Here is a 57,671-nt window from a genome sequence, read left to right as displayed (position 1 = left end):
ATGACGAGCGAGCAGGCGCCGCAGATGCCCTCGCGGCAGTCGTGGTCGAAGGCGACCGGGTCCTCGCCCTTGAGGATGAGCTCCTCGTTGAGGGTGTCCAGCATCTCCAGGAAGGACATGTCGGGCGAGATGCCGTCCACCTCGTAGGTGGACATCGCTCCGTCGGCGTCGGCGTTCTTCTGCCGCCAGACGCGCAGGGTGAGCTTCATGCGTAGCTCCGCTGAGTGGGGTGGACGTACTCGAAGACCAGGTCTTCCTTGTGCAGGACGGGCGCGGTGCCGGTGCCGGCGAACTCCCAGGCGGCCGCGTAGGAGAACTCCTCGTCCTTGCGGGCGGCCTCGCCGTCCGGGGTCTGCGACTCCTCGCGGAAGTGGCCGCCGCAGGACTCGGAGCGGTGCAGCGCGTCGAGGCACATCAGCTCGGCGAGCTCCAGGTAGTCGACGATCCGGTTGGCCTTCTCCAGCGACTGGTTGAACTCCTCACCGGTGCCGGGGACCTTGATCCGCCGCCAGAACTCCTCGCGGATCTGCGGGATGCGCTCCAGGGCCTTGCGCAGGCCGCTGTCCGTGCGGGCCATGCCGCAGAACTCCCACATCAGCTCGCCCACCTCGCGGTGGAAGGAGTCGGGCGTGCGGTCGCCGTCGACGGCCAGCAGCCGGGCGAGCCGGTCCTCGGTCTCGGTGACGACCTCGCGGACCACCGGGTGGTCGTCGGTGACGTCCTCGTGGTGCGGGTTGCGGGCGAGGTAGTCGTTGATCGTGGCCGGCAGCACGAAGTAGCCGTCGGCCAGGCCCTGCATCAGCGCGGAGGCGCCGAGCCGGTTCGCGCCGTGGTCGGAGAAGTTGGCCTCGCCGATCGCGAAGAGGCCGGGGACGGTGGTCTGCAGGTCGTAGTCGACCCACAGGCCGCCCATCGTGTAGTGCACGGCCGGGTAGATCCGCATCGGCACCTCGTACGGATCCTCGTCGGTGATCCGCTGGTACATGTCGAAGAGGTTGCCGTACTTGGCCTCGACGGCCTTGCGGCCCATGCGCCGGATCGCGTCCGCGAAGTCCAGGTAGACGCCCTGGCCGCCGGGGCCGACGCCGCGGCCCTCGTCGCAGACGTTCTTGGCGGCGCGGGAGGCGATGTCGCGGGGCACGAGGTTGCCGAAGGAGGGGTAGATGCGCTCCAGGTAGTAGTCGCGCTCGTCCTCGGGGATCTCGTTCGCGGGCCGGGTGTCGCCCTTGGCCTTGGGCACCCAGATGCGGCCGTCGTTGCGCAGCGACTCGCTCATCAGCGTCAGCTTGGACTGGTGGTCGCCGGTGCGCGGGATGCAGGTGGGGTGGATCTGGGTGAAGCAGGGGTTGGCGAAGTAGGCGCCGCGCCGGTGCGCCCGCCACACGGCGGTCGCGTTGGAGTTCATGGCGTTGGTCGACAGGTAGAACACGTTGCCGTAGCCGCCGGAGGCGAGCACGACGGCGTCCGCGAAGTAGGTGTCGATCTTCCCGGTGATCAGGTCGCGGGCGACGATGCCGCGGGCCCGCCCGTCGACCACGATCAGGTCGAGCATCTCGGTGCGCGGGTGCATCTCGATGTTGCCGGCCGCGATCTGCCGGGACAGCGCCTGGTACGCGCCGAGCAGCAGCTGCTGGCCCGTCTGGCCGCGGGCGTAGAAGGTGCGCGAGACCTGCACGCCGCCGAAGGAGCGGGTGTCGAGCAGGCCGCCGTACTCGCGGGCGAAGGGCACGCCCTGCGCCACGCACTGGTCGATGATCTCCACGGAGATCTGGGCGAGCCGGTGGACGTTGGACTCGCGGGCGCGGAAGTCGCCGCCCTTGACCGTGTCGTAGAACAGGCGGTGGATCGAGTCGCCGTCGTTGCGGTAGTTCTTCGCGGCGTTGATGCCGCCCTGCGCGGCGATGGAGTGGGCGCGGCGCGGGGAGTCCTGGTAGCAGAACTGCACCACGTGGTAGCCCTGCTCGGCGAGGGTGGCGCCGGCGGAGCCGCCCGCGAGGCCGGTTCCCACCACGATCACGGTGTGCTTGCGCCGGTTGGCGGGGTTGACCAGCTTGGCCTCGAAGCGGCGGGTGTCCCAGCGCTCGTTGATCGGGCCGGTGGGGGCCTTGGTGTCGACGACCGGCTCACCGGTCGTGTAGTCGGCGTAGGAGGTCATGGTCAGCTCACCACTCCGGTCATCACGGCCACGGGTACGGAGACGAAGCCCAGCGTCAGCACCAGCGCGAGCACGTTGGCGACGGTCTTGAGGGCGCGGTCGCGGGCGCGGCTGCCCACGCCGAGGGTCTGTGCGGCGCTCCAGAAGCCGTGCTGGACGTGCAGGCCGAGCGCGAGCATCGCGACGATGTAGATGACGTTGCCGTACCAGGTGGAGAAGGTGTCGACCACGTTCTGGTACGGGTGCCCGGCCTGGAAGCCGTCCGCGTGCACGGTGCCGGTGGTCAGGTCCAGGATGTGCCACACGATGAACAGGCCGAGGATGATCCCGCCCCAGCGCATGGTGCGGGTGGCGTAGCTCGCCCGCGCCCGCTTGTGCACGTACTTGCTCGGCCTGGCCCTGATGTCGCGGCGGCTGAGCTGGTACGCGGAGACGGCGTGCGCGACGACGGCGACGACGAGGACCACGCGGACGATCCACAGGGCCCACTCGTGGTGGAGGAACGGTTCTCCAAGGGTGCGCAGCCAGTGCGCGTAGCCGTTGAACTCGTCCGAACCGAAGAAGATCTTGAGGTTGCCCAGCATGTGGACGACGAGGTACGCCAGCATGACCAGACCGCTGACGGCCATGACGGTCTTCTTGCCGACGGAGCTGTCCCACACGGTGCGCGCCATGGACGGTTTCCGGTCCGTCCGCGTTGCCAGAGCCATGTCACAAGACGCTACGGCCCCGACCGCCCATCGGTCCAAGACATGGTCCGGCTCGATTCCATAGATGTTCCCTATCGAGGGCCTATGCTGGCGGGGTGCAGTTCCACCAGCTCCAGTACTTCGTGGCCGTCGCCGAGACCCGGCACTTCACCCGGGCGGCGGAGCTGATGCACGTCGCGCAGCCCTCGCTGTCCCAGCAGATCAAGGCGCTGGAGCGGGAGCTGGGCGCGGACCTGTTCCTGCGGGCGCGCGGCAACATCACGCTCACGGACGCCGGCGAGGCGCTGCTGCCGCTGGCCCGGCGCATCCTGGCCGACACGGACACCGCCCGGCAGGAGGTGCAGGAGCTGGTGCAGCTGCGCAGGGGGCGGGTCCGGCTCGGCGCGACCCCGAGCCTGTGCACCGGTCTGCTGCCGGACGTGCTGCGCGCCTTCCACGACAGCTATCCGGGCATCCGGCTGCTGATCGAGGAGGGCGGCTCGCACGACCTCGTACGGGAGCTGGCGCGCGGCGCCCTGGACCTGGCCCTGGTGGTCCTCCCCCTGCCCACCCCGTCCCCCGCGCTGACCACGGTGGAGGTGCTGAGGGAGGACCTGGTCGTGGTCTCCTCCCCGGAGGCCCCGGCACCGGGCGGCGGCCGGCGCACGGTCCGGATCGCCGACCTGGAGGGCGAGCGCCTCGTGATGTTCCGGCACGGCTACGACCTGCGGGAACTGACGGTGGCCGCGTGCCGCGCCGAGGGCTTCGAACCGGACTTCGCGGTGGAGGGCGGCGAGATGGACGCGGTCCTCGGCTTCGTCCGCGCGGGCCTGGGCGTGGCGGTCGTGCCGCGGATGATAGCCGCGCGTTCGGGCCGCGGCCTGCGCGTGACCCCCCTGGCCCGCCCGGGCCTGCACCGCACGATCGCCCTGGCCCACCGCAGCGACGTGGCGCCGCCGCGGGCGGCCAGGGAACTGCAGCGGATGCTGCTGGACCGCTGAGCGTCCGCAGCGCGAGGCGATCCCGCCGGGGAGTGACCGGCGACGCGGCGGACACGCCACGAGCCGGACACGCCGCGAGCCGGTGACCGGGCGCGGTCCCGCCGGGTTCTTTCCCGCGGGGCGTCCGGCCCCGGGGCCCGCTCCGTCCGGCGGCCGGAAGGACGGACGGCGGACGGCGGCCCCGCGGGGTCCGGCTCAGTTCCGGACGGCCGGCTCGAGGACCTCCTCGCACCACTGCCGGAACCCGGTGGGCGCCCACTCGGGCGTGCTCGGGGCGTCGGCGCCGTAGAAACCCTGCTCGTCGATGGCGCGCACCATGTCGGACACGCTCCGCGCCCAGCCCTCGGACGTGCCGGACCGCGCCAGCGACGCCCGGTACTCCTCCGCGGTGGCCCGCCGGTAGCCGACCGGGCGCTCCAGCACCTCGGCCATCACCCGTGCCATGCCCTCGGGCGTCAGCTCGTCGGGGCCGACCAGCGGGACGTCGGCCCGCCCGGTCCACGTCGGGTCGAGCAGCAGCCGGGCCGCCGCCGCGGCGATGTCCCGGGTGGCGCAGGTGCGCAGCACCCGGTCGCCCGCCACCGTCAGGAAGAACGCGCCCCGGTCGCGGACCGCGCCCGCCTGGCCGAGCAGGTTCTCCATCAGGAACGGCGGGCACAGCGCCCGGTAGTGCACGCCCGTCGCCGCGATCCGGTCGTCCATCGCCAGCGAGGCCGAGACGGGCCCGGCGTCGCACGCGACGCCGCGGCCCAGGGTGGAGACGGCGACGACGCGCTCGACGCCGCCCTGCCCGATCACCTCGCACAGCGGCCGGGTGAAGGCGTCGAAGTGACGCTCGGCGCTGTCCGCGGTGGGGGTCGGCGGCACCAGCCAGAACACGCGGTCGGCACCGGCGCAGGCCTCCTTCAGGAGACCGGGGTCGGCGTGCGATCCGCGGACCACCTCGGCACGGTCGCGCACCCGGGCGGGCAGCCGCGCGGGGTCACGGGCGATCACCCGCAGCGGTCCGGCGTCCCGGGCGTCCAGCAGCAGGTCGAGGAGGTCCCGGCCGATCCGGCCGGTCGGGGTCGTGACGACGATCATGAAAACTCCGGAAGGGGAAGGAGGGAAGGACACCCGCCCGCTCCGGGCGGACGGCGCACGTCGATCCTGCGGTCCGGCTTCCCGGAACTGAAGGATCGGTCCGCTCCCGGTTGTTACCCTCAGGGACATACCGATCGGAGGGGAGCCGCCGCCGTGGAGTCCCGCCCACTGCGCTACTTCGTCGCCGTCGCCGAGGAGTTGAACTTCGCCCGCGCGGCCGAGCGGCTGGGCATCTCACCGCCGCCGCTGTCGCGCGCGATCCGCGGGCTGGAGGCCGACCTGGGCGTCACCCTGTTCGAGCGCACCACGCACAGCGTCACACTGACCGGTGCGGGCGAGGTGCTGCTGGCGGAGGCCAGGGTGGCGCTGGACGCCCTGCGGGCGGCCGGGCGGCGGGCACAGCGCGCGGCCGCCGGTGCGGGGCTGGTCCTGGCCGTCAAGGCCGACGGCGACGCGGGCCTGCTGGAGCCGGTCCTGGAGCGCTACGCCGCCGAGCCGGCGTCCGCGCCGGTCACGGTCCGCCTGTGCGGGTGGCACGAACAGCCCCGGCTGCTGCGGCTGGGCGAGGCCGACGCCGCCCTGGTCCACGAGCCGTTCGACCGCACCGGCCTGGACACCGAGCCGCTCGTCACCGAGCGGCGCGTCGCCGCCCTCGCCGCCGCCCACCCGCTCGCCGCCCGTGACCGGATCGCCCTCGCCGATCTCGGCCTGGGCCCCGGCGAGCTGTACCGCTTCCTGGACGAGACGGCCCACCAGGGCAGCGACCTCGCCCAGTTGCTGACGCTGGTCGCCCTCGGCCGTGCCGTCGCCCTGCTGCCCGCCTCCGTCGCCACCCGCTATCCGCGCCCGGGCGTCGTCTACCGGCCCGTGCCGGACGCGCCGCCCGCGGTCCTGTCGATCGCCTGGCCGCAGCAGTCCCGGTCGACGGCGACCGCGGCCCTGGTCCGGACGGCCGCGTCCGTGGCCGAAGCCGTACGGGGACGCGGGGAGGACTCGCCCGCGTCCTCGGCCACCGCCGGATCGCCGCCGCCCGCTCACCGTGCCGCGGCGGCCGGCTCCCCCGCCGCCGCGGCCGGCCGCGGCGGTTCGTCCACCGGCCACCGGTCGTAGACGTGCTCGCCGTACCCGGCGGCGGGCACCCGGCCGCCGGGGGCGATCAGGGAGTCGGCGGGCCGGCCGGGGCGGCCGCCGGCCCGGCGGGACGCGGGAAGGCGTTCCCGGCCGCGCGGGACCTGCCGCCCGCCGGTCACCGGCGTCCGGAGGACCGGGAGCCGGTCGCGCGGAGGACCAAAAACCAGGCGCGCGGGCCGGGCACTCGGTCCGGCCGGGCACTCGGTCCGGGCGGGAGCCGTCGGGTGCGTCCGACGGGTGCCGTCAGCCCGTCGCGTCCATGAGCGCCAGCTCGTGCAGGCGGTCCGGCGGGCCGGGGCGCGCGTAGTACCAGCCCTGGGCCGTGTCGCAGCCCATGAGGCGCAGCTGCTCGGCCTGGGCGCCGGTCTCCACGCCCTCGACCGTGACCGCGAGGTCCAGGCTGTGGGCGAGGGAGACGATGCCCTCGACGATCTTCAGGTCGACCGGGTCCGCCGGGAACTGCTGCATGCCCTGGGTGAAGGAGCGGTCCAGCTTGAGGACGCTCACCGGCAGCCGGCGCAGGTTGGCGAGGTTGGAGTAGCCCGTGCCGAAGTCGTCGAGCGCGATGTCCACGCCCATCTCGGCGAGCCGCCGCAGCGGCTTGAGCAGGTCGTCGTCCGCCCCTATCAGCGCGGACTCGGTGACCTCCAGGCACAGCGCGTCCGGTTCGAGACCGGCCTCCTCCAGGATCTCGACCGTGTCGGAGACCAGCCCCGGGTGGGTGAGCTGACACGGCGACAGGTTGACGTTGACCCGCAGCGGGCCGGAGCCCGCGGTCCGCTGCTGCCACGCCCGCGCCTGGCGGACCGACTCCTCGAGGACCCAGCGGCCCAGCGGCACGATCAGGCCCGTGCGCTCGGCGAGCGGGATGAAGCGGTCCGGGCCGAGCACCCCGTGCTGCGGGTGCAGCCACCGCACCAGCGCCTCGGCGCCGCGCACGCTGCCGTCGCCGAGCTTCACCAGCGGCTGGTACTCGATGAAGAACTCGCCCCGGTCCAGGGCCGCCGGCAGCGCCGTGGTCAGCCCGTGCCGGGTGATCACGCGCGCGTCGGCCTCGGGGTCGGCGAGCTCGTAGCGGTTGCCGCCCGCGGACTTCGCCCGGTACATCGTGATGTCGGCGCTGCGCAGCACCTCCGCCGGGCCCCGCTCCCCCGCCGGACCCTCGACGATGCCGATGCTGCCGCGCACGGTCAGCTCGCGGCCGTCGATCCGGATGGGGGCGGACAGCGCGTTGAGGATGCGGTCGGCGAGCGCGTCGACCTCGTGCTGGGTGTCGGGACCGGTGGTCAGCGCCACGAACTCGTCGCCGCCGAGCCGCGCGACCATCTCGCCGGGCGCGGTCGCGCAGGCCTGCAGCCGGTCGGCGACCTCCACCAGCAGCCGGTCGCCGGCCGCGTGCCCGAGGCTGTCGTTGATGGCCTTGAAGCCGTCGAGGTCGAGGTAGCACAGCCCGAAGCGCGCGTCGCCGCCCGCGGCGAGCGCCTTGTCGAGGCGCTCGAAGAACAGGGTGCGGTTGGGCAGCCCGGTGAGCGCGTCGTGCGTCGCCTCGTAGCGCAGCCGCAGGTTGAGCAGCCGGCGCTCGGTGGTGTCCTCCATGAGCGCGAGCTGGTACTGCGGCTGCCCGTCGGCGTCGCGCAGCAGGGAGACCGTCAGGTTGGTCCACAGGACCGTTCCGTCGGGCCGGTAGTACGCCTTCTCGATGTGGTAGTGCTCGCGGTCGCCCTGCACCAGCTCCTCGTACAGGCGCCACACCTGGGGCGCGTCCTCGGGGTGCGTCCACTGCTTGACGTTGCGGCCGCGCACCGACTGCTCGGTGCCGCCGAACATGCGCAGCAGCGTGTTGTTCACCTCGAGGATGTTGCCGTCGAGGTCGGCGATGCTGATGCCGATGGCCGCGCCCTCGAAGACCGCGCGGAAGCGCGCCTCGCTCGCGTGCAGCGCCTGGGCCACCGCCTCCTGGGCGTGCAGCGCGGCGTGGGCGATGGTCTCCTGCTCGGCGAGCGTGCGCTCGCGCAGCGCCTGGGCGAACCCGGCGGCCATCGCGTGCTGCAGCCGCGAGGCGCGGGTGCGCAGCGCGTCCTGCGGCCCGTCCTCGCCGCAGTACAGCACCAGGTAGGCGTCGACGCAGTCGAGCGTGCGGCTGAGCGACTCGGGGTCGGTGCAGTGCACGTCGATCAGCGCGGCGCCGAGCGCCTGGCCCTCGGCCGCGTTCATCGCCCGGGCGTGCAGTGCGTCGCGCAGCCGCCGGGCGAGCGGCACCAGCTGCTCCTCGAACTCCGGCCTGGTCAGCGACGTCGCGGTCACCGGGAAGATCGCCCGGGCCCATATCGCCGCGAACCTGCGCAGTCTGTCCTCCGGTCCGTCCGGCTCGGTGGTCACGCCTTGCGCCCCACTCCCGCGTAGCCGGACGCGGCGTACGGGTCCTCGTCCTCGGGCGCCGTCTCGGGCCGCCAGTCCCGCAGCGGCACCAGTCCGGGTTCCACCATGTCGTACCCCTCGAAGAACCGCGCGACGTCGTCGCGCGCGCGCATGATCAGCGGGTTTCGGATGTTCTTGTAGACGTCGACCGCGCCCTCGGTCCGCTTCTGCGGAAGCGGGATGTGGTCGGCCGAGGCGTGCGTGACGACGAGCAGGCTGCCGGGTGCGAGCGCGTCCCGCAGCTCGGCCACCTTCCCGTACGGGTCGTCCGTGTCCTCCACGAAGTGCAGTATGGCAACGAGGAGGAGGGCGACCGGCCGGTTCAGGTCGATCAGCCGCCGCACCGCGTCGCTGCGCAGGATCTCCTGCGGCCTGCGCAGGTCCGCGGCGACGATGCCGGCGTTCTCGTTGCCCTTCAGGACCGCGCCGCTGTGCGCCACGGCCACCGGGTCGTGGTCGACGTACACGACCCGGGCCCCCGGGGACGCCTCCTGCGCCACCTCGTGGACGTTGCCGAAGGTCGGGATGCCCGAGCCGATGTCGAGGAACTGGGTGACGCCCTCGGCCACCGCGAACCGCACGGCCCGGCGCATGAAGGCCCGGTTGGCCTGCATGATCTTGGGCAGTCCCGGCATGAATTCCATGGCCTTGCGGGCCGCTTCCCGGTCCACCTCGAAGTTGTGCGAACCGCCCAGGTAGTAGTCGTAGATGCGGCTCACACTGGGCACCGTGATGTCGATGCTGCGTGGGGCCCAGGCGGGACGCTCCATCAATCTCTCCAACACGTAGGCGTTCCGGTGTTCGAGCAGAGGCTACTGATCGCCCGCCAACAGAGCGAGTCAAAACGGAAATTGACCGTCCGTTCCCGGTCACCGCCTCCGGCACCTGCCGAATTGCCCCCACACGAAAGCACGGCGGAACATCTCCGAGAGTTTCCGAGGAGTTACGAAGCGTCGCGGCGAAATCCGTATCGCCGGAAAAGGGCGGTCCGCCCTCTGTGCGGGAAAAGGGAGATCCGCCCCCTCCCTTGCGGTGCGGAGGGGGCGGACCGGGGTCGCGCGCGGGTCGTTCCGTACATCCGGCACTCTGCTTCCTGTCCGCTCCTTTCCTCTCTCCGCGGTCCGTCGGGTTTCCGGAGGATCGACCTGGGGGAGGTGATCCGTCTACTTCGGCGCGCCGACCGGCTTTCCGTCGGGCGCGACGGCGTACCAGGTGCCGCCCACGCCCTGACCGTTGGTGTCGCCGGGCTCCCGGTCCCCGGCGAAGGTGTAGATGGGCCAGCAGTCCACGGTCATCTGCTGCGTACCGTCGGGCCGGTCGAAGGTCATGAGGCCCTTCTTCACGACTCCCCTGGTGTCGTTCTTGTCCACGGGGGCGACGGCCGGCCACTTCTCCAGGCAGGCGCCGGTGCACGCGGACTTGACGGGCCAGGCGGAGTCCTTCATGAACCGGTAGACCGTCATGCCCTTCTTGTCGACGACGATCTCGCCCAGCTCGGGATCCTTGCGCGTGGACAGCCCGGCCGGCTCCGCCGCCTCGGCCTTCTTGCCGTCGGGCGCGGAGGCGAACCACGTGCCCCCCACGCCCTGGCCCTTGGTGTCACCGGCCGCCGTGTCCTTCGCGTAGCGGTACATCGGCCAGCCGTCGATGGTCAGCTGCTTGGTCCCGTCGGAGCGGGTGACCTCGCCGATCAGGGAGGCGTCGGCGCCCGCCGGCGCGGTGGCGCCGTCGGCCGGCACCGGGGGCCAGGTCTTGAGGCAGTCGCCCTCGCAGTTCGACCGGGGCGGTTCGGCCACGTCCTTGTCGAAGCGGTAGAGGGTGAAGCCGGCGCTGTCGGTGAGCACCTCGCCGAGCTTCTTGTCGGTGGCGACGGCGAGCTGGCCCGCGGCCTCCCCCGCGGCCGCCGCCTGCTGCCCCGCCCCGGTCGCGGCGCCGCCCTCGCCGGAGGCGGAGCCGTAGCCGTCCGCGGCAGCGGCGGCGCCCACGTTCTGGCTGCCCGTCGAGGCACTGCCGGCCTGTTCCTGACCGCACGCCGTCGTCAGCGCCAGCACGGCCGCGGCTGCCGCCACGAGCGAGGCGCTCCGCCAGGAGGTCTTCATGGGTAACTCCCGCTGTCAGCTCCGGTGGCGCGGCGCCCTTGCACGCCGCGCATGGCCCTACGTACGGGCCGGGGCACCGGGAGTGTTCAACCACCTCGCAAGATTCTTCCCGCACCCGCGCGGACGTCCCGCCCAGGGCGTGCGGACGCCCCGTTCACGGCATTCCGCACGGCAAACCGGACCGGCCCGGATCTCCCCCCTTCGGGCGGAATGGGCCGGGTCGCGGCGTGGGCGGCCGGACCGGTGCCCAGGATCTCGGGGTGCATGGACCTCAGCGAACCCGATCCGGCCTCGTCGTACGGCTGTTGGCGCTGATCGTGCTGGCCTGGCTGGCGGCCGGCGGGACGGGGGCCGCGGCGGTCGCCGCCGACTGCGGATACGCCTCCATCGGCCCCGGCGGACCGGGCGCCTCCGTCGCCGGCGGCCCGGGCGGTGCCGCGGCGGACGGCGGCGACGTCGCCGTCACCGGGAGCGGCGGGTACTGCAGCGCGGGCCCCGTGGAGCCCTCCCACCGGCCTCCGCCGCCTCCGCCGCCACCCCCGCCCAGTCCCCCGCCGCCTCCGGAGCCACCGTCACCGCCGCCGCCCCGGCCCGCGCCCCCCGCGCCGGAGCCGACGCCACCGCCGCAGCCCACTCCGACCCCGACCCCGCCCCCCGCTCCGACCCCGACACCCACTCCGACCCGCAGCGAGCGGCCCGAGCCGACGCGGGTGAGCTATCCGCCCCGGCGCGCGCCGGCCGCGCACCGGCGGACGCCGACCGGCGGCCCGTCCGTCCTGACGACCACCCTGATGATCATGGCGCCCGCGGTGCTCGCCGTAGCGGCGCTGCGCCCGCGCTGACCCCTCCGGAGGCACATCTTGTCAGAATGGCTTGTTCTCGCCGTCGCGATGGCCGCCGCGTGCGCCGTGGTCGTCATCGTGGCCGTCGTACGGGACCGCACCGCACCCGAGGACGACGACCCGTCCGAAACGCCGGATGTGATCGAGTACATGACGATGATGATCGGCGTGGTGTACGCCATCGTGCTGGGTCTCGCCATCGCCGGGGTGTGGGAGGCCCGCAGCGGGGCCCACGAGTACGTCCGCGCCGAGTCCCACGCGCTGCACGAGATCTCGGAGCGCGTCCGCGCCTATCCGCCCGACGCCCGCGACCGCATCCGGGACGACGTCAACGCCTATGTCGGCCACGTCGTCACCACCGAGTGGAAGTCCATGGCCGAGCACGGGCGGACCACCGAACGCGGCGACCGCCTGTTCGAGAGGATCCGCGCGGACGTCACCGACTACGAGCCGGGGTCGGACTTCGAGGCCCAGGCCTACCAGCCGCTCCTCGACCAGGTCACCGCGGCCGACGAGGCGCGCAGCGCCCGGGCCGGGTCGATCGAGCCGACCATGCCGGGGGTGGTGTGGTTCGGCCTGATCGCCGGCGCCGTGGTCACCGTCGGCATGATCTTCACCCTCCAGATCCGCCGCACCGGCCGCGAACTGCTCCTGGCCGGACTGTTCTCCATCCTGATCGCCTTCCTCCTGTTCCTCATCTGGGACTTCGACGAGCCCTACGTCCGGGGGGCGGAGGAGTCCCTGGCGCCGTTCCTGCAACTGTTCCCCGGCGTCAAGGGCTGAACGGGGACCGCCGCGGGCCGGCGGGTTCGGCGGTCCGCGCCTCCGCGGCCCCCGGGGTGCTCCCCGGGGGCCGCGGACGTGTGCGGGAGGCCCTCGGACCGGCGGGGGCCGCGGACGTGTGCGGGAGGCTCCCGGGCCGGCGGCTCGCGGGTCACCGGGGGGGCTGGGCCGCCGGGCCCGCGGGCGCCAGGCAGGGCGCCCCGCGGGCCCCGACGGCCGGGCCACTGGGCCGACGGGCCGACGAGGCACCGGGCAGGGCGCCGCGGGCCCGGCGGCCGGGCCGGGCCCGCGGACGGAGCGGCCCGCCGGGGACGTGAGGGTGCCACGCCGTCGGCGTCCCCCTCGCGTACGCGCGCATTCACCCGGTCGGCCCACGGATCTGCCCCGTTCGCGCGGCTGCGATCGCGCCGGAGCCCGCGGCTTCCTAGCGTTTCGGGCGTCGAGGTGCATTCCCGGCGCGAGCGGAACAGGTCCGCCGCACGGCTCCTCGGGACCCGGAGGACTCACCATGCGCGCGATACGACGCGCCGCTTCGGCCGCCCTGGTGGGGGTCACGACCCTGGCCCTCTCCTCCTGCACCGTCGCCTCGGCCGACCCCGGCGGGGAGGAGGTCACCACGTTCGGCTACCGCGTCTCCCCGACGACCGTGGACGCGGGCGGCGAGGTCACCCTCTTCGTCACCGACTGCCGCAAGACGGCGCGCATCCACTCCGACGCCTTCGACACGGTCACCGTCCCCCGCGGGGAGGCGTTCGCGACGACCGACGTCGGCTGGGACGCCAAGCCGGGCGCCGTGTACGAGGTGACGTTCCGGTGCGGCCGCGAGACCGGCCACACCGACCTCACCGTCGCCGCCGGGCACCAGAAGCGTCCCCTGCACGACCCCGGCGACGTCCAGCACGGTGTCAAGGCCGGTGCGGGCGGCACCATGGACGGGTTCGACCTGCGGCGGATCGGCCTGGGCGGCGCGCTCGTCGGCGGCGCGATCGGCGTGGCGTACTACTGGTCGCGCCGCCGCCCCTCGGGCGACGGCGCGTCCTGACCCGGTACGGGACGATGGCTCCGACGACTTCGGCGGCTCCGGTGGACCGGCGGGCGAGCACGCCCCCGGCGCGGTCGCGGCGGTCCCGGCACGGCGGTGCCCCCGGCACGCCCGCGGCCCTCCGCCCCGGTACCCGCCGGGGTACGTACGGGGCGAAGGGCCGGGCCGCGTGCGATCCGGTCTCCGGCGCGGCGCGGTGCTCCGGGCGGGGGTCCCGCCGGGCCGGCGGTGCCCCGGCGGACGGCGCCCGCCCGCCTCAGAGCCTGCTCTCCGTGCGGCGCCGCAGCCAGAACGCGCCGCCGCCGATGAGTGCCACGGCCACCAGGCCGCCTCCGATCGCCACGTCGGTCGGGGTGGCTCCGGTGGCACTGCTGCCGCCGAGACCGCCGCGGACACCGCCGATGACGGTGAAGGCCGAGGGCCGGGTCAGCGCGCCGGTGCCCCCGCAGTCGACCTTGACGTCGTACGTGCCGGGCACGGCCGAGTCCTTGACCTTCGCCGTGCCGCTCGCCGACTCGTTGCGGCTGCCCTGCACCGACGACAGCTCCACCTCGTCCCGGAACGCGGGCGACATGGCACTGCCGCCCTTCGAGCAGCCGTCGACGGTGAGGGTCAGCTCACCGCCCCGGGCGATGACGCCGGGCAGGGCGACGATGTTGCTGGGATGGTCCCAGGCCGTGGCCGTCGGGGCGGCCGCGCCGAGCACGGCGGCCGCGACGGCGGAGACCGCCAGGGCACGAGTGGTACGCATGTGATCCTCCGGGGAAGGCGCCCCGGGAGCCGTCTCCCGGGTCGATCGGCGAGACAACGCCTTCCAGACAGACACTCAGATGCCTTTTACCGGCCCGCATTTCGGCGCTGGTCCGTCCTGGTGAGCGGATACGCCGGGAAAAACCGCGTGACCGGATATCACCGCAGGTCACGGACTGTCGGAAAATTCCCGGTCGCGGCTGCCCGGATGGCGCACCGGCCGCACGGTCGCCACCCGTTCGCCCTTTTCCCGTCGCCCGCCGGGCATGCTCCCCTTAGCTTTCTCGTACGCGCGACGGACGCGGTGACGGTCGTGTCGAGAGGGGTTTTGCGAATGTCTTCGTCCGAACTGCCCGAAGAGGAGGAGCGGCAGAAGAAGCGCGCCCCCTGGGGCGTGATAGCGCTTGTTCTGCTGACCGGTCTGGCACTCATTCGGAACGGTTCGGGGGAATTCGACGTGGGGCCGCCCCAGCCCGCGTCCGCGGCCGCCGCCGCGGCGGACGGCCGTACCGCGTCCGAGGCGGACGCACGCGCCGCGGAACCGCTCCCGTTCTCCGTGGCCGACCGGGTGCGGATTCCCGCGATCCAGGTGGACGCGCCGGTGACGCCGGTGGGCCTCGACGCGGACGGCTGGGTGGACGCGCCGCCGCCGGAGGACCCCAACCTCGCGGGCTGGTTCTCCGGGGCGGTCTCGCCGGGCGAGAAGGGCACGTCGGTCGTGGTCGGCCACGTCGACAACCAGCAGGGCCCCGCCGTGTTCTACGGTCTCGGCGCGCTGGAGAAGGGCAACGGCGTCGAGGTGCGGCGCCGGGACGGAAAGACCGCCGTGTTCGAGATCTACGGCATCGAGGTCTTCGACAAGAACGATTTCCCCGGAAAACGTGTCTACGGGGACACCGGGAAGCCGGAACTGCGGGTCATCACCTGCGGTGGCGGTTTCTCCGAGCAGAACGGATACAGCGGGAACGTCGTCGTGTTCGCCCGTATGACGGAGGTGCGCTGAGCGCTTTCCCTCCACCGGGAAGGGCGGGGCTCAAAGGAGAACGCGGGGAAAAGGCCGGGCCCCGGTGCGTGGCGCACCGGGGCCCGGCCTTTCCACCCGTGACGTGGCAGCCGGAGTCCAGCAGGCGCGGCAGGTGGTCGCGCGGCGCCCGGACCGGGCGCGGCGCCCGGGTGCGGCCCGTCCGGGCGAAGGCCGTGGTCGCAGCGGCCTCGGGCACGTACCTGGGCGGTCCGGCCGGCGGCGGCTTCGATAGCCTCGCAGCCGTGACGGAACAGCACTCCCACCAGTTCGAGCGCGGCACCGACGGGCCCAAGGTCGTCCTCGTCGGCGTGGACGGCTCCGAGCCCTCGCTCCGCGCGGCCGCGTACGCCGCCGGCCTGGCACGGCGGCAGCACGCCCTGCTGGCCGTCGTCTACGTGCAGCCGGTCCTGACGGCGGGCGCGGCGCTCGGCGCGCCGGTCGCCGAGACGACCGACGAGATCGCCGAGGACCTCGTCCGCTACATCCGGGAGTCCTCCGAGCGGGTCAAGGACACCTTCGACGTGCGCTGGGAGTTCCACACCTTCCGCGGCGACCCGTACAACGGCCTGGTGACGGCGGCCGACGAGCTGAAGGCGGACGCCGTGGTGGTCGGCGCCTCCGAGCAGGCGGGCCACCGCATCGTCGGCTCCGTCGCCGTCCGGCTGGTGAAGGCGGGCCGCTGGCCGGTGACCGTCGTACCGTAGCGGCGCTCACGCGTCACGCGCGTCCCTCGCGGACGCGGTGTCCGTAGCGGCACGCGGCACTCGTCGCGGCACGCGGTGTCCGTCACGGCACGCGGTACTTATCGCGGCACGCGGCACTCGTCGCGGCCGTGGTGCCCGCCACGGCACGCCGTGTCCGTCTCGGCGCGTGGCGTCTTCCGCCGCGCGCCTCGCTGGGCCATCATGATCGGCCGTCAGGCGATTGCCGTCCGCGAAGAGGTGAGGCTCATGGCCGGGCTCCGCATGGGCGAGGGAATTCTGCGCCGCAAACCCATCGACAGCATCGACGACACGGAGGCCGACGAGGGCCGCCTGGACCGGTCGCTCGGCCTGTGGCAGCTGACCGCGATCGGCGTCGGCGGCATCATCGGCGCCGGCATCTTCACCCTGGCCGGCACGGTGGCCAACGGCACGGCGGGCCCCGCGGTCGTCGTCTCCTTCCTGATCGCGGGCGTCGCGAGCGCCGCGGCGGCCCTGTCGTACGCCGAGTTCGCGGGCCTGATCCCGAAGGCGGGCTCCGCCTACACCTACGGGTACGCGGTCCTCGGCGAGTTCGCCGGCTGGTTCATCGGCTGGGACCTGCTGCTGGAGTACACGGCGATCGTGGCCGTGGTCGCCATCGGGATCTCCGGCTACTTCAGCTTCCTCGTCGGGGAACTGGGCGCCGACCTGCCGGCCTGGATGCTGGGCGCGCCCGGCACCGGCGACGGCCACCGGGTCGACCTGTTCGCGGCGCTGCTGTGCCTGCTCATCGCGTACCTGCTGAACCTGGGCATCCGCAACGCCGCCCGCTTCGAGACGGTCGTGGTCGTCCTGAAGGTGCTGGTGGTGCTGCTGGTGATCGGCGTGGGCGTCTTCCACATCGACACCGCTAACTACGACCCCTTCTTCCCCTACGGGGTGAGCGGCGCGTTCACGGGCGCGGCGACCGTCTTCTTCGCCGTCTTCGGGTACGACGCGATGTCCACGGCGGCGGAGGAGTCCAAGGACGCGCAGCGGCACATGCCCAAGGCGATCGTCTACTCGCTGGCGATCTCGATGGTCCTGTACGTGCTCGCCTGCCTGGTCCTCACCGGGATGCAGGACTACCGGGAGATCGACGAGGAGAGCGGCTTCTCCACGGCGTTCAAGTCGGTGGGCCTGAGCGGGCTCGCGGACGTCATCGCGGTCGGCGCGATCATCGGCATCCTCACCGTGATGTTCACGTTCATGCTGGGCGTGACCCGGGTGTGGTTCTCGATGAGCCGGGACGGGCTGCTGCCGAGGTGGTTCGCCAAGACGCACCCCACGCGGCACGTGCCGACGCGCGTGACGTGGATCGCGGGCGTGGCGTCGGCGGCGATCGCCGGGTTCCTGCCCATCGGCGAGGCGGCGGAGCTGACCAACATCGGCATCCTGCTGGCGTTCGTGGTGGTGTGCGTCGCGGTGATCGTCCTGCGCTACCGGCGCCCCGACCTGCCGCGCACCTTCCGCACCCCGGGGATGCCGGTGGTGCCGGCCCTGGGCGTGGTCTTCTCCCTGTGGCTGATCACGTTCCTGCAGTGGCAGACGTGGGTGCGGTTCGCCGTGTGGTTCGCGCTCGGCCTCGTCGTCTACTTCGGCTACTCCTACCGCCGTTCGGCGCTGGCCCGCGACGGCGGCGCCTGACCGGTCCGCCCTCCCCGGCGCCCGCCGCCGCACGGGCGGCCGGGGAGGGAACGCGCGCGCGGCGCCCGCGGACCGTTCGTCGTACCGTTCGTCGACGCATTCGACCGTCCGTCGCAGATCGCCGGCCGCTCCCTGTCCCGGCGCGGCCGCGTACGGTGCCATACGGCCATGACGGCCGGAACCACCACTTGCCCCACCAGTGCCACGACGACCTGCGAACACGAGCTCGCCGCGGTGCAGCGCGAGCACGGCGCGCCGCTCTTCGCCCTGCTGCTGCGGCTGTCCGACGGGGACCGGCAGCGGGCCGAGGACCTCGTCCAGGAGACCCTCGTCCGCGCCTGGCAGCACCCCGAGGCGCTGCGTGCCGCCGACTTCGACTCCGTGCGCCCCTGGCTGCTGACCGTCGGGCGGCGGCTCGCCATCGACGCGCGGCGGGCCCGTCGGGCGCGGCCCGCCGAGGTCGGTGACGCCGTGCTGGAGAACGCCCGGGTGGCCGCGGACCACGCCGAGCGCTCGGCGGCCGCCCTCGACGTGCGCGAGGCCGTGCGGACGCTGACGCCCGAACACCGGGACGTCCTGGTCGAGGTGTACTTCCGCGGGGCGAGCGTGGCCGAGGCCGCGGCCTCCCTGGGCATCCCGCCCGGCACCGTCAAGTCCCGTGCGTACTACGCCTTGCGCGCTCTGCGCAGGGTTCTTCCGGGATACGCGACCGACCTGCGGTGAAACCGCGGCCCGGGTCAAGGATTCGCAAAGCGCCTTGCTGCGGACCCCCGTTGGGTAATCGGCTGTCCTCATCCGTGTTCCGGACCGGGGGCCCGTGGCCGGGCCCCGCGGACCACCGGAGGAAGGGCAGGAAGGGATGCTGCACAGAGGCCAGAAGGGTACGGGCGGCGCCGACGGCGGCGACGGACTCGCCGTTCCGATGGCGTGGCTGTACGCGGAGTACATCGCCGACGAACTGCTGCGCACCGGCGATCTCATGCCCCCCACATCGTTCGAGTTCCGTGCCGGGCGCGACGCTCTGGCCCTCACCATCTTCCTCTCCGACACCAAGGGAGAGCTGTCCGGCATCCGGGTCGTCACCCAGCTGGAGACGTGGCTGTCGCTGACGGCGTACGACCAGCCCTGGCAGGACTGGGTGTGCGAGCGCATGGACCGCAGGACGGCCCGGGCCGCCGAGTCGGGCCGGCCCGATCCGGACCTGGAGCTGGCGTGGGCGGCGTGGCGCTGGCTGGAGGAGACGGAGCTGCTCGCCCCGGACCTGGACGCGGTGCCCGGCGGGTCCGTGCCCGGTGAGGACGACGGCCCCCAGGTGTGGACGCCCGCCTGGCGGCTGGGGCTGCCGCTGGGGCACCTGGCGATCCACCTCTTCTGAGGTCCGGGACCCGTACCGGCACACCCCCGGGTCTGCGACGATCCGGTCCCGGGCCCGTACCGGCCGGGTTCTCGGACATCCGTACCGATCCGCGGACCGGACCGCTCCGAACACGTGAGGTCACCGTTCGGCAACGGCCTTGAGTGATTCGGCGGTCCGGTGCGTACGGGTGGGCAGCACCACCGCCCACTCCGCACCACCGGCTCGAGGATTTGGTATGAGGTCCCTGGAACGCCATCGCGACGCCGGCGCCTACGCACTCGGCGTGCTGGACGAGGCGGACGCCTTCCGCTTCGAGGACCACCTCGTGGCGTGCCCTCGCTGCACGGTGCACGTCAGCGAGTTCGGTCCGACCGCCCGGCAGCTGCTGCTGTACCGGGAGGCCACGCCGCGCTCGGTGCACCCTGCGGCCTCCCCCGGGCCGCGTCTGCTGGACCGGCTCCTGGAGGAGGTGGCCTCCCGGCGGCGCGGGCTGCGCCGGCGCCGGCTGTGGATCGTGGCGGCGGCCGTGGTGTTCGCCGTGGCCGGTCCGGCCGCGGTGGTCGCCGCCTCGGGCGGCGCCCCGCGGCCCGCCGCGGGGGCGTCCACGGCCCTCACCGCGACCGACCCCACCTCCGGGGTGTGGGCGCGGGTCAGCACGGCGGAGCGGGACTACGGCAGCGAGATCGACCTGAGGGTGCGGGACACGTCGGCGTCCCGGGTGTGCGAGCTGGTCGCCGTCGGCCGCGACGGCTCGGAGGAGACCGTGGCCGGCTGGACGGTGCCGGAGCACCCGGACGGCGACACGGCCGTACGGGGCGCGGCGGCGCTGCACCCCGGCGACATCTCCCGCTTCGAGGTCCGCACGGCGCGGGGCGAGCGGCTCGTCACGCTGGAGCGGCCGTGACGCCGGCCGGCAGGCCGAACTCGCACCACACCCGCTTGCCGCCGCCGCACGCCTCCACGCCCCGGCGCTCGGTCAGCAGGTCCACCAGGAGCAGTCCGCGGCCCGAGACGGCGGACTCGCCGGCCTCGCGGCGGCGGGGCTGGGCGCTGGAGGAGTCCTCGACCTCGACGCGCAGGCGGCGCCGGGCGCCGGGACCGGCGAGGACCCGCAGCGTGACGACGGCGGCGCCCTCGGTGTGCAGGAGGGCGTTGGTGACCAGCTCGTCGGCGACCAGCTCGACCTCGTCGGCGCGGTCGGCCGCGTCCCAGGCGCGGACCGCGGCGCGGATCATGTGCCGGGCCTCGGAGAGCGCCTCGGGGTCGCCCGCCCCCACGTGCAGTCTCAGCCGTCCGCCCGCCTGCTGGGCGGCCGGGCCGCGGCGGCGCAGCAGAAGCAGGGCCATGTCGTCGCCGCCGCCGCGCCGCGCGGCGGCGCCGATCAGCTCGTCGGCGAGGTCCTGCACGTCGTCCGGGCCGGACGAGACCTGCTCGCCCAGGTCCCGTACGCCGTCCGCCAGGTCCGTGCCCGGCCGCTCGACCAGCCCGTCGGTGAACAGCAGCAGGGTCTGGCCGGGGCCGAGCTCGAAGGTGCTGACCGGGTAGTCGGTCCGCCCGAACTCGGCGGACAGGCCGAGCGGCAGGCCGCCCACCACGGGGGTGCGCCGGCAGGTGCCGCCGCCGTCGCGCACCAGCGGGTCGACGTGGCCCGCCCGGACCAGCCGGACGAGGCCGGTGGCCGGGTCGGCCTCCGCGTACAGGCAGGTCGCGAAGCGGTCGGTGTCGAGTTCGTGCAGGAAGACCGAGGCGCGGGCCATGACGGTGACCGGGTCGTGGCCCTCGACGGCGTACGCGCGCAGGACGATGCGCAGCTGGCCCATGACGGCCGCCGCGTGCGTGTCGTGGCCCTGGACGTCGCCGATGACCGCCCCGACGCGGCCGCCGGGGAGCGGGATCACGTCGTACCAGTCGCCGCCGATGTCGCGGCCGAGCGAGCCGGAGCGGTAGCGGACGGCGATGTCGGCGCCGGGGACGTCGGGGATCGTGCGCGGCAGCATGGCCTGCTGCAGCCCCGCGGCGAGGTCCTTCTCCTCCTCGTAGAGCATGGCGCGCATCAGGCTCTGGGCGATGCTGCTGGCCAGGGCGACCAGGACGTTGCGGTCCTCGGCCGAGAAGCCGCTCTTGTCGTGGTAGAGCAGGCCCAGGGCGCCGACGGGGCGGCCCTGCGCGACGAGCGGCAGGTACGCCGCCGAGGTGATCCTCAGATCGGTGAGGTGCGGCCACAGCAGCGGATAGGACGCGGCGAACTCCTCCGGCGACTCGATGAAGCGGGGCGCGAGGGTGCGCACGGCCTCGCTCATCGGGTACGGGTCGTCGATGCGGGTCACCCGGGTGCCGGGGACGAAACTGCCCTCGGGCCCCTCCGCCACCAGCCGGATGCGCGCCCCCTCCACCAGGCCCATGACCACGCTCGTCGCGCCGAGGTGGCCGATCCCCCGGTTCTCCTCCAGGACGTCGATGACGTCCTGGACGGTGTGCGCGTGCGCGAGCGCGGCCGTGGCGGCCTGCACGACGTCCGTCCGCCGGCGCCGCGCCTCGGCCGCCGCCCGCCACTCGCTGCGCTCGGCGCCCGCCCGCAGCTCCTCGGTGGCGTCGCGGACGATGCCGATGATGCGGTACGGCCGCCCGTCCGCGTCCCGGCGGACGCTGCCCTGGGTGTGCGTCCAGCGCAGGGAGCCGTCGCGCAGCCGGACGCGGAAGTACGCCCCGTAGCTCTCGCTGCCGTCCCTGAGCGCCCGGTCCACCACGGCGTCGAGGCGGTGGGCGTCGTCGGCGGGCACCTTGCCGCGCAGGGCCTCGGGGCGGTCGTCCCGGCCGGACAGCTCGAAGAGCTCGCGGGCCTGGGCGTCCAGCTGCAGGGAACCGGCCTCCAGGTCCCAGTCGAAGCTGCCCATGCGGTGCAGCGCCAGGATGGGGTCCGGGTGGTCGGGCCAGTCGTCCGGGAAGGACAGAATGCTCGCTCCCCGATCAGCCATGGACTCCACCATGCCACTATTTGCCCGTTTTATCGACTTATGGTTCTCCCGGTGCGGGTGCGGCCGTCCGGCATGTCCGTGCGGAGCGTGCCGCCGCGGCCGGATCCGGACAGGATGTCCTGTTGTCCGCGGCGCTCGCGTGGTACTCGCACGGCGGCGCGGCGCGTACGGCGCCGCCGCGCCGCGGAGCAGGTCGGGGAGAGTCGGGGAAGGTCACGGAAGGGGCCGGCGACGTGGACTGGTTCACCGCACCCGGGTACGAGGTCGCCCGCCTGGTCTTCCAGCGCGGCCTCGCCGTGCTGTACCTGGTCGCGTTCCTGGGCGCCGCCCTGCAGTTCCGGGCGCTGCTCGGGGAGCGCGGCATGCTGCCGGTGCCGCGCTTCACGGAGCGGGTGCCCTTCCGCCGCTCGCCGAGCGTGTTCCACCTGCACTACTCCGACCGCTTCTTCGCGGCCTGGTGCTGGACCGGGTGCGCGGTGTCGGTGGCGCTGATCGCCGGCCTGGACCGCCTGCTGCCGCTGTGGGGCGCCATGCTGCTGTGGCTGGTGCCGTGGGCGCTGTACCTGTCGGTCGTGAACGTCGGGCAGCTCTGGTACTCCTTCGGCTGGGAGTCGCTGCTCCTGGAGGTCGGCTTCCTGGCCGTGTTCCTGGGCAACGACGAGGTCGGCCCGCCGGTCGTGGTGCTGTTCCTGCTGCGCTGGGTGCTGTTCCGGGTGGAATTCGGCGCGGGGCTGATCAAGATGCGCGGCGACGCCTGCTGGCGCGACCTGACCTGCCTGGACCACCACCACGAGACCCAGCCGATGCCGGGTCCGCTGAGCCGGCTCTTCCACCGGCTGCCCAAGCCGCTGCACCGCGTGGAGGTCGCCGCCAACCACGTCACCCAGCTGGTCGTGCCCTTCCTTCTCTTCGCCCCGCAGCCCGTCGCGTCGGCCGCCGCCGCGCTGATGGTCGTCACCCAGCTGTGGCTGGTGCTCTCCGGGAACTTCGCCTGGCTGAACTGGCTCACCGTCGTGCTCGCGCTGTCCGCGATCGAGTTCCCGGGCGCCGCGCGGAGCGCTCCCGCAGCGCCCCTGTGGTACGAGGTCGTCGTCCTGGCCGTGGCCGCGCTGCTGCTGGCCCTGAGCTACCGCCCGGCCCGCAACCTGCTCTCCAGGCGCCAGCGGATGAACAGCTCCTTCGACCCGCTGCACCTGGTGAACACCTACGGGGCCTTCGGCAGCGTCAGCCGGGTGCGCCAGGAGGTGGTGATCGAGGGCACGGCCGAGGAGGTGCCGCTGAGGGACGGGGACTGGAAGGAGTACGAGTTCAAGGGCAAGCCGGGCGACCCGCGGCGCCTGCCGCGCCAGTACGCGCCGTACCACCTGCGGCTGGACTGGCTGATGTGGTTCGCCGCGCTCTCCCCCGCCTACGCCCGCCCCTGGTTCGGCGGGCTCCTCGAGCGGCTGCTGGAGAACGACCGGGACACCCTGAGGCTGCTGCGCCGCTCCCCGTTCCCGCCGGACGCCCCGCCCCGGCACGTGCGCGCCCGGCTCTACCGCTACCGCTTCACGAACCGGAGCGAGCGGCGCGCGACGGGCGCCGTGTGGGAGCGCACCTTCGTGCGCGAGTTCTGGCCGCCGACCCGGCTGGAGAGGCCGGCGCGCCGGCCGTAGCGGCACCCCGCCGGCGCGTCGCGGCGGCCTCCCACCGCCGCGCGGCCCGGCGCGCGGGCACTCGGAAGCGGGCGGCGGCCCGGCCCGCATCCGGCCCAAGGCCGACGGCGGCCCGGCGGGCACCCGGCACGAAGCCCGGCGGCGGCCCGGCGCGCACCGGCGGGAGAGCCGGTGCGCGCCGGGCCGCCGGCCCGTGCCGGGGCGCGGCGCGGTGTCAGGCCCGGGCGAAGCGGAGCGTGACCAGTTCGAAGGGGCGCAGCGACAGGGACACGCCGCCGCCGTCCCACTCGGGCCCGGGCGCGTCCGCGAGCGGCCGCTCCAGCAGGTCCGTCGCCGTGACCGACCCGAAGGCGAAGCCCGTCGTCAGCCTGGCCCGGGCCCGGCCGCCCCGGGACTCGTAGCAGCGGACCACGACGTCGCCGCTGCCGTCGTCGGCCAGCTTCACGGCGGTCACCACCACCGCGTCCTCGTCGACGGAGACCAGCGGGGCGACCTCGCCGGAACCGGCCCCGGTCACGCGGCGCTCGGGCAGGTTGATCCGGTAGCCCTCGCGCACCGCGTCGCCGATGCCCGCGCCCGGCACCAGCGCGTGCCGGAAGCGGTGCACGCCCTGGTCGGTCTCGGGGTCGGGGAAGCGCGGGGCGCGCAGCAGCGACACCCGGACCGTGGTGGTCGTCCCCGAGTCGGTGTCGCGGACGGTGCGGGTCACGTCGTGGCCGTACGTCGAGTCGTTGACGACGGCGACGCCCCAGCCGGGCTCCTCCAGGTGCACGAAGCGGTGGTTGCACGCCTCGAACTTGGCCGCCTCCCAGCTGGTGTTGGTGTGGGTGGGCCGGAAGAAGTGCCCGAACTGGGTCTCCGAGGCGTACCGCTCGGCGTGCAGGTCGAGCGGGAAGGCCAGCTTGAGGAACTTCTCCCGCTCGTGCCAGTCGACCTCGGTGTCGATCACCAGCCGCCGCTCCCCCGCGGGCAGCGTCAGCACCTGGGTGACCCTGGAGGCGCCGAAGCTGCGCACGACGCGCACGGAGGCGCCCTCGCCCGGCGTCACCTCGTCGGCCTCGACCAGGTCGGTGACGGTGTTGCGGTAGAACTCGTCGACGTCCCAGGCGTCCCACATGTTGGGGAGGTCGGGGTGGATCTGGAGCAGGTTCGCGGCCCGTCCCGGCGCCACCGTCTCGCGGCCCGCCTCGATGTCGTACGCGGAGACGACCAGGCCCCGCCCGTCGACCTCGACGCGCAGCAGGTCGTTGGCGAGGACGTGGCCGCCGCCGGGGCGGGGCTCCAGGGACGTCCGCCCCGCCCCGGCGGGCGCGCCCGCGCCGCCGGCCGGGACCGCGTGGCGGGCGTGCGGCGCGGCGTTGAAGACCAGCGTCCGCGTGCCCTCGCCCGCGAGCGCGGCCTGCGCGGCGCCGATGATCCCGGTCAGCTCCCCGGCGACCGCCTCGTAGGTCTTCCGTGCCTCGCGGTGCACCCAGGCGATGGAGGAGCCGGGCAGGATGTCGTGGAACTGGTGGAGCAGCACCGTCTTCCAGATGCGGTCCAGGTCCTCGTACGGGTAGGGGAAGCCGGTGCGCACGGCCGCGGTGGCCGCCCACAGCTCGGCCTCGCGCAGCAGGTGCTCGCTGCGGCGGTTGCCCTGCTTGGTCTTCGCCTGGCTGGTGAGGGTGGCGCGGTGCAGCTCCAGGTAGAGCTCGCCGACCCAGACGGGCGGGTGGGCGTACTCGGCCTCGGCCTTGGTGAAGAACTCCTTCGGCGTCTCCCACTCCACCGTCGCGGAGCCCTCGAGGCTGCGCAGCCGGGCCGCCTTGGCGACCATCTCGCGGGTGGTGCCGCCGCCCCCGTCGCCCCAGCCGGTGGGCGCGAGGGAGTGCCGGGCGACGCCCTTGTCCCTGAAGTTCCTCGCCGCGTGGGCGATCTCGCTGCCCTTCATCGAGCAGTTGTAGGTGTCGACGGGCGGGAAGTGGGTGAAGATCCGGGTGCCGTCGATGCCCTCCCACAGGAAGGTGTGGTGGGGGAACTTGTTCGTCTGCGACCAGGAGATCTTCTGCGTCAGCAGCCACTTGGACCCGGCGGCCCTGATGATCTGCGGCAGGCCCGCGGCGAAGCCGAAGGTGTCGGGCAGCCACGCCTCGTCGTTCTCGACGCCGAACTCGTCGAGGAAGAACCGCTTGCCGTGCACGAACTGCCGGGCCATCGCCTCCGAGCCCGGCATGTTGGTGTCGGACTCCACCCACATGCCGCCGGCGGGCACGAACCGCCCGTCGGCCACCGCCTTCTTCACCCGCGCCCACACCTCGGGCCGGTGGTCGCGCACCCACGCCCACTGCTGGGCCTGGGACATGGCGAAGACGAAGTCGGGCTCGTCCTCCAGCAGGGCGGTCATGTTGGAGGTCGTGCGGGCGACCTTGCGGACGGTCTCGCGCAGCGGCCACAGCCAGGCGGAGTCGATGTGGGCGTGGCCGACGGCGCTGATCCGGTGCGCGGAGGGCACCGCGGGCGCGGCGAGCACCTCGGTCAGGCAGGCGCGGGCCCGCTCGGCGGTGCCGCCCACGTCCTGGAGGTCCACGGCGTCCAGCGCCCGCTCGACCGCCCGCAGGACGTCCCAGCGCCGCTGCGAGTCCACCGGCAGCTCGGCCATCAGCTCGCCGAGCACCTCCAGGTCCATGACCAGCTGCCACACGGTCTCGTCGAAGACCGCGAGGTCCATCCGCTCCAGGGTGTACTGGGGCTCGTCGCCCGCGGTCCCCTTGTCGCCGAGCGGCGTCGGCGCGAAGGGGCGGCCGCCGAAGACGACGGGGTTGGAGGCGGCCTCGATGTGCAGCCGCACCTCCTCGCCGCCCCGGGCGGGCGCGCCGACGCGCACCCACTGGTTGCGCGGGTTGAGGCCCTTCACCGGGGTGCCGTCGGGCCGGTAGACCAGGCCCTCGCACTGGAAGCCGGGCATGTTCTCGTCGAAGCCGAGGTCGAGCAGCGCCTCGACGGTTCTTCCGGCCCACTCCTCGGGCACGGTCCCGGTGACCCGGAACCAGCTGGTGCCCCAGGGGGCGCCCCACTTGCCGCCGACCTCGACGGGCTCCGGCTCGGCGGCCAGCCCCTCGGCGACCGGCACGGGCTCGCCGGGCGCGTGCCACACCGCCACCTGGAGCGGTACGGACTCGGGGTACACGGCGGGTCGTATGCGCTCGTCGAGCACACGCTTGAGGCGGGCCTCGACCAGAGTGCGGTCGTCATGCATGTGGGGTGCTCCGTTGTGTGGTGATGGCCAGGACTGCGGGTGCTTACCAGGGGTGGGTGACGGTCACGGGGTCGGACGCGGTGTATAGCTCCCCGACGGCGCGCACTTCGAACCGTGCCGCGCTCTCGGCCGTCCCGGGTGCGAGCCCCGAGACGACGTACGCCTTCTGCCCGGGGGCCGGTGGAGCGGTGGGGCGGGAGACCCAGGGTTCGGTGGAGCGGTGGAGCGGTGGAGTGGTGGGGCGGGAGACCCGGGGGTTCGGTGGAGTGGCGGGCCCGGGGGCTCGGTGGTCCGGCGGGCGTGGGGGGCCGAGCGCCCCGCCGTGCGCCGGGACCCCTGCCGCCCACCCCCTCGACGCACCGCCCCGCGGCGTGCACAGTGCTCTCCGTACTCAGGAGTGATCCCGTGTGCCGGCCCCCCTCCGGGCCCGCGCGGGCCGCCGCGAAGGAGATCACGTGACCAGCTGGGCCGGACGGAGCGCCGCCGAGATCGCCTCGGCCGTGCGCGAGGGGCGGGTCGCGCCCCGCGAGGTGGTGGCCGACCACCTGGAGCGGATCGAGCGGCTCGACGCCCGGGTGGGCGCCTTCCGCACGGTGCGGGCACGGGCGGCGCTCGCCGAGGCGAAGGAGCTGGCGGCCCGCCCCGGCCTGGCCGGGCTCCCGCTCGCGGGCGTCCCGGTGGCGGTCAAGGACAACCTCGCGGTCCGCGGCGAGGCGACGCGCAACGGCTCCGCGGCGACGCCGGACGAGCCCGCCCGCGAGGACCACGTGACGGTCGCGCGGCTGCGGGCGGCGGGCGCGGTCGTCGTGGGCCTGACGAACGTGCCGGAGCTGTGCGTGTTCGGCACGACGGACGGGGTGCACGGCACCGCCCGCAACCCGTGGGACCTCGCGCGCACGGCGGGCGGCTCGTCGGGCGGCGGCGCGGCCGCGGTCGCCGCCGGCATGGTGCCGCTCGCGCTGGGCAACGACGGCATGGGGTCGGTACGCATACCGGCGGCCCACTGCGGACTGGTCGGCCTGAAGCCGGGGCACGGGGTGGTCCCCGCCGGCATCGGCAACGGCGACTGGTTCGGAATGTCCGAGAACGGACCGCTCGCCACGACCGTGGCGGACGCGCGCCTGCTGTTCTCGGTCATCGCGGACCCCGGTACCGCCGCTGCCGCCCCCCGGGGCGGCTCCGGTCCCCGCAGGATCGCCGTCTCCGTGCGCAGCCCCCTGGCGGGCGTCCCCGTAGGGCGGGTGTACGCGGACGCTGCGCGGGAGGCTGCCCGGCTGCTGGCCGGGGCGGGGCACGAGGTGCGGCGCGACGACCCGCCGTACCCGCTGTCGCTGAGCACGACCGCGCTCGCGCACTGGACGGCGGGCACCGCCGTGGACGCGGCGGGCCTGGACCGGCGGCGGCTGGTGCGGCGCACCCGTGTGCACGCGGCCGTGGGGCGGCGCTTCGTCAACAGCGCGCGCACCGGCGTCGCCAGGGACCGGCTGCGCGGGCGCCTGGAGCCGTTCCTCACCCGGTACGACGCGCTGCTCACCCCGGCGCTGGCCCGGCGCGCTCCCGCGGCGGCGCCCTGGCACGAGCGCGGCTGGCTGCGCAACCTGCTGGTCAACACCTACTGCTCGCCGCTGACCCCGCCGTGGAACCTGACGGGCTGGCCGGCGCTGTCGGTGCCGTTCGGCACGCTGCCGTCGGGGGCGCCGTGCGCCGTGCAGCTGGTGGGGCGGCCGGGTTCGGAGGCCCTCCTGCTGGACCTGGCGGAGCAGTTGGAGGAGCTGCGGCCGTGGCGGCGGACGGCGCCGCTGGACGCCACGGCGTGAGGTTCCCCGTCCGTGTCCGGTGCGTCCGTGTCCGGTGCGTGCTCCCGGAAGGGCCCGGGGCGCGTCCCGCCCGTGCTCCCGCGGGACCCGGCGCACGACGCACGGGCCGGCGGAGCCGGTGACGTGCGGCCGGCGGCACCCGGGCCGGCGAGGCCGGGGCGGGCGCCGGCGACCAGGACGGAGCCGGCCGCCGGGACGGCGTCCCCGCGTCCGGGCGGACGCGGGCCGGCACGCCCGCGCGGCCGGCGCTCCCCGCGGGCGTCAGTCCACGCTGGGCAGGATGTGCGGCTCGGCCAGGTCGTCCTCGTAGCCGGCGAGGCGGATGGGCGCGGACCGGGCCCACACGTCGAGGCTGCCGAGCGGCTCGTCGGCTCCGCGCACCTTCAGCACCCGCACCTCGGGGGCCTGATCGCTGGTCGTCTGTTCCGGTGTCACCGCGCACTCCTTATGTGTCGGGTCACCCCGCGGGACGCGCGGGACCGGTCTGCCGCCGGTCGCCCGGCGTCCGTCCGGGTCTGAGAGGGAAAGCAGTTCGGACGCGGTGGCGCCGGCAACTCGTGCGGAGGCAGGCCGTGATGACCGGCTTGTCCCGAGGCGGACCATGGGTGGGTGGTACCCGGATCTCGCTGTCCGCCCGCTCTAGATTAACCAAATGAGCGGGCCCCCGCTCTATGGGGCTGAAAACAAAGGGTTACTGTCCCGTTTCGTACGGTGTTCCCCCGCCATTGCGGTCTATGTCCGGCAACCGACTTGTCCGGGGGAGTCCGTTCCGCTCGTCCGCCCCTGTGCCACCATGATCGCGCACGTACTGTCACCCCGAAGGAGCCACCATGGCCGTCCAGCAGGTACGCGGTGTCATCGCCCCCGGCAAGGACCAGCCGGTCGAGGTCCGGACGGTCCTCGTCCCGGACCCGGGCCCCGGCGAGGCCGTGGTCAAGGTCCAGGCATGCGGAGTCTGCCACACGGACCTCCACTACAAGCAAGGGGGCATCAGCGACGACTACCCCTTCCTGCTCGGCCACGAGGCGGCCGGTGTCGTCGAGTCCGTCGGCGAGGGAGTGACCGACGTGGCGCCCGGCGACTTCGTCGTCCTCAACTGGCGCGCCGTGTGCGGCCAGTGCCGGGCCTGTCTGCGCGGCCGCCCCTGGTACTGCTTCGACACGCACAACGCGCAGCAGAGGATGACCCTGGAGGACGGTACGGAGCTGTCGCCCGCCCTGGGCATCGGCGCGTTCGCCGAGAAGACCCTCGTCGCCTCCGGCCAGTGCACCAAGGTGGACCCGGCCGTCGCCCCCGAGGTGGCGGGCCTGCTGGGCTGCGGCGTGATGGCCGGCATCGGCGCGGCGATCAACACCGGCAACGTCGGGCGCGGCGACTCGGTCGCCGTGATCGGCTGCGGCGGCGTGGGCGACGCGGCGGTCATGGGCTCCCGGCTGGCCGGCGCCGCGAAGATCATCGCCGTCGACATCGACCAGCGCAAGCTCGACACGGCCGTGAAGCTGGGCGCCACGCACACCGTCAACTCCCGCGAGACGGACCCGGTCGAGGCGATCCGCGAGCTGACCGGCGGCTTCGGCGCCGACGTGGTCATCGAGGCGGTGGGCCGCCCGGAGACGTACAAGCAGGCGTTCTACGCCCGCGACCTGGCCGGCACCGTCGTCCTGGTCGGCGTGCCCACCCCGGAGATGCGGCTCGACCTGCCGCTCCTGGACGTCTTCGGCCGCGGCGGCTCGCTGAAGTCGTCCTGGTACGGCGACTGCCTGCCCTCGCGCGACTTCCCGATGCTGGTCGACCTGCATCTGCAGGGGCGCCTGGACCTGGGCGCCTTCGTCACCGAGACGATCGCGCTCGACGAGGTGGAGCAGGCCTTCGACCGCATGCACCAGGGCGACGTGCTGCGCTCGGTGGTGGTCTTCTGATGGCGGCCCGGATCGAGCACCTGGTCACGTCCGGCACGTTCAGCCTGGACGGCGGCACCTGGGACGTCGACAACAACGTGTGGATCGTGGGCGACGACAGCGAGGCGGTCGTGATCGACGCCGCCCACGACGCGGAGGCCGTCGCGAAGGCGCTCGGCGGCCGCAGGCTGGTCGCCGTCGTCTCCACGCACGCGCACGACGACCACGTCGGCGCGGCCCCCGCGCTCGCGGAGCGCACGGGCGCGCCGGTACTGCTGCACCCCGACGACCTGCCGCTGTGGCGGCAGACCCACCCCGACCGCGCTCCCGACGGCGAACTGGCCGACGGGCAGCGGATCCCCGTGGCCGGCGTCGAGCTGACCGTGCTGCACACGCCCGGGCACGCGCCCGGCGCCGTCTGCCTGTACGCGCCGGAGCTGAACACCGTGTTCACGGGCGACACCCTGTTCCAGGGCGGCCCCGGGGCGACCGGCCGGTCCTTCTCGGACTTCCCGACGATCGTCGAGTCGATCCGGACGAAACTGCTGACGCTCCCGCCGGAGACGGTGGTGCGCACCGGCCACGGCGACACGACCACGATCGGCGCGGAGGCCCCGCACCTCCAGGAGTGGATCGACCGGGGCCACTGAACCCTCCGGGCCCCCTGTGCGGGCGGGAAGGGCGGGCCGGTGCCGTGGGCACCGGCCCGCCCTTCCCGCGTTCCGGCGGAGGCTGCCTGGTTCCCGGCGGTTCGGCTGCCGTTGGCCGCGGCGCAAACCCGCCATGGTCTGCTGGCGCGGAACCCGGCCTTCTCGCCCGCAGAGAGGACTGCCGCATGGAACCGCGCAGCGTCGAGGAGCTGATGGACCTGCTGCACGCCGCCCGGGGCGCGCACGCCGCCGCGGACGGCTCCGCCGACCTCCACGAGCACGCCCTGCAGACCGCCGCGCTGCTCCGCCGCTCCCGCCCCAGCGACAAGGAGCTGCAGGTGGCGGGCCTGGTGCACGGCGTCGGGCGGCTGCTGCGCCCCGGTGCCGCCGACCCGGCCCCGTACACGGCGGACGCCGTACGGCCGCTGCTGGGCGAGCGGGTCTCCCTGCTCGTACGGCTCCAGGCGCCCGCGGCGGGGGCCGCCGCGGAGCAGCGGGGCCGCCCCGGTCCCCACGCCCGTGACCCGTACGCCCGTGACGCGTACGCCGACGACGCGCTGACGTTGCGTCAGGCGTGCGAGGCCGCGCGTCTGTCCGGCATGAACGCCGGGGTGCTGGAGGACTGGCGGACGGTCCTGGAGATCGTGGCGGCCCGGGCGGGCGCCGCCCGGCGGGAGCCGGGCACCGGCTCACCGGCCGACGCGTACGGCCCCGGTCCGGGGGCGGCGCGCCGCCGCGGGTGAGGCGACGGGGCAGCCCGTCCCCGGGGAGGCCACGGCCGGCCCGCGCCGGACGGCGCGCCCCGGTCCGGGGACGGTGCGCCGCCGCGGCCGGCGTCCCGCCCGCGCGGGCGGCGCGTCCCCCGGGGCGGCGTGCGGCCCGGGCCCCGTCCGCTACCACTTCCCGGGCGCGTAGTCCTTCAGGAAGACGCCGTACAGGTCCTCGCCCTGCTCGCCGCGGACGATCGGGTCGTAGACCCGGGCCGCGCCGTCGACCAGGTCCAGCGGGGCGTGGAAGCCCGCCTCGGCCAGGCGCAGCTTGTCGTAGTGCGGGCGCTCGTCGGTGATCCAGCCGGTGTCGACCGAGGTCATCAGGATGCCGTCGGTCTCGAACATCTCCTGGGCGCTGGTCCGCGTCACCATGTTCATGGCGGCCTTGGCGGCGTTCGTGTTGGGGTGCCCCGCGCCCTTGTAGCCGCGGTTGAACACGCCCTCCATCGCCGAGACGTTGACGACGTACGCGCGCTTGCTGCCGGCCCGGGCCGCGGCCGCGGCCATCGCCGGCCGCAACGCGCTGATCAGGATGAACGGCGACGTGTAGTTGCAGAGCTGGGTCTCGAGCAGTTCCACCGGGGAGATCTGGTCGATGCTCTGCACCCAGGTGTTGGAGTCGACGACGTCGGGGACGAGACCGCCCGCGTCGATGGCGGTGCCGTCGCGGTGCCGGGCCACGCTGGCGTTGCCTGCGACCAGGGCGAGGTCGGCGACCTTCTGCGCGTCGAGCCCGGTGACACCGGCCGGGAGCGCGGCGAGGCCGTCGACCGCGCCGGAGCCGAAGGCGCCGATGACATGGCGTTCGGGCAGTTCGCCCGCGGGCAGCGGGGCGGACTCGCCCTCGACGAGCGCGGCGTACGCGGACGGCAGGCGGCGAACGGTCTGGGTGGCGTTGTTGATCAGGATGTCGAGCGGCCCCTGCTCGGCCGTCCGCTCGGCCAGGGCCACGGCCTGGGCGGGGTCGCGCAGGTCGATGCCGACGACCTCCAGGCGGTGGATCCAGTCCGCCGAGTCGTCCATGGCCTTGAAGCGGCGTACCGCGTCGTTCGGGAAGCGCGTGGTGATCGTGGTGTGCGCGCCGTCGCGCAGCAGCCGCAGGGCTATGTACATGCCGATCTTGGCGCGGCCGCCGGTGAGCAGGGCCCGCTTGCCGGTGAGGTCGGCGCGGGCGTCGCGCCGGGCCCGGTTCTCGGCGGCGCACTTCGGGCAGAGCTGGTGGTAGAAGTAGTCGACCTCGACGTAGCGGGTCTTGCAGGTGTAGCAGGAGCGCGGACGCTGGAGGATTCCCGCGATCCGCCCCGCCTCGGTCGCGGACGACGGCAGGATGCCCTCCGTCTCGTCGTCGATGCGCTGGGCGGAGCCGGTCGCGGTGGCCTCCGTGACCGCCTTGTCGTGGGCGGTCTTGGCGGCCCGGCGCTCCTGGCGGCGGCGCTGCTTCACGGTGCGGTAGATCCCGGAGGTGGCGCGGCGCACGGCGACGGCGTCGGGGTGGTCGACCTCCAGCTTGTCGAGCTCCTCCAGCACGGAGAGGCAGACCGCCAGCCGCTCGGGGTCGATGCCGGGCCCGTAGGACGCCTGTGCCGCGTCCGCGGCCGCCCGCGCCGTGTCCTCGGTCGCCTGTGCCACGGCCGCGGCGGGGCCCGCCTGGCTGTCGTCTGTCACCGTCATCGCCGTGTGCCGTTCCTGGGTTCCGCGCGTCGCGCTCCGACCGCGCTCGCTTCCGAAGGCGGAATTTTACGGAGCGTCCGGCCGTGGGCCAAACGGGTGATCCCCGCCACACTGCTCCGGACCCGTCAGGAGGCCGTCGCGCCGGGCCGCTCCGGCGCGACGGCGGCGAGCAGCGAGGTCACCTCCGCGGTCATCGCCTTGGCGAACCGGTCGAGGTCCGGGACGGCCTCGGCGTCGGCCACGACGCCGAAGTGGACGCGGCCGCGGTAGGTGGAGACGGCGACCGCGACGGACTGGCCCCGGGCCAGCGGGGCGAGCGGGTAGACCTCGGTGAGCGGGCAGCCGCCGAGCTTCAGTCCGAGGCTGGGCAGCGGCACGCTGGTGACCAGGATGTCGAAGAGCAGGCGCGCGGCCTGGCCCAGCACGGGCCCGCCGAGCCGGTGGCCGAGCGGCGAGAGGTGGTCGGCGAGCAGCGCGACGGCCCCGGCACCGCGGTGGGGGCCCGCGTCCTTGTTGCGGTCCATCGCCGCGCGCACGGCGGCCAGCCGCCCCAGGGGCTCCGGGTCGCCGACGGGGAGGCGGATCAGGTAGCCGGAGAGCCGGTTGCCCTGCGGGTGCGCGGTGCGCGGGCGGCGCCGCGAGACGGGGATCAGCGCCCGGGGCGCGACCCCCTCGCTGCCGTCGCCGCGCTCGTCGAGCCAGGTCCGCAGGGCGCCCGCGACGACGGCGATCAGGACGTCGTTGACCGTGCCGCCCGCGCTCTTGCGGATGGTGTGGATCTCGTCGAGGTCGAGGACGACGCCCGCCACGCGGCGGGTCCCGGTGGGCGCGGAGGCCAGCGCCCGCGAGGAGCGGACGTTCCAGGTGGCGCGGGCGACGGAGGCGCCGATGCCGGCGGCCCGGCCGGCCTCGGCGACCGCGTCCCGCACCAGGCCCGGCAGCCGGCGCGCGGACGACAGCAGGCCGCCGGAGGGCCGTGCGGGGCGGGGCCGGGGCTCGGGCCTCTCCACGGGGTCCAGCACGGCGCCCGCGAGCGTCAGCGCCCGCAGCCCGTCGGCCAGGGCGTGGTGGAACTTGAAGAGCACGGCGTACGAGGTGCCCTCCGTGTGGGGCAGCACGTGGGCCTCCCACGGCGGGCGGCCGCGCTCCAGGGGCCGCTGCATCAGCGGGCCCGCGGCCTCGTGGAAGTCGACGACCGGCGCGTGCAGCCGGACGTGGTCGAAGGGCTCGAAGTCGGCGGCCGGTTCGCGGACCGCGCCGCCGAAGCCGAACGTCTGCCGCGGATCGAGCGTCCGCCGCAGGTCGAAGGGGTGCCACACGTCACGGATACGCATGCGCAGACCGGGCACGGCGACCGCGCGGGCGGCGAGGAGGTCGGCCGCGTGCGCGGCGGCCGCGGGCGAGTGGGCCGTGAAGACCCCCAGGGCACCGAGGTGCATGGGGTGCTCGGCGGACTCGATGTTCCAGAACGCCAGGTCGAGTGGTGCGAGCAGGTCAGTGGTCAATGGCTTGCTCTCGCGTCGACGACGGGTGGATGAGCCAGCAGTCAACCGCCCGCCGCCGATTACGGTCAAGTACGATCAAGCTACGCACAGTTAACAACGGATTAAGTCCCGCCCCCGGCGAAAGGGGCGGGACTCATGAGCCGTAGGGGACGTCAGTGCTGGTCAGCCCGGCTCGTCCCGCGTCCGTGCCGTGGCGTTTCTCACTTCCCGCCGGTCGGGTTCAGCGCCGGGGGCGCCGCGTCCGCGCCGGTGCCCCACGCGGACGGCTCGTCCCCCACCGTGAAGGAGAGCGACCGCATCCCGCGCAGGTCGCCGGTGGTCACGTACGTCCGGCCGTACGTCTTCCCGTCGACCCGCGCCGACTGCACGTACCGGCTGTCGTCCGAGGTGCCCGGCGCCGTCACGGTCAGCGCGCCGCGCGGGTAGTAGCGGCGGTCGAGCGCGATGTCGACCCGGTCGAAGACGGGCGTGGACAGGCCCCAGGTGTCGTAGCCGGGCTGGATCGGGAAGATGCCGATGGACGACAGCACGTTCCAGGCGGACATGGTGCCCAGGTCGTCGTTGCCGGTCATGCCGGTCGGGGTGTCCGTGAAGAGCGTCAGAGCGGCGTGCACCACGTCGGTCGTCTTCCACGGCTGCCCGGTCGACAGGTACGTGTACGGCGCGATCAGGTCGGGCTCGTTCTGGGGGTTGTACTTGTCCGCGTTGTAGTAGTCGTACGGGCCGTTCACCCACACCTCGCGGGCGGTGCCCGCCGGGTCCGCGAGCAACCGGTCGTAGGCGAAGAAGGAGTCCAGGCGCGCGTTGGCCGCGTCCTCGCCGCCGATCAGGTCGACCATCCCGGGCAGGTCCTGCGGCACGAGCCACTGGTACTGCCAGGACGTGCCCTCGTGGAAGCCCTCGCTCTGCGCCGGGTCGGCGGGGCCGGTGAAGGCGCCGGAGGCGTCGCGCGCCCGGAAGAACCCGGTCGAGGCGTCGAAGACCGTGCGGTAGTTCTGCGCGCGCCGCGCGTACCGCGCGGCGTCGGCGTCGTGGCCCAGGTCGCGCGCCATCTCGGCCAGCATCGCGTCGGACAGGGCGTACTCCAGCGTCGCGGAGGCGCCGTGGTCGTAGTCGGAGTCACCGGGCTTGGCGTGCGGGCGGCCCTTGACGTACGGGGCGAACCCCTCGGCCAGGTACTCCTCGTTGGCCTCCCGTCCCACGGCCGGCGAGCCGGCGGGCGGCACGCCGTCGGCGTTCTTCCTCAGCGCCCTGTACGCCCGCTCCTCGTAGCCCTTGAGCAGTCCCTGCTGGTAGGCGTTGGTCAGGAACGGGGTGACCGGGTCGCCGGTCATGATGTTGGTCTCGACGGTGCCGTAGCCCCACTTGGGCAGCCAGCCGCTCTCCTCGTCGATCCTGATGACGGAGATGGCCATGTCCCGTGCCTCGCGCGGCGCGAGCAGGGCCAGGAGCTGGGACTGGGTGCGGTAGGTGTCCCACAGCGACCAGTTCTGGTAGTACGTGAAGCCCTTGGCGCGGTGGATCTTCTGGTCCCAGCCGGTGTAGCGGCCGTCGACGTCGCTGCCGACGTTGGGCGCGAGGAAGGACCGGTACAGCGACGAGTAGAAGGTGCGCCGCAGGGTCTCGTCGCCGCCCTTGACCCGTACGTCGTCCAGCCGGTCCTCCCAGGCGCGCCGAGCGGCGCGGCGGACCGTGTCGAAGGAGCGGCCGCCCTCCGCGCGGAGGTTGAGCGAGGCACCGCGCGCGTCGACGTACGACAGGGCGGTGGTCGCCTCGACCGTGCGGTCCTTGGTCGTGTCGAAGCGCAGGTAGGCGCCGTTGCGCCCGCCCTCCGCCGTGGAGCTCTCGGAGCCGGCGGTGACGGTGTCGCCGTTCCAGGTGCCGTAGGAGGTGAAGGGCCGGTCGAAGCGGGTGACCGTGTAGAGCGTGTACGGCTCGGTGTCCTGGCAGAAGCCGCTGCCGGTGATCGCGGTGCGCACGGTGCGGCTGTCGAGTACCTCGACCTCGGTGCGCACCGACCTGTGCAGCGACTGGCCCGCGTTCAGCAGGACGTTGGCCTTGTCGGTGGCCGGGAAGGTGTAGCGCTGCACGCCCGTGCGCCCGGTCGCGCTCAGCTCGGCCTCGATGCCGCTGTCCAGGCCGACCCTGTAGTAGCCGGGGCTCGCGCTCTCGTCGTCGTGGCTGAAGCGCGCCGCGTAGGAGGCGTAGTCCGTCTGCGTCACCTCGCCCGTGGTCGGCAGCACCGGCAGGTCGCCGCCGAGGCCGCAGCCCACTCCGGAGAGGTGGACGAGGGAGAAGCCGCGGATGCGGTCGTCGGAGTGGTCGTAGCCGACGTTGTGACCGGTGTCCGGCGAGAACTGCACCATGCCGAAGGGGACGGCGGCGCCGGGATAGGTGTTGCCCTCGTTCTCGGTGCCGATGAACGGGTTGACGAGGTCGGTGAGCGGGCCGTCGTGCGCGGCGGCCGCCTGCGCGGAGGGCACGGCGAGCGCGCCGCCGAGGAGCGCCGCCGCGGCGGCGGCCGTCGCCGCACCGCGTAGCCGTCGGGTCCATCTCATGGGCGGGGTGCCTCCTCGGGCTTGGACAACGTTGTCAAAGCGCACAGCGCGCTCATTCTTCGGGTTGTGCGTGTACTCGTCAAGGGTCACGGCGCACCGGCGGGACGTACACCCGCCGGTGCGCGGCCCCCGCGGTCCGCCCGTCAGGCGAACCGCCACAGGTGGTCGGCCGTGCCGCTGTCCTCGTACCGGACCACGCACGCGCTGTTCGCCGCCCCCCGGCGGCCCGCCGGATCCGGCGCCGGCCCCGCCGCACGGGCGGACGGGGTGGGTCCGGCGGCCGGGCCCGGCGGGCGTGCGGGGTCCGGCGGGGCGCGGGGAGGCGTCCCGCCGGAGGCGCCGTGCGGCCGAGTGGCCGGCGGTCAGGCCGTGCAGCCCGCCGGGGTCGCCCGCGAGACGTCGGCGATCAGCTTCTCGTGGGCCGCCTTCAGGCGCTTCACGTCGGGCTTGACCACCTTGCGGTCGTACGTCAGCAGGCCGTTGAGCTCGCCCTCGACGTCCGAGATCTGCGTGTAGACCGCGCCGTTGCCGCCGCGGCAGGCCAGGGCGCGCACCTCGTCGAGCTTGGTGAGGTAGTCGTCCGTGTAGGTGGAGGCGTCCACGTCGACGTACGACTGCTGCACGGACCAGGCGTGGCCGGGCACCGCCAGGCCGAGGCCACCGTACTCGCCGCTGACCAGGGCGCGTTCGCCGTCGGGGCGCGGCGGCAGGGCGGGGCTCGGGTAGCCGTGCTCGTCCATGATGTCGCCGGCGGCGCCGTCGGCGCCGAGGTTGAGGCCGGACTGGTTGTTCACCAGGCGCGTCGGGTCCCAGGTCTTGGCCTGCTGGGCGACGCGGCCGATGTCGTACTGGCCCCAGCCCTCGTTGAAGACGACCCACATGATCACCGACGGGCTGCTGATGTGCTCGTCGATCATCTCCTTCATCTCGCGCTCGTACTCGGCGCGGGACTCGGCGTCCGGGTTCACGCCCGCCGTCATGGCCGGCATGTCCTGCCAGACGAGCAGACCCAGCCTGTCCGCCCAGTAGAACCAGCGGTCCGGCTCCACCTTGATGTGCTTGCGGACCGAGTTGAAGCCCATCTTCTTGTGCATCCTCAGGTCGTACGCGAGGGCCTCGTCGGTCGGCGCGGTGTGCAGGCCGTCGGGCCAGAAGCCCTGGTCGAGCGTGGCCATCATGAAGATCGGCTCACCGTTGAGCAGGGTGCGCGGCGTGCCGTCCACCTTCTCCACGGAGACCGAGCGCATGCCGAAGTAGCTCTTGACCTCGTCCTTGCCGACGGTGACCCTCAGGTCGTACAGGAAGGGGTCGTCGGGCGACCACAGGTGCGCCTTCTCGATCCTCAGGGTGAGCGGCCCGCCGGTGCGGCCCGACACCGCGGCGACCTTGCGCCTGCCCTCATAAGCCGTGGCCGTGACCTTCACACCGTCGCGGACGCCCCGCGGCTCGACGGTCAGCGTGCCCGCGTCGACGTCCGGGGTGAGCTCGAGGGAGTCGGCGTGGTCGGCGGCGACCGGCTCCATCCACACCGTCTGCCAGATGCCGGAGGACGGGGTGTACCAGATGCCGCTCGGGTCCAGGCGCTGCTTGCCCAGCGGCGGGTTCTCGCCGTTCGCGGCGTCGGTCGGGTCGTAGACGCCGACGATCAGCTCCTGGGTGCGGCCGGGCTTCAGCGCGTCGGTGATGTCGGCGCTGAACTTGTCGTAGCCGCCCTTGTGGTCGGCGACCTTCTCGCCGTTGACGTAGACCTCGGACTGCCAGTCGACGGCCCCGAAGTTGAGCTTCAGGCGCTCCTTGGAGCCGATGTCCCAGCTCTTGGGAACGGTGAAGGTGCGGCGGTACCACATGCGGTCCTCGTGCCGCTGGATGCCCGAGAGCTGCGACTCGACCGGGTACGGGACGAGGATCCTCTCCTTCAGCTTCTTGCCGACCGGGGGCTTCTCGCCCGCTTCGGCCGCGGCGAACTGCCACTGGCCGTTGAGGTTGCTCCACTCGTCGCGCACCAGCTGCGGGCGCGGGTACTCGGGGAGCGCGTTCCTCGGCCCGACCTCGTCGGCCCAGTCGGTGCGCAGCTCGTACGTCGAGTGGTTGGAGCCGCTGCTCCAGAAGCTGCTGACAACGTTGCCGTCGGTGGTCTTCAGCCCGCCCTCGCCGTCGTAGCGGACGTCGACGCCGCCGGGGGCGTCGCCCTCCTTGTTGCCGACGACCGGCTCGTCGAGACTGACGAGCAGCGCCCTGGCGTCCTCGGGGTCGCGCTTGACCTTGCCCAGCGGCCAGGTCGCGCCGCCGATGACGGCCTCGATGTGGTCGGCCGCGCCGGCCGGGGGCGCGGCCAGCTTCCGCGCGAAGTCGAGCTTGAGCGTGCGGCCGCCGCCCTGCACGGTGGTGGCGACGGCACCGTCGTAGGAGTAGCCCTCGGGCAGCAGGAAGGCCGACTGCGGGACGGCCGCCTTGCTCCCGCCCGGCGGGGTCCAGCGCAGGTGGAAGTTGGAGCCTCCGTAGTGCTCGAAGTACTCGACCTTGATGTCGTAGGCGCGGCCCGCGACCAGCTCGACCGGCTGGGAGGTCTGCTCCCTGTCCCAGTCGTCGATCCAGTGGTCGATGACGAGCTGGTCGCCGACCCACAGGCGGAAGCCGTTGTCGGCGGAGACGGAGAAGGTGTGGGAACCGGTCTTCTCGGGCACGATGCGGCCGGTCCAGCGGACGTTGACGTCGTCCGACCGCCCGGTGGCGAAGGCCAGGCGGGGCTCCAGGGTGTCGAAGTCGAGCTTCGGGTCGAACCCGGTGGCCTTCAGCTCGTGGAAGTCGAAGGCGCCGGGCGCGGACTGGGTGTAGTACTCGCCCTTGAGCCCGTGGACCTCCACGGGGTCGTCGGCGGCGCCGGCGGCGGGGGAAGCGGTCAGTCCCGCGACGCCCAGCGCTGCCGCGAGCAGCAGCGTCATGCGGTCTCTGAGTCGTCTGATGCGCACGGATCCTCCTTGGTGAGGAAGGGTGGCGGCTCGTTGCTTCAGTCTGTACAACGTTGGAAGGATGGGCCGTTGGCATGACAGCACGGCTCTCCTTCCGTGTCCAGGGTCATGACAAAGCCCCGTCGAAAAGGGGCGCACTTCGAGCTGAGGAGATCCCTTGCGGGTGAGTCTCAAGGACGTCGCGGAGCGGGCCGGCGTCTCGATCAAGACCGTGTCGAACGTCGTGAACAACTATCCGCACGTCACCCCCGCCATGCGCGCCCGGGTCCAGGAGGCCATCGACGAGCTGGGCTACCGGCCGAACCTGACCGCACGCCATCTGCGCAAGGGGCGCACCGGCATCATCGCGCTCGCCGTGCCCGAACTGGGCAACCCGTACTTCGCCGAGCTGGCCGGGGCGGTCATCGACGCCGCCGCGGAGCACGACTTCACGGTCCTGCTCGACCACACGCGCGGCGAGCGGGAGCAGGAGGTGCTGGTCAGCCAGGGGTTCCGGGCCCGGGTGATCGACGGGCTGATCCTCAGCCCGCTGGAGCTGGAGGCGCAGGACCTGCGCGCCCGCGCCGGTGACGTGCCGCTGGTGCTGCTCGGCGAGCGCGAGTACGACCTGCCCTACGACCACATCGCCATCGACAACGTGGCGGCCTCCCGGCTCGCGGTGCGCCATCTGCTCGGCCGGGGCCGCAGCCGGATCGCCTTCCTCGGGGCGCGCACCGACTCGGCCGGGAACCGGCCCGCCCACCTGCGGCTCGTCGGCTGGCGCGAGGAGCTGACGGCGGCCGGCGTGCCCGCGCCGGACAGCCTGGTGGTGCCGGTCGGCGGCTGGGACCGCGACGACGGCGCCGAGGCCATGGCCCGGCTGCTGGACTCCGGCGTCCGTCCCGACGCGGTGTTCGCGTACAACGACCTGATCGCGATCGGCGCGATGCGGGTGCTGCACGAGCGCGGGCTGCGGGTGCCGTGGGACGTGGCGGTGGTCGGTTTCGACGACATCGCGGAGGGCCGCTTCGGGGCCGTCACGCTCACCACGGTCTCGCCGGACAAGCAGGCCATCGCGCGGATGGCGGTGGAGTCGCTGCTGCGCAGCCTGAACGGCGCGGACGAGCCCGCGGGCCGCGAGCTGGCCGCCGCGTTCCACCTCGTGGAGCGGGAGAGCACCCTGGGACGGCGCTGAGGGGGCCGGGCGGAGGACGGCCGGGATTTCGGACGGAAGTATTTACAGGCGTCTTGCAACGATGTAAAAACCTTCCCCGAACGACGTGCACGACGAGTTGTCCTACCTTCCGTACGTCCCCGTGAGCGCTCTCAGCGCCGGGGCAGCGCCGTCTTGGGGGCTCCATGAAGCCGACCGCACTCCTCCGCCGTACCTCCGCCAGAACCCTGATCACCGCCGGCCTCGTCACGAGCCTCGCCCTCGTCTCCGGATGCGCCAAGTCCGAGGACGACACCGGCAAGGACAAGAGCGGCACCCAGCGGGGCGACTCCGGCCAGGTCGTCGCCTCGCCCTCGGCCGGCTCCGGCGAGACCTGCGACATCGCCGCCTTCGGCGGCGAGAGGACCGACCTGAAGAACGCCACCGTCGGCTTCTCCCAGTCGGAGAAGGAGGCCAACCCCTTCCGCATCGCGGAGACCGAGTCCATCAAGGCCGAGGCCGACAAGCGCGGGGTCAAGCTGCTGACGGCCAACGCGCAGTCGCAGTTCTCCAAGCAGATCAGCGACGTGCAGGACCTCATCGCCAAGGGTGCCGACCTGCTGGTCGTCGCCCCGCTCAACTCCGACGGCTGGGAGCCGGTGCTCCAGGCCGCCTCCGCCAAGCACATCCCGATCATCACGGTCGACCGCAAGATCAACGCCACCGCCTGCAAGGACTACGTCAGCTTCATCGGCTCGGACTTCGTCGAGCAGGGCAAGCGCGCCGCCGACCAGATGATCGAGGCCACCGGCGGCAAGGGCGAGGTCGCCATCCTGCTCGGCACCGCCGGCAACAACGTCACCACCGAGCGCACCAAGGGCTTCGAGGACCGGATCGAGGAGAAGGCCCCCGGGCTGAAGGTCGTCTTCAAGCAGACGGGCGAGTTCTCCCGCGAGAAGGGCCAGTCCGTCACCGAGAACCTCATCCAGTCCAACCCCGGCATCGCCGGCATCTACGCCGAGAACGACGAGATGGGCCTCGGCGCGGTCAACGCCCTCAAGGGCGCGGGCAAGAAGGCCGGCGACATCAAGATCGTGACGGTCGACGGCACCCGCAACGCCGTCCAGGGCATCGTCGACGGCTGGATCAGCGGCGTCGTCGAGTCCAACCCTCGCTTCGGACCCCTGGCCTTCCAGACCCTCGACACCTTCACCAAGGGCGGGAAGGTCGCGCAGGACATCGTGATCCAGGACAGCGCGTACACCGAGGACAACGCCGAGGCCGACCTCGGCAAGGCGTACTGACGTGCTGTCCGTCAGCGGCCTGACCAAGACCTTCCCCGGCGTGCGGGCGCTGTCCGGTGTGGACTTCACCGCCCGCGCCGGGGAGGTGCACGCACTGATCGGCGAGAACGGCGCCGGCAAGTCGACCCTCATCAAGGTCCTCACCGGCGTCCACCGGCCCGACGAGGGCGAGGTGACCTACGACGGCTCCCCCGTCCGCTTCGCCACCCCGCTCCAGGCCCAGCACGCGGGTATCTCCACCATCTACCAGGAGGTCAACCTCGTCCCCCTGATGAGCGTGGCCCGCAATCTGTTCCTGGGCCGCGAGCCGCGCGGCCCGCTGGGGCTGATCGACTTCCGGCGGATGCACCGCGAGGCCGACGCCGCCCTGCGCGAGCTGGGCGTCCGCGTCGACGTGCGGCGCCCGCTGCGCGAACTCGGCGTCGGCGTCCAGCAGATGGTGGCCCTGGCCCGCGCGGTCTCGGTGGACGCCAGGGTCGTCATCATGGACGAGCCCACCTCCTCGCTCGAACCCCGCGAGGTGCGCACCCTCTTCCGCGTCATCCGGATGCTGCGCGAGCGCGGCATCGCGGTGATCTACGTCAGCCACCGGCTCGACGAGCTGTACGAGATCTGCGACGCGGTGACCGTGCTGCGCGACGGCAGGGTGGTGCACACCGGCCGGATGGCCGAGCTGGAGCGGCTGCGGCTGGTCGCCCTGATGCTGGGCCGCGAGATCGGCGAGGTGCAGGGCGAGGGCCTGACCAAGTTCAGCGGCGGCCACGACGCCGAGGCCGAGCCCGTCCTGCGGGCCGAGGAGCTGACGGTCCGTCACGAGCTGCACGGCGTCTCGCTCTCCGTACGGCCCGGCGAGGTCGTGGGCCTCGGCGGGCTGCTCGGCTCCGGCCGCTCGGAGACCGCCAAGGCCATCGCGGGGGCGCTGCCGACCGACTCGGGCCGGGTGCTGGTGGCCGGCGTGCCGGTCCGCCCCGGGTCCACGCCCGCGGCGATCCGCGCCGGCATCAGCCTGCTGCCCGAGGACCGCAAGGCGGAGGGCATCGTGCCCGGCCTGTCGGTCCGCGAGAACATCGCGCTCGCCGCGCTGCCCGGCCTGTCCCGCTTCGGCCTCGTCGACGAGGGGCGCATCGACCGGATCGTCGACACCTTCATGAAGCGCCTGCGCATCAAGGCGGCCGGACCGCACCAGAAGGTCGGCGAGCTCTCCGGCGGCAACCAGCAGAAGGTGCTGCTCGCCCGCTGGCTGGCCATGCAGCCCAAGGTGCTGCTCCTGGACGAGCCGACCCGCGGCATCGACGTCGGCGCCAAGGCCGAGGTGCAGAAGCTCATCGACGAACTCGCCGACGACGGCCTCGGCGTCCTGCTGATCTCCTCCGACACCGAGGAGCTGATCGAGGGCAGCGACCGCGTGGTCGTCCTCAAGGACGGCGTGGTCGTCGAGGAGCTGACCGGCGACGCCGTCACCGAGGACCGACTGATGCGCGCGATCGCGACCGCCCCCGCCGGCACCGGAGACCCCGATGACTGAACTGACCCTCGGCCGGGTGACCGCCGACCGCGACCGGCTGCTGCGCCTGCTCCAGCAGTACGGCGTCTACGCCGGCGTCGTCGTCCTGCTCCTGGCCAACACCGTCTTCACCCCGCACTTCCTGTCCGCGGAGAACTTCCGCACCCAGGCCGTCCAGGTCGCCCCGGTCCTCATCGTGGCGCTCGGCATGGCCCTGGCCATCGGCAGCGAGGGCGTCGACCTCTCGGTCGGCTCGGTGATGGCCCTGTCCACCTCCCTGATCTCGCTCTACCTCGGCTACGGGCCGTGGATCGCCGCGCTCGCCGCGGTGATCGGCGGCATCGTCGTCGGGTGCGCGAACGGCGCGCTGATCGCCTTCGTCGGCGTCCAGCCCATCGTCGCCACCCTGGCCCTCATGGTCGCCGGGCGCGGACTGGCCCTCGTGCTGCTCCCCCAGCTCAAGGACGTCCGCGACCCGGGCATGGCCGCCCTTGGCTCCGGCGACGTGCTGGGCGTCCCGTACCTGGTGCTCATCGCGGCGGCGCTGGCGCTGGTCGTGGCGTTCGTGGTGCGCCGCACCACCTTCGGCCGGCAGCTGCTCGCCATCGGCGACAGCCGGCCCGCCGCCCGCCTCGCCGGACTGCCGGTGCGCCGGGTGCTGATCATCGTGTACGTCTGCTCCGGCGCGCTCGCCGCGATCGCCGGCGTGCTGGCCACCGCGCGCCTGACGGCCAGCGACCCGACCTCGCTCGGCACGCTCATGGAGCTGTCCGCGATCACCGCGGTGGTCGTCGGCGGCACCCCGCTCAGCGGCGGCAGGGTCCGCATCGGCGGCACGGTCGCCGGCGCGGTGCTGATCCAGCTGCTCACCACCACGCTCATCAAGCACGACCTGCCGCCGTCGTGGACCCAGATCGCCCAGGCCGTGGTGATCGTCCTCGCCGTCTACGCGGCACGGGAACGGGGGAAGAGATGACGACGGACGTGCAGGACACGGGGAAGGCGGCGCCCTCGGTGAACCCGCCCGACGAGGAGCCGCCGGGCGCGAGCCGCTCCGAGCGCCTGAGCACCCTGGCCCAGCAGCACGGCGCCCTGGTCACCCTCGTGGTGGCGATGGTGGCGGCCTCGCTGAGCTTCGACACGTTCCTGACCGGGGACAACCTGGAGAACATGGCGGTGTCCTCGGCGTTCCTCGCCGTGGTCGCGCTCGGCATGACCTTCGTCATCATCACCGGCGGCATCGACCTGTCCGTGGGCTCGCTGTTCGCGCTCGGCGGGGTGCTCGCCGCCTGGGGCTCGCGGTACGGCACGGCGGTGGCGCTGCTCCTGCCGCTCGCCGTGTGCGGACTGATCGGCCTGGTCAACGGGGTGCTCATCGCCCGCTCCCGGCTCGCGCCGTTCATCGTCACGCTCGCCGCGATGCTCGGCGCCCGCGGCCTGATGCTGGCGGTCACCGACGAGGGCTCGCAGACCTACCTCGTCGACAAGGACACCTTCTTCGCCACGCTCGGGCAGGGCAGGCTGCTCGGGATCGGGGTGCCCGTCTGGATCACCGTCGCCCTGTTCGTGCTCGGCGCCGTCGTACTGCGGCGCACCCGCTTCGGGCAGTACGTGTACGCGGTGGGCGGCAACGAGGACGCGGCGGCGCTGATGGGCGCCCCCGTGGCCCGTACGAAGATCGCCGTCTACACGCTGTCCGGGCTGTGCGCGGGCCTGGCCGGGGCGCTCAACGCGGCCTGGCTGGTGTCCGGCGTGACCATCCTCGGCTCCGGCATGGAGCTGGAGGCGATCTCCGCGGTGGTCATCGGCGGCACCCTGCTGACCGGCGGCTCCGGCTTCATCAGCGGCTCGCTGGTCGGTGTGCTGCTGCTGAAGGTGATCCAGAACGTCATCAACCAGATCGGCTCGCTCGACTCGGCGTACCAGCAGGTCGTCAGCGGCGCCTTCCTGGCGGTGGTGGTGATCGCGCAGACGTGGCTGGGGCGGCGCAGACGGGTGCTGTGACCCGTCGCGTCAGGTCGCACACGACGTTGTGCTCCGGACGGGCCGGTGGACACCACCGGCCCGTCCGGCCGTTCCGGTCAGCCCGGGACCCGCTGGCCCTTCCCCAGGGCGATCACACCGTTCTCGGAGACGGTGTACAGCTCGGCGTCGCGTTCGGGGTTGACGCCGATGGTCGCGCCGGGCGGCACCTCCACGTTCTTGTCGAGGATCGCCCCGCGCACCACGGCGCCCCGGCCCACGTGGACGTTGTCGTGCAGGACCGACCCCTGCACGACGGCGTCCGGGTCCACGACGACGCCCGGGGACAGCACCGACCGGGTCACCTGCCCCCGGATCAGGCAGCCCGGGCTGATGATGGACTCGCTCGCGTTGCCCCCGGCGTTGAAGCGGGCCGGCGAGAGCTGGCCGGAGTGCGTGTAGATGGGCCACTGCCGGTTGTAGAGGTTGAAGGCGGGCCGCTCGGCGATCAGGTCCATGTGCGCGTCGTAGTACGCGTCCAGGGTGCCGACGTCGCGCCAGTAGCCCTGGTCGCGGCTGGTCTCGCCCGGCACGTGGTTCTCGCTGAAGTCGTACACCTGGGCATCGCCCCGCTCGGTGAGCATGGGCAGGATCGAACCGCCCATGTCGTGCACGGAGTCCTCGTCCTCGGCGTCCCGGTGCAGCGCCTCCACCAGCGCCTTGGTGGTGAAGACGTAGTTGCCCATCGAGGCGAACACGCAGTCCGGGGCGTCCGGCAGGCCGGGAGGGTCGGCGGGCTTCTCCAGGAAGCCCTCCACGCTCCGCCCGTCGCGGCCGGGGGTGATCACACCGAACGCCGAGGACTCCGCGCGCGGCACCCGTATCCCCGCGACGGTCACGCCCGCCCCGCCCTCGATGTGCTGGGCGATCATCTGCCGCGGGTCCATGCGGTAGACGTGGTCGGCGCCGAACACCGCGATGTAGTCGGGCTGTTCGTCGTGGACCAGGTTCAGCGACTGCAGGATCGCGTCGGCGCTGCCCAGGTACCAGCGCGGGCCGAGGCGCTGCTGCGCCGGGACGGGCGTGACGTAGTTGCCGAGCAGGCTCGACATCCGCCACGTCGTCGTCACGTGCCGGTCCAGGGAGTGCGACTTGTACTGCGTGAGCACGCAGATGCGCAGGATGTCGGCGTTGACGAGGTTGGAGAGCACGAAGTCCACCAGGCGGTACGTGCCGCCGAAGGTGACCGCCGGCTTGGCCCGGTCCGCGGTCAGCGGCATCAGCCGCTTCCCCTCGCCGCCCGCCAGCACGATTCCCAGCACCGAAGGTCCACCGCGCCGCATACCGTCCGCCCCTTCACGCCCGGTCGAGCCACGCCCTGATTCCGTACCTGTTCCCCGCCTGGGCGGGATACTCCTGCCGCGGTTACTCCTGTTTGAGCAGTTCCTCGTAGAGCAGCACCGTGCGCCGGGCGACCGCGTCCCAGCCGAACTCCCGCACCGCGCGCTCCCGTCCGGCCTCGCCCATGCGGCGGGCGGTGTCCGGGTCGGCGAGCAGCGAGTCCAGGGCGCGCGCGAGCCGCTCCGCGAAGCCGCCCTCGTCCTTCTCCCCCTCCTCCGTCACGGGGACGAGCAGGCCGGTCACACCGTCCTCGACGACCTCGGGGATCCCGCCGACGCGGGAGGCGACCACGGCCGTGCCGCACGCCATCGCCTCCAGGTTGACGATGCCCAGCGGCTCGTAGACCGAGGGGCAGACGAACACCGTGGCGTGCGTGAGCAGCTGGATCACGTCGGGACGCGGCAGCATCTGCGGGATCCAGTGCACGCCCTCGCGCACCCGGTCCAGCTCGCGGTACAGCTCGCGGAACTCCCGGTCGATCTCCGGGGTGTCGGGTGCGCCGGCGCAGAGCACGACCTGGGCGGCCGGGTCGATGTCCCGCACCGCGCGCAGCAGGTGGGGCACGCCCTTCTGCCGGGTGATGCGGCCGACGAACAGCACGATCGGGCGGGCGGGGTCGAGCCCGATCCGCTCCAGGACGTCCGTGCCGCGGTCGGGGCGGTACAGGGCGGTGTCGATGCCGTTGTGGACGACGCGCACCTTCGCCGGGTCCAGGGCGGGGTAGCAGCCGAGGACGTCCTCGCGCATGGCGCCGGAGACGGCGATCACGGCGTCCGCGGCCTCGACCGCGGTGCGCTCGGCCCAGCCGGACAGGGCGTACCCGCCGCCGAGCTGCTCGGCCTTCCAGGGGCGCAGCGGCTCCAGCGAGTGGGCGGTGACGACGTGCGGGACGCCGTACTGGAGCTTGGCCAGGTGGCCGGCGAGGTTGGCGTACCAGGTGTGGGAGTGGACCAGGTCGTGGCCCTCCAGGGCGGCGGCCATGGACAGGTCCACGGAGAAGGTGCGCAGCGCGTCGTTGGCGCCGTCGAGCGCGGACCAGGGCCGGTGCCGCAGCACCCCGTCGGAGCGGCCCTCGCCCCAGCAGTGCACGTCCAGGTCGACCAGCGGACGCAACTCCCGGGCCAGGAACTCCACGTGGACGCCGGCGCCGCCGTACACGTCCGGCGGGTACTCCCGGGTCAGCAGTCCCACTCGCACCCGCAGCTCCCCTGCCTCGACGGTCGGTCCCCACATGGTCACCCAGATGCGGGCCGGGCGGAAGGGCACGATCAACATTGGCCGGGGGAGGGCGGCGGGGACCGGTCGCCCTCCCCCGGCCCGCTGCCCGGCGCCGGGCGGCGGGGTCTTCGGAAGGAGGGTCAGGAGCGGCCGGGCGGGTACGGGAAGCAGCAGTCGCCGCACACACCCCCGCCGGGGACGCGGTAGTAGAGGCAGCAGCTGCGCCGCCGGTACGCCGTGCCGCGCAGGGTGCCCGCGTCGCGCAGACCGGGCCGGGACAGGAGGTCCGCGGCGAGCGCGCGGGCGCGTTCGCCCGCGTCGGGGCGGTCGTGGACGCGCGCCCACTGCCCGAGCAGACGCGCGGTGCTCGCGAGGGCGGAGGCGGCGTTGCCCCGCAGCAGGCCCTCCGCGACGGGGTGCCGGGCGCGCAGGGCCGCGGCCAGCGGGCGCAGATGGCCCACCTCGACGACCTCGTGGAGGGTGGCCGCGTCGCCCGGCAGCGCCCGTACGGCCGTCAGCCACAGGTCGTCGGGGGCGGCGGCGTCCGGGTCCCAGCGCAGCAGCCGCGGGTCGAGGTCGGGGACCCGCCCGTACAGCGCCGCCGCGCCCAGGGCGACCGACCACAGCCGGGCGGCCAGCCCCTGCTGGGCCACCGAGGCGGCGACCCGCGCCTCGGTGACGCCGAGCCGCGCCGCGACCGTCCGCACCCGGCGGTCCAGCGGGTCCGTCCCGGCGGCCCCGGGGACCGGCGGGAGGTACGCCCGGTGCAGTGCGGGCGGGGGCACGTCCGGCGTGCGCCCGGTGCGCAGCGCGAAGAAACCGCCCAGGGCGGACAGGCGGGCGAGTGCGGGGTCCAGCTCCATGGGGACCCAGTACACCAACTCCCCTACGGGAAGCCGTAGGGGAGTCCCGTCCCCGCGTCGCCCGACGCGAGGATGACGGAGCGGGCGCAGTACTCCGTCGGTAGTAGGACGCAATGCCTGCTCAGGTACGACGACGTGGACGTCCGCGCACGGCATGGTGAGGTGTATGGAAGCCGACCGTTCATCACGCCGGGCGCCCCGTACGCCCGGGCGCGCCCGCCTCCCGCACAGGAGCGCGTCATGAGCGCCCTCGCGCTGTCCGTCCTGCTCTCACTGGTCTCCGCCGTCGCCTACGCGGGCGGCGCGATCGTCCAGGAGCGGATCGCGGACGCGGCCGGCGGCGACGGCCGGCCGTACGCCCCGCTGTACCGCCCCGCCTGGTGGGCCGCCGTGGCGCTCAACGGGCTCGGCGCGCTGCTGCACGTGGTGGCGCTGGCCTACGGGCCGCTGAGCCTGGTGCAGCCGCTGGGCGCGCTCACCATCGTCTTCGCCCTGCCCATGGCGGCGCTCTGCGTGGGGCGCCGGACGGGGGCGACGGCCTGGCGCGGCGCGCTGATGGCGACGACGGGACTGGCCGGTCTGCTCTCCCTGGTCGGAGCCGCGGACACGCGGTCGCTGAGCGATCCGCAGCTGCTGCTCCTCGCGGTGGTCACCGGTGCCGCCGTGGTGGCGCTGATGACGGCGGCGCGCGCGGCGCACCGGCACCCGGCCGTGCGCGGCATTCTCCTCGCGGTCGCCTCGGGCGTCGCCTTCGGCATCTCCTCGGTGTTCACGAAGACGGTGACGGTGGACTTCACGCGCGGCGCCCCGCTCGCCGAACTGCCGGGCCTGGCCGCGATCGCGGTCCTCGCCACGGCGGGCATGCTGCTGTCGCAGGCCTCCTACCGGGGCGCCGGCCTCACGGCGCCGCTGGCCACGCTGACGGTCGTGAACCCGGTGGTGGCCGCCGCGGTCGGCCTCACCCTGTTCGGGGAGACCTTCCGGTACGGCACGGCGGGCACCGTGCTCGCGCTCGGCAGCGCGGTCGTCGCCGCGGGCGGCCTGATCCTGCTGACGACGGAGCGGCTGGGCGGCCCGCGGACGCCGGCCGCGGCAGCGGACCCGGCGGATGGCCGGAAGACGCTGCTCCCGGCCGCGGCCGCCGGCCTGCCGGCCACCTTCGCGCGGGCACCGCGGACGGACGCGCCCGGCCTGCCCGGCTTCCCCGGCCGGACGACCGGTCTCCCGGACGTGCCCGGGCAGCCGGCCGCGCGCTCCGGTCCCCCGGACGGTCCCGCGGACCTGCTGGTGTTCCAGGAGGCGTCGGCTGCCTCCCCGCTGTTCGTCCCGGCGCCCGGCGGCGCCGCGCACGACGGCCTCCGACCCTCGCCGGCCGGAAGTGCCTCCGTCCCGCCCGGGCGGGACGGAGGAGGGCCGGAGGACGCGGCGGACGAGCCCGACGTGACGCGCTGGGCCCCGCTGTACGGCGCCCTCTACGGCGCGCCCTGCGCCCCGGTCCTGCCGGTGCCGGTCCCGCCGCGTCCGCGCGTCACATCCTGATGCCGCCCGCGCGCAGGTAGGCGATCGGGTCGATGTCGCTGCCGAAGCCGGGTCCCGTGCGCACCTCGAAGTGCAGGTGCGGGCCCGAGCTGTTCCCCGTGGACCCGGAGCGGCCGATGCGCTGCCCGGCGCCGACGCTCTGCCCGGCCTTCACGGAGATCGCCGAGAGGTGGGCGTACTGGGTGTAGCGGCCGTCGCCGTGCTTGACGACCACCTGGTAGCCGAAGGAGCCGCCCCATCCCGCGGTGACGACCCGGCCCGCCGCGACGGACTTCACCGACGTGCCGGTGGGCACGGGGAAGTCGACGCCCGTGTGGTAGCCCTTCGACCAGGACGAACCCGTGGCGTGGTAGCGCGTGCCCAGGGGGGCGCCGCTCACCGGGGCGGAGAGGGCGTGCGCGGCGGAGTGGGCCTCGGTCTTCTTCTCGGTCTTCTTCTCGGTCTTCTTCTCGGTCTTCTTCTGGGTCTTCTGCGGCGCCTTCTTCCCGGTCTTCCGCTCGGTCCTCTGCTCCGTCTTGCGGGCCTTCTCGGCCTTGCCGGCCTTCTCCTTCGCCCCGGCGGACTTCCCGTCCGCCTTGCCCGCCGCCTTCGTGCGCAGGTCCAGGCGCTGGCCCGGCAGTATGAGGTCCGGATCCGAGCCGAGCGTCTCGCGGTTCATGTCGTACAGGCCCCGCCAGCCGCCCCGGACGCGGTGCGCGTCGGCGATGCTGGAGAGCGTGTCGCCGCGGACGACCGTGTACGTCTCGGCGGTGCCCGCGCGCGACTGCGGGGTGGACACGGGCGTCACCTCGCGGACGGTGCGCTTCTTCGCCGTCCCCTCGCCCCCGCGCTCCCCGTCCTGCCCCACCGGGCGCGACCGCTCGGTCTGGGCCGAGGCGCCCGCGGTGCTGATGTCCGGGGCGGCGCCGCCGCGGGACAGGCCCGCGCGCTGGGAGCACACCGGCCAGGCGCCGGGTCCCTGCCCGTCGAGCACCTTCTCCGCTATGGCGATCTGCTGGTCCCGGGTGGCCAGGTCCGCGCGCGGGGCGTAGGCCGTTCCGCCGTACGCCTCCCAGGTGGACCGGCTGAACTGGAGGCCGCCGTAGTAGCCGTTCCCCGTGTCGATGTCCCAGTCGCCGGAGGACTCGCAGGCGGCGACCTCGTTCCAGGTGCCCACGTCGGCGGCGTCGGCGACGCCGGTCCCGATGAGCGGGAGCGCCATTCCGGCGCCGCCCGCCGTGACGGTGAGCGAGGCGCGGTTGATCCTGTTCGGCTGGTACCGGCGGTGCCGGCCGCGTACGGCCATGGAGTAGCCCCCTCGACATGCGTCAGGAGCGGCAAAAGTAAACGCAGAGAACTGGCCATGACAAGAGGGCTATCGGCCGCGCGAGGGGCTCAGGAGGCCGAGAGCGCATTCCGGTTGCCCTCGGTCCGTGTCGTGTCCACCGAAGTTCGCGGGGGCCGCCGCGCAGGGGGCGGCCGACGCGCCGCGTGCGCCGTGCGGGACGCGATCCGCGGGCGGACTGAGGCAGGTGGGGCCCCGGCCGCGTATGCATCGGTGGCACGGCAGGGCGCGCGGGCCCCCGCCTCACCCGGACGGGGACGGGGCGGCGCGATACTGGCGGGCACGAGGGGCAGTACCGATTCCGGAACCTTTTGGGAGCCAACGGCATGAGCAACTCAGCGCAGATCGGTGTCACGGGCCTGGCGGTCATGGGACGCAACCTCGCCCGGAACTTCGCCCGCAACGGCTACACCGTCGCGTTGCACAACCGGACGGCGTCGCGCACGCACGAACTGGTGGAGCAGTTCGGCGACGAGGGCGACTTCATCGCGACCGAGACGGCCAAGGAGTTCGTGGCCGCCCTGGAGCGGCCGCGGCGGCTGATGGTGATGGTCAAGGCGGGCGAGCCGACGGACGCGGTGATCCAGGAGTTCGCTCCGCTCCTGGAGCCCGGCGACATGATCATCGACGGTGGCAACGCGCACTTCGCGGACACCCGGCGACGCGAGCGCGAACTGCGCGAGCAGGGCATCCACTTCGTGGGCACGGGCATCTCCGGCGGCGAGGAGGGCGCGCTGCACGGACCGAGCATCATGCCGGGCGGCTCGCAGGAGTCGTACGGGTCGCTGGGCCCGATGCTGGAGAAGATCTCGGCGAAGGCCGAGGACGGCGCGCCCTGCGTGACGCACGTCGGCCCCGACGGCGCCGGACACTTCGTGAAGATGGTCCACAACGGCATCGAGTACGCGGACATGCAGCTGATCGGCGAGGCGTACCAGCTGCTGCGCGACGTGGCGGGCTACTCCCCCGCGCGGATCGCGGAGATCTTCCGCACCTGGAACACCGGCCGGCTCGACTCCTACCTCATCGAGATCACCGCCGAGGTCCTGGCGCACGTGGACGAGGCGACGGGCGAGCCGTTCGTGGACGTGGTGCAGGACCGGGCCGAGCAGAAGGGCACGGGCCGCTGGACCGTGCAGATCGCGCTGGACCTGGGCGTGCCGGTGTCCGGCATCGCGGAGGCGGTGTTCGCGCGGTCCCTGTCCGGCCACGCCGGGCTGCGGGAGGCCTCGCGCGGCCTGGCGGGGCCCCGGGCGACGCCGCTGGGCGAGTCGGAGGCCGCGGCCTTCGCCGACCGGGTGGAGCAGGCGCTGTACGCGTCGAAGATCGTGTCGTACACGCAGGGCTTCCACGAGATCGCCGCGGGCGGCGAGGAGTACGGCTGGGACATCGACCTCGGCGCCGTCGCCTCGATCTGGCGGGGCGGCTGCATCATCCGGGCGGCGTTCCTGGACCGCATCCGCGCCGCCTACGACGCCCGGCCCGACCTGCCCAGCCTGCTGTCCGACGAGACCTTCGCGCAGGAGATCGCCGCCGCGCAGGACGACTGGCGCGCGGTCCTGGCGGCCGCCGTCCACCAGGGCGTGCCGACCCCGGGCTTCGCCGCGGCACTCGCCTACTACGACGCCCTGCGCGCCGAGCGGCTGCCCGCGGCCCTCACCCAGGCCCAGCGGGACTACTTCGGCGCGCACACCTACCGCCGGACGGACCGCGAGGGGTCGTTCCACACGCTGTGGGGCGGCGACCGCTCCCAGGTGGAGGCCTGAGCGACGGCGGAGCCGCCCGCGTACGCGGCCTTGCGCACACGGGCCTCCGTGCGCGGATCTCGTACGCGGGTCCCATGCATGAATCTCGTGCATGGGCCTCGTAAGCGGGCCTCGTAAGCGGGCCTCGTGCGTGGGCCGGCCCTGTGCGCGGGTCCCACGCATGCGCCCCGTGCGCGGAAGGACCGGTGGCCCGGTGCGGAAGGACCGGTGGCCCGGTGCGGGACGTGTCCGCGCCGGGCCACCGGTCCTCTGCTCCGGGGCGTCCGCACGCCTTCCTCCGTGCGGCGCCCGCGTGCCGTCCGCGCGGCCGGTCTCCGCTCAGGTCAGCGGGCCCGGCTGCGGCACCGGGTCGGGCGACGGGTCGGGGAGCGGCGACGGGGTCGGGTCCGGACTCGGCGCCGGGTCGGGTCCCGGGCCGGGCACCGGCGGCGTGGGGGTCGGCGGGACCGGGTCGGGCCCCGGACCCGGCGGGGTCGGGTTCGGCGGGACCGGGTCGGGGCCGGGCCCCGGCGTGGGTCCCGGCGGCACGGGATCGGGATACGGGTGCGTCATGGTGTCCTCCAGCCATTCGGTACGTCGGCTCTGGACTTTTCCCCCGCCTACCCTCGCGCCGCGCGGGCACTCACCCCGTCGCGGGACGGGACGACGGCCAGGTGGCCGTTCCGGTTGCGGCGGGTCAGAACCGGCCCGGGTGCTCCGCCAGCCACTTCTTCGCGGCGTCGATCAGCTCGGGCGCGGCGGCCGGGGCGTCCTCCGGATGCCGCTCGGCCCACTTCTTGACGTACGGGCAGAGCGGCGCGACCGCGACGTCCTCGCGCTCGGCGACGGCGTACAGCTCCTGGGCGAGCGAGCTGCCGATGCCCTGGCCCTCGTGGGCGGGTTCGACGACGGTGTGCACGGGCACGAGCGCGCGCTGGGGGTCGTCGAGCACGAAGTACTCGATACGGCCCACCACTTCGCCGTCGCCGGTGTACGCCTCCAGACGTCCCTGCTCCCGTTCGTCGCGGATCGAGAATGAGGTCATGGTCTGTTCTCCTCGCGGTGAGGCCCAGGCTCTGACGGCCTGTGGGCTGCGCTCGGTGCCGGGGTCCGGCACCGGCTCGGACGGTCCGCGCCGAGCACCGCGACCGGACCGTCCCGGGCCGTGCGCACGTCCCGGGACCGCGGCTGCCGCGCCTCGGCGTCGGCCGTCCGAGCGTAACCGATGATGATCATCTGGTCCTCGGCGCCCGCACGCCGTGCGCGGCGGACGGTGCCTTCGCGGCCGTCGTCGCCGGGGGGCGGCCCGGCCGGGAGAGGAACCCGCGCCGTGCGGCACCGGCTCCTCTCCCCGGGGTCCCCCCGGAACGCACCGTCATGCGTCGGCGGACCGGCTCAGGTGGACCAGATCACCGTGTTCCCGTCCATGATGACCACCTTGCCGTCCGAACGCAGGACCAGCTTCGCGCCGCTGTGGCCGTCGGTCCGGGACGCCCAGACGGGCTGGTTGGGGTTGTAGACCACGAGGTTGCCGTCCTCCTGGAAGACGGCCCTGTGGTTCTGGCCGAACATCATGGACGCCCAGATGGCCTTGCCGTTCTCGTTGTAGACGACCAGGTTGCCGTCCTGCTGCATGACCATCCGGATCCGGTTGGTGGTCCAGGCCTGGCCGACCTCCAGCGTGCTGGGCGCCGAGACGGTCTCGGTCGTCCACTCCCGCTTCGGGGTCTCCTTCGCCTTCTTCGGCTCGGCCTGCACCTTCTTCGCCTCGGCCTTCGGCGAGGCCGACGACGCGGGCGGGCTGCTGGGTTCGAGCGTCGGCGAGGGCTCGACCGGCGGAGCCTTGACCTTCTTCGCCTTCTTCTCCGGGCTCTCCGAGGGCTCGGGCTTCTCGGTGGCGTAGGTCTCCGGGGTGCTGCTCGCGGCGCCCCCGTCCAGCAGGGTGCCGGCGTCCTGGCCGGCCAGCTCGGTGGTGCTCCGCCCGGCCTCGTCGTCCTTGTCCCCGCCGACCAGCAGCAGCGGCACGGCCACCAGGAGGGCGCCCGCGATCGCGGCCGCCGCAAGGACCGGCTTCTTGGGACGCCCGGTGCTCGTGGCGGTGCCGGGGGCCGGCGGCATCGTGCCGCTGTCGGCCGCGGCCGCGGCGATCGCCACCACCGTGGCGTCCCTCTCGGTCTCCGCCTTGCTCTCGGCCTCCGCCTTGCTCTCGGCTTCGGCCTTGGTTCCGGCCTCCGCCTTGGTCCCGGCTTCGGCCCGGGCCCCGTCGGCGGCGGTCGGGTCGGTCGCCGTGTCGGACGAGCGGGCGGGACCGGCGGCCCCGACGGGTCCGTCCGGCTGCTTCGCCATGCGCGTGGTGGGGGCCTCGCTCGCGGCCGGCCCGTTCCCGGTCGTCTCGACCGTGGCCACCTCGACCGTGGCCGGCTCGCCCGCGATCGCCTTGCCCTTGGCCGCCTTGCCCGCGGCCTTCTTGGCGGTACCGGTCGTGCCGGCCTTCGTGACGGGGTCGGTCCCCGTTCCGGCCGAGGGCGTCCCGGACGCGGCCTCGTCCGCACCGCGCTTCGGGCCCGCGGGTATCTCCGGGCCGTCGGCCGTCGCCGACCGCGTCGCCGGGCTCAGCGTGCCGTCGGGCGGTTCGGAGGAGACGACCGGCAGCGGCACGGCCACCCGCACGCGCGGCGCGGCGTCGCCGGTCGAGGGGTCGGCCCCTTTGGGGGCGGGGTGTTGGGAAACCATCCAGTCACTTCTCCTCGGTAACAGGGCATCGGGAGCCGTCGGCCCCGTGGGGGCGGATGCGACGGTCACGACGAGATGTGGCGTAAGGGACACCGGTGGCACTGGTGACACCGGTGGCACGGGAGCGGACACTCTAGCCCGCGTGATCCCGGTCGTGCTCGTACCGGCGGGTGCGCTCGCGTCTGCCGCACGGTCAGCTCCGGTACCACTTCTGGTGGGCGGAGCCGGCGCAGGACCACAGCTGGACCGGGGTCCCGTCGGCGGTGCCGGCGTCGAGGACGTCCACGCACTTGTCGGCGATCCCGGCGATCAGGTCCCCGGCGCCGTTCAGGTGGAACTGCTGGGCCGGGTTGCCGCTGCACCAGGCGACCTGGATCACCGTGCCGTCCTCCTTGGAGGCCCAGGCCACGTCCATGCACAGGCCCTTGGAGCGGATGGTGCCGTCCGACCGGAAGTCCCAGTGCTGTTCGGCGGAGCCGTTGCAGGTCCGCAGCGTCAAC

General features: G+C 73.7%; 45 protein-coding genes (2 of these 45 cut by a window edge). 23 read left to right on the top strand and 22 right to left on the bottom strand.

The features are described from left to right. The 3 genes in view from IE271_RS22715 to IE271_RS22705 are tightly spaced (at most 2 nt apart) and all read right to left on the bottom strand, a layout consistent with a single transcriptional unit that may run on beyond the window. A protein-coding gene (locus tag IE271_RS22715) for a succinate dehydrogenase/fumarate reductase iron-sulfur subunit (RefSeq protein WP_190192238.1) crosses the window boundary here: on the bottom strand, positions 1-209 show its 5' portion. Its footprint begins 541 nt before the window's first position; the window shows 209 of its 750 coding nt (coding positions 1-209); its start codon is at positions 207-209; its stop codon lies beyond the left edge, outside the window. Beyond that, positions 206-2,155 carry a fumarate reductase/succinate dehydrogenase flavoprotein subunit gene (locus IE271_RS22710; RefSeq protein ID WP_190192237.1) on the bottom strand — a complete coding sequence of 650 codons (1,950 nt, stop codon included), beginning with the start codon at positions 2,153-2,155 and terminating at the stop codon, positions 206-208. The genes IE271_RS22715 and IE271_RS22710 overlap by 4 nt, the downstream gene beginning before the upstream one ends. A 2-nt stretch (positions 2,156-2,157) precedes the next feature. Continuing rightward, on the bottom strand, positions 2,158-2,865 hold the full coding sequence (locus IE271_RS22705; RefSeq protein WP_190192236.1) for a succinate dehydrogenase: 708 nt from the start codon (positions 2,863-2,865) through the stop codon (positions 2,158-2,160). Between the two features lie 95 nt (positions 2,866-2,960). On the opposite strand from IE271_RS22705, the gene IE271_RS22700 reads away from it, so the two are divergent. Further along, positions 2,961-3,845 carry a LysR family transcriptional regulator gene (locus IE271_RS22700; RefSeq protein ID WP_190192235.1) on the top strand — a complete coding sequence of 295 codons (885 nt, stop codon included), beginning with the start codon at positions 2,961-2,963 and terminating at the stop codon, positions 3,843-3,845. A 195-nt stretch (positions 3,846-4,040) separates the two neighbouring features. Here the strand turns inward: IE271_RS22700 and IE271_RS22695 are convergent, their stop codons facing one another. Beyond that, on the bottom strand, positions 4,041-4,928 hold the full coding sequence (locus tag IE271_RS22695) for an NAD(P)H-binding protein (protein ID WP_190192234.1): 888 nt from the start codon (positions 4,926-4,928) through the stop codon (positions 4,041-4,043). A gap of 153 nt (positions 4,929-5,081) precedes the next feature. Between IE271_RS22695 and IE271_RS22690 the strand changes: the two genes are divergently transcribed. Then, complete coding sequence (locus IE271_RS22690) at positions 5,082-6,038, top strand: LysR family transcriptional regulator (protein WP_190192233.1); 957 nt, start codon at positions 5,082-5,084, stop codon at positions 6,036-6,038. 264 nt (positions 6,039-6,302) lie between these two features. Here the strand turns inward: IE271_RS22690 and IE271_RS22685 are convergent, their stop codons facing one another. The 3 genes from IE271_RS22685 to IE271_RS22675 form a co-directional block, all read right to left on the bottom strand. Beyond that, positions 6,303-8,438 carry a putative bifunctional diguanylate cyclase/phosphodiesterase gene (locus tag IE271_RS22685; protein ID WP_190192232.1) on the bottom strand — a complete coding sequence of 712 codons (2,136 nt, stop codon included), beginning with the start codon at positions 8,436-8,438 and terminating at the stop codon, positions 6,303-6,305. Continuing rightward, on the bottom strand, positions 8,435-9,247 hold the full coding sequence (locus IE271_RS22680; protein WP_190192231.1) for an SAM-dependent methyltransferase: 813 nt from the start codon (positions 9,245-9,247) through the stop codon (positions 8,435-8,437). Before IE271_RS22680 ends, IE271_RS22685 begins: the two co-directional genes overlap by 4 nt. A 393-nt stretch (positions 9,248-9,640) precedes the next feature. Then, positions 9,641-10,576 carry an SCO0930 family lipoprotein gene (locus IE271_RS22675; protein ID WP_190192230.1) on the bottom strand — a complete coding sequence of 312 codons (936 nt, stop codon included), beginning with the start codon at positions 10,574-10,576 and terminating at the stop codon, positions 9,641-9,643. Positions 10,577-11,286: 710 nt separating this feature from the next. On the opposite strand from IE271_RS22675, the gene IE271_RS43370 reads away from it, so the two are divergent. From IE271_RS43370 to IE271_RS22660, 3 genes are all read left to right on the top strand, one after another. After that, positions 11,287-11,418 carry a hypothetical protein gene (locus IE271_RS43370; protein WP_268256213.1) on the top strand — a complete coding sequence of 44 codons (132 nt, stop codon included), beginning with the start codon at positions 11,287-11,289 and terminating at the stop codon, positions 11,416-11,418. A gap of 18 nt (positions 11,419-11,436) precedes the next feature. Beyond that, complete coding sequence (locus IE271_RS22665; RefSeq protein WP_190192228.1) at positions 11,437-12,201, top strand: bestrophin-like domain; 765 nt, start codon at positions 11,437-11,439, stop codon at positions 12,199-12,201. 508 nt (positions 12,202-12,709) lie between these two features. Then, on the top strand, positions 12,710-13,243 hold the full coding sequence (locus IE271_RS22660) for a hypothetical protein (protein WP_190192227.1): 534 nt from the start codon (positions 12,710-12,712) through the stop codon (positions 13,241-13,243). Between the two features lie 256 nt (positions 13,244-13,499). On the opposite strand, the gene IE271_RS22655 is transcribed toward IE271_RS22660, so the two are convergent. Continuing rightward, a complete protein-coding gene (locus tag IE271_RS22655; protein ID WP_190192226.1) occupies positions 13,500-13,994 on the bottom strand; it encodes a hypothetical protein in 495 nt (164 codons plus the stop codon). Between the two features lie 333 nt (positions 13,995-14,327). Here IE271_RS22655 and IE271_RS22650 point away from each other — a divergent pair, with 333 nt between their 5' ends. The 6 genes from IE271_RS22650 to IE271_RS22625 all read left to right on the top strand — a co-directional run bounded on the left by IE271_RS22650 (position 14,328) and on the right by IE271_RS22625 (position 19,647). Continuing rightward, a complete protein-coding gene (locus IE271_RS22650) occupies positions 14,328-14,996 on the top strand; it encodes a class F sortase (RefSeq protein WP_190192225.1) in 669 nt (222 codons plus the stop codon). Between the two features lie 263 nt (positions 14,997-15,259). After that, positions 15,260-15,721 (top strand): universal stress protein, encoded by a 462-nt coding sequence (locus IE271_RS22645; protein ID WP_190192224.1) that lies wholly within the window; start codon positions 15,260-15,262, stop codon positions 15,719-15,721. Positions 15,722-15,967: 246 nt separating this feature from the next. Next, positions 15,968-17,386 (top strand): amino acid permease, encoded by a 1,419-nt coding sequence (locus IE271_RS22640; protein WP_190192223.1) that lies wholly within the window; start codon positions 15,968-15,970, stop codon positions 17,384-17,386. Between the two features lie 168 nt (positions 17,387-17,554). Beyond that, positions 17,555-18,109: a sigma-70 family RNA polymerase sigma factor gene (locus IE271_RS22635; protein WP_190192222.1), complete on the top strand. Its 555-nt coding sequence runs from the start codon at positions 17,555-17,557 to the stop codon at positions 18,107-18,109. 136 nt (positions 18,110-18,245) lie between these two features. Further along, the gene (locus tag IE271_RS22630) at positions 18,246-18,761 is read left to right on the top strand and encodes a hypothetical protein (protein WP_190192221.1); all 516 of its coding nucleotides are present in this window, start codon (positions 18,246-18,248) and stop codon (positions 18,759-18,761) included. A gap of 217 nt (positions 18,762-18,978) precedes the next feature. Further along, a complete protein-coding gene (locus IE271_RS22625; protein WP_190192220.1) occupies positions 18,979-19,647 on the top strand; it encodes a zf-HC2 domain-containing protein in 669 nt (222 codons plus the stop codon). Here IE271_RS22625 and IE271_RS22620 read toward each other — a convergent pair. Then, positions 19,628-21,718, bottom strand: a complete 2,091-nt coding sequence (locus IE271_RS22620; RefSeq protein ID WP_190192219.1) for a SpoIIE family protein phosphatase — start codon at positions 21,716-21,718, stop codon at positions 19,628-19,630. The genes IE271_RS22625 and IE271_RS22620 overlap by 20 nt on opposite strands. Positions 21,719-21,951: 233 nt before the next feature. Here IE271_RS22620 and IE271_RS22615 point away from each other — a divergent pair, with 233 nt between their 5' ends. After that, positions 21,952-23,373: a lipase maturation factor family protein gene (locus IE271_RS22615; RefSeq protein WP_190192218.1), complete on the top strand. Its 1,422-nt coding sequence runs from the start codon at positions 21,952-21,954 to the stop codon at positions 23,371-23,373. 214 nt (positions 23,374-23,587) lie between these two features. Here the strand turns inward: IE271_RS22615 and IE271_RS22610 are convergent, their stop codons facing one another. Then, complete coding sequence (locus tag IE271_RS22610) at positions 23,588-26,608, bottom strand: alpha-mannosidase (RefSeq protein WP_190192217.1); 3,021 nt, start codon at positions 26,606-26,608, stop codon at positions 23,588-23,590. A 455-nt stretch (positions 26,609-27,063) separates the two neighbouring features. Here IE271_RS22610 and IE271_RS22605 point away from each other — a divergent pair, with 455 nt between their 5' ends. After that, positions 27,064-28,425, top strand: a complete 1,362-nt coding sequence (locus tag IE271_RS22605; protein WP_190192216.1) for an amidase — start codon at positions 27,064-27,066, stop codon at positions 28,423-28,425. 261 nt (positions 28,426-28,686) lie between these two features. On the opposite strand, the gene IE271_RS22600 is transcribed toward IE271_RS22605, so the two are convergent. After that, positions 28,687-28,860: a hypothetical protein gene (locus tag IE271_RS22600; RefSeq protein ID WP_190192215.1), complete on the bottom strand. Its 174-nt coding sequence runs from the start codon at positions 28,858-28,860 to the stop codon at positions 28,687-28,689. A gap of 395 nt (positions 28,861-29,255) precedes the next feature. Here IE271_RS22600 and IE271_RS22595 point away from each other — a divergent pair, with 395 nt between their 5' ends. From IE271_RS22595 to IE271_RS22585, 3 genes are all read left to right on the top strand, one after another. Continuing rightward, positions 29,256-30,344 (top strand): S-(hydroxymethyl)mycothiol dehydrogenase, encoded by a 1,089-nt coding sequence (locus IE271_RS22595; protein WP_190192214.1) that lies wholly within the window; start codon positions 29,256-29,258, stop codon positions 30,342-30,344. After that, the gene (locus IE271_RS22590) at positions 30,344-30,973 is read left to right on the top strand and encodes an MBL fold metallo-hydrolase (RefSeq protein ID WP_190192213.1); all 630 of its coding nucleotides are present in this window, start codon (positions 30,344-30,346) and stop codon (positions 30,971-30,973) included. The genes IE271_RS22595 and IE271_RS22590 overlap by 1 nt, the downstream gene beginning before the upstream one ends. 185 nt (positions 30,974-31,158) lie before the next feature. Beyond that, positions 31,159-31,716 (top strand): inositol oxygenase, encoded by a 558-nt coding sequence (locus IE271_RS22585; protein WP_229919494.1) that lies wholly within the window; start codon positions 31,159-31,161, stop codon positions 31,714-31,716. Between the two features lie 150 nt (positions 31,717-31,866). Here the strand turns inward: IE271_RS22585 and IE271_RS22580 are convergent, their stop codons facing one another. From IE271_RS22580 to IE271_RS22565, 4 genes are all read right to left on the bottom strand, one after another. Next, positions 31,867-33,414: an SDR family NAD(P)-dependent oxidoreductase gene (locus IE271_RS22580; RefSeq protein ID WP_229919493.1), complete on the bottom strand. Its 1,548-nt coding sequence runs from the start codon at positions 33,412-33,414 to the stop codon at positions 31,867-31,869. A 125-nt stretch (positions 33,415-33,539) separates the two neighbouring features. After that, a complete protein-coding gene (locus tag IE271_RS22575) occupies positions 33,540-34,919 on the bottom strand; it encodes a wax ester/triacylglycerol synthase family O-acyltransferase (RefSeq protein ID WP_190192212.1) in 1,380 nt (459 codons plus the stop codon). 200 nt (positions 34,920-35,119) lie between these two features. Then, positions 35,120-37,477 carry a GH92 family glycosyl hydrolase gene (locus tag IE271_RS22570; RefSeq protein WP_190192211.1) on the bottom strand — a complete coding sequence of 786 codons (2,358 nt, stop codon included), beginning with the start codon at positions 37,475-37,477 and terminating at the stop codon, positions 35,120-35,122. A 362-nt stretch (positions 37,478-37,839) separates the two neighbouring features. Next, the gene (locus IE271_RS22565) at positions 37,840-40,446 is read right to left on the bottom strand and encodes a PA14 domain-containing protein (RefSeq protein ID WP_190192210.1); all 2,607 of its coding nucleotides are present in this window, start codon (positions 40,444-40,446) and stop codon (positions 37,840-37,842) included. A 157-nt stretch (positions 40,447-40,603) separates the two neighbouring features. Between IE271_RS22565 and IE271_RS22560 the strand changes: the two genes are divergently transcribed. The 5 genes from IE271_RS22560 to IE271_RS22540 all read left to right on the top strand — a co-directional run bounded on the left by IE271_RS22560 (position 40,604) and on the right by IE271_RS22540 (position 46,390). Further along, on the top strand, positions 40,604-41,620 hold the full coding sequence (locus IE271_RS22560) for a LacI family DNA-binding transcriptional regulator (protein ID WP_190192209.1): 1,017 nt from the start codon (positions 40,604-40,606) through the stop codon (positions 41,618-41,620). Between the two features lie 164 nt (positions 41,621-41,784). Next, positions 41,785-42,882 (top strand): ABC transporter substrate-binding protein, encoded by a 1,098-nt coding sequence (locus IE271_RS22555; protein ID WP_190192208.1) that lies wholly within the window; start codon positions 41,785-41,787, stop codon positions 42,880-42,882. Position 42,883: 1 nt separating this feature from the next. Next, the gene (locus IE271_RS22550) at positions 42,884-44,407 is read left to right on the top strand and encodes a sugar ABC transporter ATP-binding protein (protein ID WP_190192207.1); all 1,524 of its coding nucleotides are present in this window, start codon (positions 42,884-42,886) and stop codon (positions 44,405-44,407) included. Further along, the gene (locus IE271_RS22545; protein WP_190192206.1) at positions 44,400-45,362 is read left to right on the top strand and encodes an ABC transporter permease; all 963 of its coding nucleotides are present in this window, start codon (positions 44,400-44,402) and stop codon (positions 45,360-45,362) included. The genes IE271_RS22550 and IE271_RS22545 overlap by 8 nt, the downstream gene beginning before the upstream one ends. Continuing rightward, on the top strand, positions 45,359-46,390 hold the full coding sequence (locus tag IE271_RS22540; RefSeq protein WP_190192205.1) for an ABC transporter permease: 1,032 nt from the start codon (positions 45,359-45,361) through the stop codon (positions 46,388-46,390). The genes IE271_RS22545 and IE271_RS22540 overlap by 4 nt, the downstream gene beginning before the upstream one ends. Before the next feature lie 77 nt (positions 46,391-46,467). Here IE271_RS22540 and glgC read toward each other — a convergent pair whose 3' ends face one another. The 3 genes from glgC to IE271_RS22525 all read right to left on the bottom strand — a co-directional run bounded on the left by glgC (position 46,468) and on the right by IE271_RS22525 (position 49,830). Continuing rightward, positions 46,468-47,691: a glucose-1-phosphate adenylyltransferase gene (gene glgC / locus IE271_RS22535; protein WP_190192204.1), complete on the bottom strand. Its 1,224-nt coding sequence runs from the start codon at positions 47,689-47,691 to the stop codon at positions 46,468-46,470. An 82-nt stretch (positions 47,692-47,773) separates the two neighbouring features. Continuing rightward, complete coding sequence (gene glgA, locus IE271_RS22530; protein WP_190192259.1) at positions 47,774-48,946, bottom strand: glycogen synthase; 1,173 nt, start codon at positions 48,944-48,946, stop codon at positions 47,774-47,776. A 161-nt stretch (positions 48,947-49,107) separates the two neighbouring features. After that, positions 49,108-49,830 (bottom strand): (2Fe-2S)-binding protein, encoded by a 723-nt coding sequence (locus IE271_RS22525; protein ID WP_190192203.1) that lies wholly within the window; start codon positions 49,828-49,830, stop codon positions 49,108-49,110. A gap of 240 nt (positions 49,831-50,070) precedes the next feature. On the opposite strand from IE271_RS22525, the gene IE271_RS22520 reads away from it, so the two are divergent. After that, complete coding sequence (locus IE271_RS22520) at positions 50,071-51,369, top strand: DMT family transporter (RefSeq protein ID WP_190192202.1); 1,299 nt, start codon at positions 50,071-50,073, stop codon at positions 51,367-51,369. On the opposite strand, the gene IE271_RS22515 is transcribed toward IE271_RS22520, so the two are convergent. Continuing rightward, complete coding sequence (locus IE271_RS22515; protein ID WP_190192201.1) at positions 51,359-52,654, bottom strand: transglycosylase family protein; 1,296 nt, start codon at positions 52,652-52,654, stop codon at positions 51,359-51,361. The two genes, IE271_RS22520 and IE271_RS22515, sit on opposite strands and share 11 nt — an antisense overlap. Before the next feature lie 365 nt (positions 52,655-53,019). Between IE271_RS22515 and gnd the strand changes: the two genes are divergently transcribed. Then, on the top strand, positions 53,020-54,459 hold the full coding sequence (gnd, locus tag IE271_RS22510) for an NADP-dependent phosphogluconate dehydrogenase (protein WP_190192200.1): 1,440 nt from the start codon (positions 53,020-53,022) through the stop codon (positions 54,457-54,459). A gap of 676 nt (positions 54,460-55,135) precedes the next feature. Here gnd and IE271_RS22505 read toward each other — a convergent pair. The 3 genes from IE271_RS22505 to IE271_RS22495 form a co-directional block, all read right to left on the bottom strand. Beyond that, positions 55,136-55,483 carry a GNAT family N-acetyltransferase gene (locus IE271_RS22505; RefSeq protein WP_190192199.1) on the bottom strand — a complete coding sequence of 116 codons (348 nt, stop codon included), beginning with the start codon at positions 55,481-55,483 and terminating at the stop codon, positions 55,136-55,138. 350 nt (positions 55,484-55,833) lie between these two features. Further along, the gene (locus IE271_RS22500) at positions 55,834-57,171 is read right to left on the bottom strand and encodes a mannose-binding protein (protein ID WP_190192198.1); all 1,338 of its coding nucleotides are present in this window, start codon (positions 57,169-57,171) and stop codon (positions 55,834-55,836) included. 193 nt (positions 57,172-57,364) lie between these two features. Further along, positions 57,365-57,671, bottom strand: the 3' end of a protein-coding gene (locus IE271_RS22495; protein ID WP_229919492.1) for a ricin-type beta-trefoil lectin domain protein. It continues 1,001 nt past the right edge of the window; 307 of the gene's 1,308 nt are visible here — the last part of the coding sequence; its start codon lies off the right edge, out of view — the gene reads right to left on this strand; the stop codon is at positions 57,365-57,367.

Origin of the sequence: Streptomyces minutiscleroticus, assembly GCF_014650875.1 — a bacterium.
GTDB lineage: Bacteria > Actinomycetota > Actinomycetes > Streptomycetales > Streptomycetaceae > Streptomyces > Streptomyces minutiscleroticus.
This window is presented reverse-complemented; position numbering and strand designations above follow the sequence as displayed.

Excerpts from the sequence above, each read along its gene's own strand:
- IE271_RS22525 (WP_190192203.1), bottom strand. The coding sequence starts at position 49,830 with ATGGAGCTGGACCCCGCACTCGCCCGCCTGTCCGCCCTGGGCGGTTTC.
- IE271_RS22610 (WP_190192217.1), bottom strand. The coding sequence starts at position 26,608 with ATGCATGACGACCGCACTCTGGTCGAGGCCCGCCTCAAGCGTGTGCTC.
- IE271_RS22585 (WP_229919494.1), top strand. The coding sequence starts at position 31,159 with ATGGAACCGCGCAGCGTCGAGGAGCTGATGGACCTGCTGCACGCCGCC.
- IE271_RS22655 (WP_190192226.1), bottom strand. The coding sequence starts at position 13,994 with ATGCGTACCACTCGTGCCCTGGCGGTCTCCGCCGTCGCGGCCGCCGTG.
- IE271_RS22630 (WP_190192221.1), top strand. The coding sequence starts at position 18,246 with ATGCTGCACAGAGGCCAGAAGGGTACGGGCGGCGCCGACGGCGGCGAC.
- IE271_RS22705 (WP_190192236.1), bottom strand. The coding sequence starts at position 2,865 with ATGGCTCTGGCAACGCGGACGGACCGGAAACCGTCCATGGCGCGCACC.
- IE271_RS22505 (WP_190192199.1), bottom strand. The coding sequence starts at position 55,483 with ATGACCTCATTCTCGATCCGCGACGAACGGGAGCAGGGACGTCTGGAG.
- IE271_RS22570 (WP_190192211.1), bottom strand. The coding sequence starts at position 37,477 with ATGAGATGGACCCGACGGCTACGCGGTGCGGCGACGGCCGCCGCCGCG.
- IE271_RS22545 (WP_190192206.1), top strand. The coding sequence starts at position 44,400 with ATGACTGAACTGACCCTCGGCCGGGTGACCGCCGACCGCGACCGGCTG.
- IE271_RS22640 (WP_190192223.1), top strand. The coding sequence starts at position 15,968 with ATGGCCGGGCTCCGCATGGGCGAGGGAATTCTGCGCCGCAAACCCATC.
- gnd (WP_190192200.1), top strand. The coding sequence starts at position 53,020 with ATGAGCAACTCAGCGCAGATCGGTGTCACGGGCCTGGCGGTCATGGGA.
- IE271_RS22635 (WP_190192222.1), top strand. The coding sequence starts at position 17,555 with ATGACGGCCGGAACCACCACTTGCCCCACCAGTGCCACGACGACCTGC.
- IE271_RS22675 (WP_190192230.1), bottom strand. The coding sequence starts at position 10,576 with ATGAAGACCTCCTGGCGGAGCGCCTCGCTCGTGGCGGCAGCCGCGGCC.
- IE271_RS22555 (WP_190192208.1), top strand. The coding sequence starts at position 41,785 with ATGAAGCCGACCGCACTCCTCCGCCGTACCTCCGCCAGAACCCTGATC.
- IE271_RS22660 (WP_190192227.1), top strand. The coding sequence starts at position 12,710 with ATGCGCGCGATACGACGCGCCGCTTCGGCCGCCCTGGTGGGGGTCACG.
- IE271_RS22710 (WP_190192237.1), bottom strand. The coding sequence starts at position 2,155 with ATGACCTCCTACGCCGACTACACGACCGGTGAGCCGGTCGTCGACACC.
- IE271_RS22625 (WP_190192220.1), top strand. The coding sequence starts at position 18,979 with ATGAGGTCCCTGGAACGCCATCGCGACGCCGGCGCCTACGCACTCGGC.
- IE271_RS22680 (WP_190192231.1), bottom strand. The coding sequence starts at position 9,247 with ATGGAGCGTCCCGCCTGGGCCCCACGCAGCATCGACATCACGGTGCCC.
- IE271_RS22580 (WP_229919493.1), bottom strand. The coding sequence starts at position 33,414 with ATGACGGTGACAGACGACAGCCAGGCGGGCCCCGCCGCGGCCGTGGCA.
- IE271_RS22520 (WP_190192202.1), top strand. The coding sequence starts at position 50,071 with ATGAGCGCCCTCGCGCTGTCCGTCCTGCTCTCACTGGTCTCCGCCGTC.
- IE271_RS22595 (WP_190192214.1), top strand. The coding sequence starts at position 29,256 with ATGGCCGTCCAGCAGGTACGCGGTGTCATCGCCCCCGGCAAGGACCAG.
- IE271_RS22540 (WP_190192205.1), top strand. The coding sequence starts at position 45,359 with ATGACGACGGACGTGCAGGACACGGGGAAGGCGGCGCCCTCGGTGAAC.
- IE271_RS22500 (WP_190192198.1), bottom strand. The coding sequence starts at position 57,171 with ATGGTTTCCCAACACCCCGCCCCCAAAGGGGCCGACCCCTCGACCGGC.
- IE271_RS22515 (WP_190192201.1), bottom strand. The coding sequence starts at position 52,654 with ATGGCCGTACGCGGCCGGCACCGCCGGTACCAGCCGAACAGGATCAAC.
- IE271_RS22620 (WP_190192219.1), bottom strand. The coding sequence starts at position 21,718 with ATGGCTGATCGGGGAGCGAGCATTCTGTCCTTCCCGGACGACTGGCCC.
- IE271_RS22590 (WP_190192213.1), top strand. The coding sequence starts at position 30,344 with ATGGCGGCCCGGATCGAGCACCTGGTCACGTCCGGCACGTTCAGCCTG.
- IE271_RS22695 (WP_190192234.1), bottom strand. The coding sequence starts at position 4,928 with ATGATCGTCGTCACGACCCCGACCGGCCGGATCGGCCGGGACCTCCTC.
- IE271_RS22650 (WP_190192225.1), top strand. The coding sequence starts at position 14,328 with ATGTCTTCGTCCGAACTGCCCGAAGAGGAGGAGCGGCAGAAGAAGCGC.
- glgC (WP_190192204.1), bottom strand. The coding sequence starts at position 47,691 with ATGCGGCGCGGTGGACCTTCGGTGCTGGGAATCGTGCTGGCGGGCGGC.